The organism is Mycobacterium sp. D16R24 (genome assembly GCF_002013385.1).
GTDB lineage: Bacteria > Actinomycetota > Actinomycetes > Mycobacteriales > Mycobacteriaceae > Mycobacterium.
In genome coordinates this window covers 229,906-272,956 of record NZ_MAEV01000007.1, presented here as the reverse complement: position 1 = coordinate 272,956, position 43,051 = coordinate 229,906, and the positions used below count along the sequence as shown (strand labels likewise).

At 63.9% G+C, this 43,051-nt stretch carries 46 protein-coding genes, 3 tRNA genes and 2 pseudogenes (1 of these 51 cut by a window edge); 31 read left to right on the top strand and 20 right to left on the bottom strand.

All coding sequences use genetic code 11. The features are described 5' to 3' along the window. A partial coding sequence (locus tag B4383_RS26600) for a hypothetical protein (RefSeq protein WP_035727278.1) occupies positions 1-379 on the top strand: 379 nt, incomplete at its 5' end. Here the strand turns inward: B4383_RS26600 and B4383_RS06570 are convergent. Together B4383_RS06570 and B4383_RS06565 are read right to left on the bottom strand one after the other, a co-directional pair. Continuing rightward, entirely contained in the window at positions 376-1,350 is a 975-nt protein-coding gene (locus B4383_RS06570) for an IS481 family transposase (RefSeq protein ID WP_006368646.1), read from the bottom strand. The two genes, B4383_RS26600 and B4383_RS06570, sit on opposite strands and share 4 nt — an antisense overlap. Before the next feature lie 118 nt (positions 1,351-1,468). After that, entirely contained in the window at positions 1,469-1,927 is a 459-nt protein-coding gene (locus B4383_RS06565; protein WP_006368645.1) for a hypothetical protein, read from the bottom strand. An 85-nt stretch (positions 1,928-2,012) separates the two neighbouring features. On the opposite strand from B4383_RS06565, the gene B4383_RS06560 reads away from it, so the two are divergent. Both B4383_RS06560 and B4383_RS06555 read left to right on the top strand, forming a co-directional pair. Further along, on the top strand, positions 2,013-2,495 hold the full coding sequence (locus tag B4383_RS06560; RefSeq protein ID WP_006368644.1) for a hypothetical protein: 483 nt from the start codon (positions 2,013-2,015) through the stop codon (positions 2,493-2,495). Positions 2,496-2,584: 89 nt separating this feature from the next. Next, a complete protein-coding gene (locus B4383_RS06555; protein WP_139360577.1) occupies positions 2,585-3,025 on the top strand; it encodes a hypothetical protein in 441 nt (146 codons plus the stop codon). On the opposite strand, the gene B4383_RS06550 is transcribed toward B4383_RS06555, so the two are convergent. Beyond that, the gene (locus tag B4383_RS06550; protein ID WP_128646715.1) at positions 3,022-4,104 is read right to left on the bottom strand and encodes a hypothetical protein; all 1,083 of its coding nucleotides are present in this window, start codon (positions 4,102-4,104) and stop codon (positions 3,022-3,024) included. The two genes, B4383_RS06555 and B4383_RS06550, sit on opposite strands and share 4 nt — an antisense overlap. Before the next feature lie 321 nt (positions 4,105-4,425). Further along, a tRNA-Leu gene (locus B4383_RS06545) sits at positions 4,426-4,508 on the bottom strand. Positions 4,509-4,634: 126 nt separating this feature from the next. On the opposite strand from B4383_RS06545, the pseudogene B4383_RS27380 reads away from it, so the two are divergent. The 8 genes and pseudogenes from B4383_RS27380 to pknB form a co-directional block, all read left to right on the top strand. Then, positions 4,635-5,057, top strand: a pseudogene (locus B4383_RS27380) (DUF3662 domain-containing protein); the annotation flags it as partial. A gap of 150 nt (positions 5,058-5,207) precedes the next feature. Next, a complete protein-coding gene (locus tag B4383_RS06540; RefSeq protein ID WP_286143989.1) occupies positions 5,208-6,152 on the top strand; it encodes an FHA domain-containing protein in 945 nt (314 codons plus the stop codon). 150 nt (positions 6,153-6,302) lie between these two features. Continuing rightward, positions 6,303-6,767: an FHA domain-containing protein gene (locus B4383_RS06535; protein WP_078289602.1), complete on the top strand. Its 465-nt coding sequence runs from the start codon at positions 6,303-6,305 to the stop codon at positions 6,765-6,767. After that, positions 6,764-8,278, top strand: a complete 1,515-nt coding sequence (locus B4383_RS06530; protein ID WP_078289605.1) for a protein phosphatase 2C domain-containing protein — start codon at positions 6,764-6,766, stop codon at positions 8,276-8,278. The genes B4383_RS06535 and B4383_RS06530 overlap by 4 nt, the downstream gene beginning before the upstream one ends. Continuing rightward, positions 8,275-9,708 carry an FtsW/RodA/SpoVE family cell cycle protein gene (locus B4383_RS06525; RefSeq protein ID WP_078289607.1) on the top strand — a complete coding sequence of 478 codons (1,434 nt, stop codon included), beginning with the start codon at positions 8,275-8,277 and terminating at the stop codon, positions 9,706-9,708. The genes B4383_RS06530 and B4383_RS06525 overlap by 4 nt, the downstream gene beginning before the upstream one ends. Then, positions 9,705-11,216, top strand: coding sequence for a penicillin-binding protein 2 (locus B4383_RS06520; RefSeq protein ID WP_078289610.1), 1,512 nt, complete (start codon positions 9,705-9,707; stop codon positions 11,214-11,216). Before B4383_RS06525 ends, B4383_RS06520 begins: the two co-directional genes overlap by 4 nt. Then, positions 11,213-12,475 carry a serine/threonine-protein kinase gene (locus tag B4383_RS06515; protein ID WP_078289611.1) on the top strand — a complete coding sequence of 421 codons (1,263 nt, stop codon included), beginning with the start codon at positions 11,213-11,215 and terminating at the stop codon, positions 12,473-12,475. Before B4383_RS06520 ends, B4383_RS06515 begins: the two co-directional genes overlap by 4 nt. Further along, a complete protein-coding gene (pknB, locus tag B4383_RS06510; protein WP_078289614.1) occupies positions 12,475-14,361 on the top strand; it encodes a Stk1 family PASTA domain-containing Ser/Thr kinase in 1,887 nt (628 codons plus the stop codon). The genes B4383_RS06515 and pknB overlap by 1 nt, the downstream gene beginning before the upstream one ends. 4 nt (positions 14,362-14,365) lie before the next feature. On the opposite strand, the gene B4383_RS06505 is transcribed toward pknB, so the two are convergent. Both B4383_RS06505 and B4383_RS06500 read right to left on the bottom strand, forming a co-directional pair. Beyond that, positions 14,366-15,040, bottom strand: coding sequence for an aminodeoxychorismate/anthranilate synthase component II (locus B4383_RS06505; RefSeq protein WP_078289616.1), 675 nt, complete (start codon positions 15,038-15,040; stop codon positions 14,366-14,368). A gap of 69 nt (positions 15,041-15,109) precedes the next feature. Continuing rightward, positions 15,110-15,826 (bottom strand): DUF881 domain-containing protein, encoded by a 717-nt coding sequence (locus B4383_RS06500; RefSeq protein ID WP_078289618.1) that lies wholly within the window; start codon positions 15,824-15,826, stop codon positions 15,110-15,112. Between the two features lie 236 nt (positions 15,827-16,062). Here B4383_RS06500 and crgA point away from each other — a divergent pair, with 236 nt between their 5' ends. From crgA to B4383_RS06475, 5 genes are all read left to right on the top strand, one after another. Next, positions 16,063-16,326 carry a cell division protein CrgA gene (crgA, locus tag B4383_RS06495; RefSeq protein WP_078289620.1) on the top strand — a complete coding sequence of 88 codons (264 nt, stop codon included), beginning with the start codon at positions 16,063-16,065 and terminating at the stop codon, positions 16,324-16,326. Between the two features lie 121 nt (positions 16,327-16,447). Continuing rightward, complete coding sequence (locus B4383_RS06490; protein WP_078289622.1) at positions 16,448-16,870, top strand: PH domain-containing protein; 423 nt, start codon at positions 16,448-16,450, stop codon at positions 16,868-16,870. A 58-nt stretch (positions 16,871-16,928) separates the two neighbouring features. Then, positions 16,929-17,828 (top strand): class I SAM-dependent methyltransferase, encoded by a 900-nt coding sequence (locus B4383_RS06485; RefSeq protein ID WP_078289624.1) that lies wholly within the window; start codon positions 16,929-16,931, stop codon positions 17,826-17,828. A 159-nt stretch (positions 17,829-17,987) separates the two neighbouring features. Next, the gene (locus B4383_RS06480; RefSeq protein ID WP_078289626.1) at positions 17,988-18,953 is read left to right on the top strand and encodes an SAM-dependent methyltransferase; all 966 of its coding nucleotides are present in this window, start codon (positions 17,988-17,990) and stop codon (positions 18,951-18,953) included. 129 nt (positions 18,954-19,082) lie between these two features. Next, positions 19,083-19,973, top strand: coding sequence for an SAM-dependent methyltransferase (locus tag B4383_RS06475; RefSeq protein ID WP_176126764.1), 891 nt, complete (start codon positions 19,083-19,085; stop codon positions 19,971-19,973). A gap of 1 nt (position 19,974) precedes the next feature. On the opposite strand, the gene B4383_RS06470 is transcribed toward B4383_RS06475, so the two are convergent. Then, positions 19,975-20,721, bottom strand: coding sequence for a rhomboid family intramembrane serine protease (locus B4383_RS06470; protein WP_286143997.1), 747 nt, complete (start codon positions 20,719-20,721; stop codon positions 19,975-19,977). Positions 20,722-20,847: 126 nt separating this feature from the next. Then, positions 20,848-21,384: a peptidylprolyl isomerase gene (locus tag B4383_RS06465; RefSeq protein WP_139360576.1), complete on the bottom strand. Its 537-nt coding sequence runs from the start codon at positions 21,382-21,384 to the stop codon at positions 20,848-20,850. Positions 21,385-21,500: 116 nt separating this feature from the next. Here B4383_RS06465 and cwsA point away from each other — a divergent pair, with 116 nt between their 5' ends. After that, complete coding sequence (gene cwsA / locus B4383_RS06460; protein ID WP_078289641.1) at positions 21,501-21,911, top strand: cell wall synthesis protein CwsA; 411 nt, start codon at positions 21,501-21,503, stop codon at positions 21,909-21,911. A gap of 27 nt (positions 21,912-21,938) precedes the next feature. Here cwsA and B4383_RS06455 read toward each other — a convergent pair. From B4383_RS06455 to gyrA, 4 genes are all read right to left on the bottom strand, one after another. Then, a tRNA-Ala gene (locus B4383_RS06455) sits at positions 21,939-22,011 on the bottom strand. Between the two features lie 126 nt (positions 22,012-22,137). After that, positions 22,138-22,214: transfer RNA gene (locus B4383_RS06450), tRNA-Ile, on the bottom strand. Between the two features lie 48 nt (positions 22,215-22,262). After that, complete coding sequence (locus B4383_RS06445) at positions 22,263-23,216, bottom strand: DUF3566 domain-containing protein (protein ID WP_078289644.1); 954 nt, start codon at positions 23,214-23,216, stop codon at positions 22,263-22,265. Positions 23,217-23,226: 10 nt separating this feature from the next. Beyond that, on the bottom strand, positions 23,227-25,740 hold the full coding sequence (gene gyrA / locus B4383_RS06440) for a DNA gyrase subunit A (protein WP_078289979.1): 2,514 nt from the start codon (positions 25,738-25,740) through the stop codon (positions 23,227-23,229). A gap of 154 nt (positions 25,741-25,894) precedes the next feature. On the opposite strand from gyrA, the gene B4383_RS06435 reads away from it, so the two are divergent. Continuing rightward, positions 25,895-26,860 (top strand): class I SAM-dependent methyltransferase, encoded by a 966-nt coding sequence (locus B4383_RS06435; RefSeq protein WP_078289647.1) that lies wholly within the window; start codon positions 25,895-25,897, stop codon positions 26,858-26,860. Positions 26,861-26,867: 7 nt separating this feature from the next. Here B4383_RS06435 and B4383_RS06430 read toward each other — a convergent pair whose 3' ends face one another. After that, positions 26,868-27,440 (bottom strand): YdeI/OmpD-associated family protein, encoded by a 573-nt coding sequence (locus tag B4383_RS06430; RefSeq protein WP_078289650.1) that lies wholly within the window; start codon positions 27,438-27,440, stop codon positions 26,868-26,870. Between the two features lie 210 nt (positions 27,441-27,650). On the opposite strand from B4383_RS06430, the gene B4383_RS06425 reads away from it, so the two are divergent. The 13 genes and pseudogenes from B4383_RS06425 to B4383_RS06375 all read left to right on the top strand — a co-directional run bounded on the left by B4383_RS06425 (position 27,651) and on the right by B4383_RS06375 (position 36,747). Further along, complete coding sequence (locus B4383_RS06425) at positions 27,651-28,487, top strand: arylamine N-acetyltransferase (RefSeq protein WP_078289652.1); 837 nt, start codon at positions 27,651-27,653, stop codon at positions 28,485-28,487. Positions 28,488-28,496: 9 nt separating this feature from the next. Next, positions 28,497-28,850 carry a hypothetical protein gene (locus tag B4383_RS26595; protein ID WP_176126465.1) on the top strand — a complete coding sequence of 118 codons (354 nt, stop codon included), beginning with the start codon at positions 28,497-28,499 and terminating at the stop codon, positions 28,848-28,850. After that, a pseudogene (locus tag B4383_RS27375) lies at positions 28,759-29,109 on the top strand (isoprenylcysteine carboxylmethyltransferase family protein); the annotation flags it as partial. The gene B4383_RS26595 and the pseudogene B4383_RS27375, both read left to right, overlap by 92 nt. Before the next feature lie 146 nt (positions 29,110-29,255). Continuing rightward, complete coding sequence (locus B4383_RS27040) at positions 29,256-29,537, top strand: hypothetical protein (RefSeq protein ID WP_286143983.1); 282 nt, start codon at positions 29,256-29,258, stop codon at positions 29,535-29,537. Between the two features lie 15 nt (positions 29,538-29,552). After that, on the top strand, positions 29,553-30,998 hold the full coding sequence (locus tag B4383_RS06415; RefSeq protein WP_176138494.1) for a hypothetical protein: 1,446 nt from the start codon (positions 29,553-29,555) through the stop codon (positions 30,996-30,998). Between the two features lie 15 nt (positions 30,999-31,013). After that, positions 31,014-31,331, top strand: coding sequence for a hypothetical protein (locus B4383_RS06410; RefSeq protein WP_176138493.1), 318 nt, complete (start codon positions 31,014-31,016; stop codon positions 31,329-31,331). Then, positions 31,328-32,206 (top strand): hypothetical protein, encoded by an 879-nt coding sequence (locus B4383_RS06405; protein WP_078289661.1) that lies wholly within the window; start codon positions 31,328-31,330, stop codon positions 32,204-32,206. Before B4383_RS06410 ends, B4383_RS06405 begins: the two co-directional genes overlap by 4 nt. Before the next feature lie 16 nt (positions 32,207-32,222). Next, complete coding sequence (locus tag B4383_RS06400; RefSeq protein WP_139361083.1) at positions 32,223-33,002, top strand: hypothetical protein; 780 nt, start codon at positions 32,223-32,225, stop codon at positions 33,000-33,002. Positions 33,003-33,096: 94 nt separating this feature from the next. After that, positions 33,097-33,981: a lipoprotein LpqH gene (locus tag B4383_RS06395; RefSeq protein ID WP_217698272.1), complete on the top strand. Its 885-nt coding sequence runs from the start codon at positions 33,097-33,099 to the stop codon at positions 33,979-33,981. 76 nt (positions 33,982-34,057) lie between these two features. Next, positions 34,058-34,366 carry a type VII secretion target gene (locus B4383_RS06390; protein WP_078289674.1) on the top strand — a complete coding sequence of 103 codons (309 nt, stop codon included), beginning with the start codon at positions 34,058-34,060 and terminating at the stop codon, positions 34,364-34,366. A gap of 162 nt (positions 34,367-34,528) precedes the next feature. Continuing rightward, complete coding sequence (locus B4383_RS06385; protein ID WP_078289980.1) at positions 34,529-34,948, top strand: hypothetical protein; 420 nt, start codon at positions 34,529-34,531, stop codon at positions 34,946-34,948. Continuing rightward, a complete protein-coding gene (locus tag B4383_RS06380) occupies positions 34,945-35,532 on the top strand; it encodes a DUF3558 domain-containing protein (RefSeq protein WP_286143979.1) in 588 nt (195 codons plus the stop codon). Before B4383_RS06385 ends, B4383_RS06380 begins: the two co-directional genes overlap by 4 nt. 12 nt (positions 35,533-35,544) lie before the next feature. Continuing rightward, positions 35,545-36,747, top strand: coding sequence for a hypothetical protein (locus tag B4383_RS06375; protein ID WP_078289677.1), 1,203 nt, complete (start codon positions 35,545-35,547; stop codon positions 36,745-36,747). 49 nt (positions 36,748-36,796) lie between these two features. On the opposite strand, the gene B4383_RS06370 is transcribed toward B4383_RS06375, so the two are convergent. The 7 genes from B4383_RS06370 to gnd all read right to left on the bottom strand — a co-directional run. Next, positions 36,797-37,390 (bottom strand): DUF3558 family protein, encoded by a 594-nt coding sequence (locus B4383_RS06370; protein WP_078289679.1) that lies wholly within the window; start codon positions 37,388-37,390, stop codon positions 36,797-36,799. Position 37,391: 1 nt separating this feature from the next. Beyond that, on the bottom strand, positions 37,392-37,631 hold the full coding sequence (locus B4383_RS06365; RefSeq protein ID WP_078289982.1) for a hypothetical protein: 240 nt from the start codon (positions 37,629-37,631) through the stop codon (positions 37,392-37,394). A gap of 2 nt (positions 37,632-37,633) precedes the next feature. Next, positions 37,634-38,845 (bottom strand): hypothetical protein, encoded by a 1,212-nt coding sequence (locus B4383_RS06360; RefSeq protein ID WP_078289681.1) that lies wholly within the window; start codon positions 38,843-38,845, stop codon positions 37,634-37,636. Between the two features lie 132 nt (positions 38,846-38,977). Then, on the bottom strand, positions 38,978-41,005 hold the full coding sequence (gene gyrB, locus B4383_RS06355) for a DNA topoisomerase (ATP-hydrolyzing) subunit B (RefSeq protein ID WP_078289684.1): 2,028 nt from the start codon (positions 41,003-41,005) through the stop codon (positions 38,978-38,980). 213 nt (positions 41,006-41,218) lie between these two features. Beyond that, complete coding sequence (locus B4383_RS06350) at positions 41,219-41,770, bottom strand: DUF721 family protein (RefSeq protein ID WP_078289686.1); 552 nt, start codon at positions 41,768-41,770, stop codon at positions 41,219-41,221. After that, positions 41,763-42,911 (bottom strand): DNA replication/repair protein RecF, encoded by a 1,149-nt coding sequence (recF, locus tag B4383_RS06345; RefSeq protein WP_078289688.1) that lies wholly within the window; start codon positions 42,909-42,911, stop codon positions 41,763-41,765. The genes B4383_RS06350 and recF overlap by 8 nt, the downstream gene beginning before the upstream one ends. Before the next feature lie 18 nt (positions 42,912-42,929). Further along, a protein-coding gene (gnd, locus tag B4383_RS06340; protein ID WP_286143996.1) for a phosphogluconate dehydrogenase (NAD(+)-dependent, decarboxylating) crosses the window boundary here: on the bottom strand, positions 42,930-43,051 show its final stretch. 802 nt of this gene lie beyond the right edge of the window; only the last 122 of its 924 coding nucleotides appear in the window; the start codon falls outside the window, past its right edge — the gene reads right to left on this strand; it ends in the stop codon at positions 42,930-42,932.

Below are 43,051 nucleotides of genomic sequence, written 5' to 3'. Positions count from 1 at the left end.
GAGTGTCGTCGTCAGCAGCTCGTTCGAGTTCAAAGAGGATTTCGGTGAGGATTTGGCTTCACTGCTGGGCACGCTAGCCAAGAAGGTCAGTGGCCGCATCCGGTCGATCGACCCGGACGTTGTGGTCGTTCGCCGCGCGGATTGGAACCGCAACACCGGAGGCCAGCGTGGACCTCGCTTGCGCCTGCTAGCGGAGGGGGCGATCACAGGGGCTGCTCACGAAGTAGTGCAGGCGACGAGGATTCGCACAGGGAAGGAATGCGGCACGGACTACGGCGCGTCGAAGGCGCAGATCGACGCCGACGCCTCACAGGTCCATGGAGGCAAGTATTCCGAGGCTACAGCGGCTGCACTCTGCGGATTGGTCGCGGGCGCCTAGTTGTTGAGGCCGGGGACGTTGTGAACGCGTAGCCGTTCGATCGGGGTCTGGCCGCCGATGCCGGAATGTGGTCGGTGGTGATTGTAGTGATGCAGCCAGGCCGGGTAGGTGTCGGCGCGGGCTTCGTCGCTTCGGTAGAGCTGGGCGTATGCCCACTCGGCGGCGAGAGTGCGATTGAACCGCTCGACCTTCCCGTTGGTCTGCGGTCGATATGGTCGGGTCCACTTATGCGTCGCAGTGCCGAGGGCGGTGTTGAAGGCCTTCGAGCGGTAGCAGGATCCGTTGTCGGTGAGCACCCTGCGGACGATGATGCCGTGCTCGGCGAAGAACAGCTCCGCGCGCCGCCAGAACGCGGTCGCAGTCTCCTGCCGTTCGTCGGTGAGGATTTCTGAGTAGGCCAGTCGGGTGTGATCGTCGACCGCGTGGTGCAGGTAACTGTAGCCGCGGCCCTGCTTCTTGTTGTGTCGATTGCCGACGATCCGACCGAGCTTACGGTGCCCTCCGCCGTCCGGGATCCTCCCGAGCTTCTTGATATCAAGGTGAACGAGATCACCTGGGGCGCTGTGCTCGTAGCGAATCGGCCGGGGCGCCCGAACGAGTAGTCCGGTGGCTTGATCGAGGTGCCGAAGCAGCGGCATCCGGTAGCGGCGCAGCACCGCCGCGACGGTCGAACGCGGCAGACGCAGGTGGTAAGCGATCCGCGCCGGGCCCCACCGCCGCTGAAATCGCAGGGCGATGATCCGGCGTTCACGCCGCCGGCTCGTCTGCCCCGGACAACGGTGCGGACGACTGGACCTGTCGGCCATCCCCGCCGCGCCCTGCACGCGGTAGCGATCGGCCCACCGCTTCGCGGTCACCGGCGAACAGTTGAACCGTTCGGCGGCCCGGTGCAGCGGCCACCCGTCGTCGACGACACAGCGGGCCAGGGCCAGCCGGCCCCGATCGGTCAGGAAAGCATTACCGTGAGACATGAGGACCTCGTGGTGATCGGCGTGTGTGTGGTAGCCACACCGATACCCGAGGTCCTCACCTACCTACCGAACGCCACGCCGTTCACAACCTCCCTGGCCAGTACACCTAGTCCGACGACTAGATCCCGGGCTCCGGCCCGAAGTGGTTGGTGATGATGCTGGCGATTTGCTCTTCCCGATACGCGGAGTGATCTAGCAGCTCTTGCTGAGCAGCCAGGGCCGCGTACGCGTCGGCGAGTTGGCTCGTCAGTCGCTTGACGATCTCACGCATCGCAGTGTGGTCGTCGCGGGCGCTCGCGTAGGCAAGTGCGAGTCGGTTGATGTCGTCAATCAGATGCGCATCGACAGGAGGGCGCGTCGAGGACCTGGACTGCCGCTTTCGTGGTCGCTGTGCTCGGCGTTCGACCTCGGCCTCCAGTGAGTGAACGAACACCCGCGGAGCGTTGCGTACAGCTCGCTGCCCCTGTGGTTGCGCCGGGCCGGTCAATACGCCATCACGGAGCAGTTGTTGCGCCCGCTGCCGCGTCACGCCGAGCCTCTCGGCGGCGAGCGCAAGCGAGACGGCCTCCTCCTCCATCAAGCAAGCATGCGTTACGCAATTTTGCTTATCAAGGCCCCGATCTGAGTTACATTCATGGGATTAGGAGAGTAAACTTGCTTATATGACGGTCTCCTTGCTTTCGGATGTTCTCGAAGCGCAAACACAGAACGCGCGTTTGCGCGGCGAGGATCTTCGCCGCGCTGGTGAGTTCATCGCAGCTCACGCCGTCAAGGCCGGGCTCGCGGTGTCAGCAGTTGACCGCACATCTGAACGCCTAGTTGCAGCCGCGTCCATCGCCGACGGGAACGTGCTTGTCGTAGACGAGTCGGAGCGATTGGACGGTCAGCGTGTCCTGCTCGTTGCCGGACACTGTGCTGGTCCGATGGGTATCGCGGCGCAGGCCTCGATCGCCCGAGCACTCGGCGCAACGTGGGTCGAGGCGATGTACGTCGCCGTCGATCCTGGGGACTGGTCCATTCCCGGGGTCGATGCCTTGGCAACCCTCAAATTGCAGGATCTCGGCCGCGGGGCTGCCGAAGGCTCACCTGACCTGGATGCTGGTGTGTCGTTCTCTTCTGAGGGGGTGGCGTGCGCGGCCGGGTAGCGTCGGCGGACACGATGGGATCGGTGACCCGAGCGGTCGAAGCTTCCGGCTGGTCAGGAGTTGTGCTTCCACGCACGAGCGTGCTGGGCGTGTCTCTCTTTCCGGTTGTCGCGATAGATCAGGCTGTGTGGGCGGAGCGGATATCGAACAATCAACCGCCCGAGCATGATCGGTCGACGTTGGCGGTCTGGGAATCCTGGATCCACGAGTTGGGTGATTGCCCGCCTCGCAGTCCGCTGACAATCGTTGGTTTCGTCTCAACGGCGGCCCAGCCTCAGTACGCCCTCGAGGCGTTAGGCAGGGTGTCTGGGTTCGGTGCCGGAATGTGGGTTACTCAAGCTGAGTCACCACGGTCGATCACCCTGGCTGAGTTCGATGTCGCTGATACGTGGGTCGTTCGCGAGCGGGACTCGGCGGTGCTCGTAGAAGGCCGTCCGGGTCCGGCGGCGACTGCGTGCCGGATGACGTCGACTAGGCACAAGGAGGAACAGCTCTTTGCGTGGGCACTCGACGTTGGTGTGGGCATCTAGACGCTGACGCGTGGCGTTGCGGCGAGCCAGGCCTTGACGGCCTTGTGGGGCTTCCATGGCTGCGACCGAGCAGTCAGCAATTGTGAGTGGTTCTTGATGGCCTGCTCGCATCGGTCTCGCCATTCTCCTGGCCTGGCCGGCGCGGGGTGCTCAAGCAGCTGCCTGGCGATCTGTGCTTGTGCTGCCAGCGAGTGTTCCATGGCCGCGCTGGCGACGTCGCTCTGGTCGAAGAGCCACGCCAGAGAGCGCCCATGGCACACGCTGCATGAGCACCTCCAGACAGGCGATTGCGGATTGGTGGTGATGCCACCTTCGACCTTGTCGAGCATGTAGTACGACTGCAGCCTGGGTACGTACACCGACGGCGGAGGTGTGAAAACTTCGTCGTCACCATCGGTCGCCGGATACAGATGCCTCAATCCTGATCGAACACCAACCGAAACCGCTGCCGCACCATGCGCGAGCGCTCCCAGTACGGATGTGTCCGAGCGCAGCAGCAAGGTCGGAACGTCGCACCTGAGTACTTCGATAAGTCCGGCGACGGTCTCCTTGTGACGCAGTGGGTCCGATTCGGATTCGAGAACGAGGGCAACTGGGCGTCCAGTGGCGGTGATCACCTCGATCAGCGTGTCGAGGTTGGCAGTAAGCCAGTCCGTGGCCAACGGCAGACACACCAACAGTCGATCGGAGTGCGTCCCCCATCCGAGGACGGACTTGAGCGACTCGCCGTCGCCCTTCGGAATGTAGCCGGAGTCCGTCATCGCCCACGTCAGGCCTGCTGCGAATTGATCGTTCACCCACTGCTCGGACATCCCGGTCGCGCCGACTCGCCGTGAGTTCCCGGTGTATTGGGCTGCATCGAGGAGGATTGCAGCGCGTTGATTCTCCTTGCGAAGGCGCTTCAGCGCGCGGCGAGCAGTGGCCGCACTTCGGCTGGCGACCACGGCACCAACGTTGTCCGTCGCCGTCAAAGGTGCAACGACGTCAAGGGCGCCGGCGGAGATGTGTGCCATGAACGGTGGTCCGAACTCCGGAAGTTCGGCACAATCGTCGAACTCGAGTGCTTGCGCGATCCCCACGGTGACCCCCAGATCGTTGACTTGGCCGTCTCGCCTCGGGATGTACGGGATCAACCTCGTCGATCGACTTCACCTATACCAGCAGCGACGTGTGATGCGCCACCAACTACGCACCTCAGCTATGCCGCCGAAACCGGACTACGTCGCGGCGCCAGGCGCGCGCGACACCCGTGCTTCTATCGCCTCAACGAGATCCGGGGGAGCACGGCCGCCGTCATCGGCATTCGCCAATCGAACGGCTCTGGTGACCAAAAAACCCGAGGTCACGGACTCATTTGAGTTCGCGACCTCGGGTCCAGCAGTTCATAGAACTGCTCCTTGTGGGCGAAGGGGGACTTGAACCCCCACGTCCCGAAGGACACTGGCACCTGAAGCCAGCGCGTCTGCCATTCCGCCACTCGCCCCAACGACCGCGAGAGCCTATCACGCTCCGCGCCCCCTCTTTTAACCGAGAACGCCCAGCGAAAGCCCGCGCACGCACGCTAATCGTCACATACGGCGAGCGTAGAAGGCCTCTTGGTGCCAAGACGATGTCGTCTCGTAATAGAGGAGCGGGTGCTGACGATCATCAAACCGATACCATCTACTCGAGATCCGCCCGTGGCGGTGCGCTGTGTCATGCGCTCAGAACTGCCACGCGATCGCCGAAAGGAGGAGGCATGGGAATTGTCCAGCGCTTCGAGCGCAAGCTTGAAGACGTGGTCGGCGATGCCTTCGCCCGCGTATTCGGCGGCAGCATCGTCCCTCAGGAAGTGCAGGCCTCGCTGCGTCGCGAGGCCGCCGACGGAGTCAGGTCCGCGGGCCAAGGGCGGCTGCTGGCTCCCAACGAGTTCTTCGTTCTCCTCAGCACCGGAGATCACGAGAAAGCGGCCGATGACCGCGATCTCGACCCAGACACGTTCGCCGAACACCTGCGCGAATATATTCGCGATCAGGGGTGGCAAACGTATGGTGAAGTTGTTGTCCGATTCGAACAATCACCGAACTTGCACACCGGCCAGTTTCGTACCCGCGGTGTGGTCAATCCCGATACCAAGCGGGACCGTACACACGGCGCCGTGACGACTGCCCCTTCGACCCCGGATTCACAACCAGGAGCATCCATGACTGACAACCCAGGTCCCCAGCAGGGACGCCCCGGCGAAGAGTACGGCCGAGAGGACGATCGGTACGGGCGTCCCGATCAGGATCCGCGCGGTCAGCAGCCCCCACAGGGCGACCAGGGATACCCCCCGCGCCCGGGCGGCTACGAGGGCGGCGGCTACGGACAGGGCCAGCAGTACGGTCAGGACTACGGCCGCCCGCCGGCCGGCTACGAGCAGGGCGGCTACCCGCCGCGCCCGCCGCAGCAGGGCGGATATGAGCAAGGTGGCCGCGGTGGCTACGAGCAGGGCGGGTACGGAGCCCCGCCTCAAGCACCGCAAGGCGGCGGGGAGTACGGCCGCCCGCCGGCGCCTCCGCAGCAAGGTGGCTACCCCGCCCCGCCACAGCAGGGCGGATACGGCGAGCCTCCTCGCCCCAACTACGGCGAGTACGAGCAGGGCGGTGGGTACAGCGCACCGCAGGGCCCCCCTCCGGGCCAGGAGTACGGTCGTCCCCCCGCGTACCCCCAGCAGGGTGGCTACGGTGCCCCGCCGCAGGGCGGATACGGATCACCCCAGGGTGGTTACGGGGAGCCCGAATACGGCGACTACGAACACGGCGGCTACCAGAGCAGCCCCGACTACGGCGCACCCACCGGAGGTGGCGCCGGAGCTGGGCGCACCACCGTCACGTTGCAGCTGGACGACGGCAGCGGCCGCACCTACCAGCTGCGTGAGGGCACCAATGTGATCGGCCGCGGTCAGGACGCCCAGTTCAGGCTGCCGGACACCGGCGTCTCGCGTCGTCACCTCGAGGTGCGCTTCGACGGGCATGCCGCACTGCTGTCGGATCTCAACTCAACCAACGGCACCACCGTCAACAACGCCCCGGTCACCGAGTGGCAGTTGGCCGACGGCGACATCATCCGGCTGGGCCACTCCGAGATCATCGTTCGGGTGCAGTAGGACCGCATCGGCACCACCGCGTTCGACACAGGCTGCACGTATCGGGCCCCGCCCGATAACCCAGCCAAGTATCGTTGCCCTGCCGAATATGTCCGGTCTCCGGACACCCTCGCCGAGGCGCGATGGACCAGCGAGAGGAACGACAACCGGATGCAGGGACTGGTGCTCCAGCTCACCCGCGGTGGGTTCCTGTTGCTGCTGTGGGTGTTCATCTGGTCAGTGCTGCGCATCCTGCGGACTGATATCTACGCCCCGACCGGTCAGTTGATGGCCAATCGCGGTCTCAACCTGCGCGCCATTCGTCCCGCGAAGGCGGGCCGGCGGCAGATGCAGTACCTCCTGGTGACCGAGGGCGCCCTGGCGGGCACACGGATCACGCTCGGCACGCAGCCCATTTTGATTGGTCGCGCCGACGACTCCACCTTGGTCTTGACCGACGATTACTCGTCGACGCGGCACGCGCGGCTATCGCCACGCGGGTCGGATTGGTACGTCGAGGATCTAGGATCGACCAACGGCACATATCTGGATAGGGAGAAGGTGACGACGGCACTGCGGGTTCCCCAGGGGACGCCGGTACGTATCGGTAAGACAGTGATCGAGCTGCGCTCGTGACACTGGTACTCCGCTACGCCGCGCGTAGCGACCGCGGACTTGTGCGGTCGAACAACGAGGACTCGGTCTATGCCGGAGCCCGTCTCTTGGCATTGGCCGACGGTATGGGCGGTCATGCCGCCGGCGAGGTCGCCTCTCAGCTGGTCATCGCCGCATTGGCGCCGCTCGATGACGACGAACCCGGTGGCGACCTGCTGGACACGCTCGCCGACGCGGTCTACTCGGGTAACGGGGCGATCGCCGATCATGTGCGCGCCGAACCGGAGCTGGACGGAATGGGCACCACCCTGACGGCCTTCCTGTTCGCCGGAAAACGGTTGGGCATGGTGCACATCGGTGACTCGCGCGCCTATCTGATGCGCGACGGTGAGCTGGCCCAGATCTCCAAGGACGACACCTTCGTCCAGACTCTTGTCGACGAGGGGCGCATTACCCCGGAGCAGGCACACAACCATCCGCAGCGCTCGCTGATCATGCGCGCGCTCACCGGTGCGCCCGTCGAACCGACGCTCATCATGCGTGAGGCGCAGGCCGGGGACAGATACCTGCTGTGTTCGGACGGGCTCTCCGACCCGGTCAGTCACGAAACGATCGCCGAGGCGTTGGAAATCCCCGATGTCTCCGCCGCGGCCGACCGGCTCATCGAGCTCGCCCTGCGCAGCGGGGGACCCGACAACGTCACCGTGGTCGTCGCCGATGTGGTGGAGCTGGACTATGGACAGACCCGGCCGATCGTGGCGGGAGCGATATCCGCCGATGCCGATACCGACACCCCTCCGCCGAACACGGCGGCCGGGCGCGCCGCCGCGATTCAACGCGCCCTCAAAGAGCCGGAGCCTGCCGAGGACGAATCCGATCCCGACACAACCGATTCCGATCCCACTAGGCCCAAGAAACGCAGGCTGCGCTGGTTGATCGCGGCGGTGCTCGTGGTCTTGATCGCGCTGTCCGGACTGGCGATCGGCCGTCGCGTGGTGCTGAACAACTATTACGTCAGTGCCTACGAGGGCAACGTCTCCATCATGCAGGGCGTCCAGGGCTCACTCCTCGGTTATCGACTGCAGCGGCCCGACCTCGTCGGTTGCCTCGATAGCCGTGGGGACATGTCGTTGGTGAGCTACGGCGAACACGCATCGGGCTTGTCCTGCAAGTACTTCAAGGTCTCCGACCTGCGGCCGTCCGAGCGTCAGCAGGTCGAAGCCGGCCTGCCCGGCGGCACCCTCGACGAGGCCATCGGCCAGTTGCGCCAGCTCACCAAGAACGCGCTGCCACCGTGCCCGCCGCTAGCTCCCAGGACGCCACCGCCCGCGCCGACCACGGCCGGACGCACCCCGTCCACCACATCCGGTTCCGCCACCACCACAACGACCACCACGCGGCCGTCCCCCACGCCTACGTCCGCGACGAGCCCCGGCTCGAGCACCACCCCGACCACAACATCCACTCCCGCGCCGGCGCCATTGCCGGCGCCACCACAAGAGCCGGGCGTTACCTGCCGGACTGTGTCATGACGACGGCGCCCCAAACCGCTGTAGTGGCCCGTGGGGCAGGCACCGCGCCACCGCCCCAATCCACACGACGCAGTGCGGAGTTGGGGCTCCTCGGCTTCGCCGCCGCGATCACCACCGTCGCCCTGATCCTCGTCGAGGCCAACCTCGAGCGCGGTCTCTCGTTAGACCTCCTGAAATACGGCCTCGCGTATCTCGTTCTCTTTACGTTGGCGCACCTCGGAATTCGCCGCTACGCCCCCTACGCCGATCCGCTGCTATTGCCCTGCGTCGCGCTGCTCAACGGCCTCGGACTGGTGATGATCCATCGCCTGGACCTGGCGAAGGTGGCCGCCGGTGACGGCACCGAGACCCTGGAAGCCAACGCGCAAGTGCTGTGGACTCTGGTCGGTGTCGCGGCACTTGTGGGTGTGCTTGCGGCCGTCAAGGACCACCGCATGCTGGCGCGATACGGGTACACCTTTGGGATCGTCGGCATCGTCTTGCTGGCCATCCCGGCGCTACTGCCATCCTCGACCTCGGAGAGAAACGGCGCCAAGATCTGGATCGAGTTGCCGTTCTTATCGATTCAGCCCGCCGAGGCCGCCAAGATCCTGTTGCTGGTGTTCTTCGCCGCCTTCCTGATGACCAAACGCGACCTGTTCCGCACCGCCGGCCGCAGCTACTGGGGCGTGGAGTCGCCGCGGGCCCGGGACCTCGGCCCGCTGCTGGCCGTATGGGCAATCTCGGTGGGAGTCATGGTCTTTGAGAAGGACCTCGGCACCTCGCTGCTGCTCTACACGTCTTTCCTGACGGTGCTGTACATCGCCACGGCACGGATCAGCTGGGTATTGATCGGGCTCGGTCTCTTCGTCGTCGGTGCGTTTCTGGCGTACTTCCTATTTGCGCATGTGCGCGTGCGCGTCGAAACCTGGCTCGACCCCTTCGCCGACGCGGACGGCAACGGGTACCAGATGATGCAGTCGCTATTCAGCTTCGCCACCGGAGGCATCTTCGGCACCGGCCTCGGAAACGGCCAGCCGGGCACAGTTCCCGCCGCCTCAACGGATTTCATCATCGCCGCCATCGGTGAGGAACTCGGACTGGTCGGCCTGGCCGGAGTGCTGCTGGTGTTCACCATCCTGATCGTCCGTGGTTTCCGCACCGCGCTGGCGGTGCGGGACAGCTTCGGCAAGCTGCTCGCCTCCGGCCTGTCGGCGGCGCTGGCGCTGCAACTGTTCATCGTCGTCGGTGGCGTCACCAAACTGATCCCGCTGACGGGACTCACCACGCCCTGGATCTCCTACGGTGGGTCGTCACTGGTGTCCAACTACGTGCTGCTGGCCATCCTCCTGCGCATCTCGCACATCGCCCGCCGGCCGCTCACCACCAATTCCGCACCCAACGCCGCCCCCATCGCGGAGGCCCGCACCGAACTGATCGATCGCGTATGAACACATCGATCCGCAGGGTGTCTCTCGTCGTCATGGGATTGGTCGTGCTGCTGCTCGCCAATGCCACCCTCACCCAGGTGTTCACAGCGCCTGGCCTGCGCGCAGACCCGCGCAATCAGCGGGTGCTACTCGACGAATACTCGCGCCAACGGGGACAGATTTCGGCGAGCGGGCAATTGCTCGCCTCCTCGGTGGCGACCGACAGCCGCTTCCGGTTCCTGCGGCAATACGCGGATCCGTTGGTGTACGCGCCCATCACCGGCTTCTACTCGCTCAACTACTCGAGCGCCGGACTGGAGCGCGCCGAGGACAGCGTGCTCAACGGATCCGATCCCAGGCTGTTCGGCCGGCGCCTCGCGGACTTCTTCACGGGTCGCGACCCGCGGGGCGGCAGCGTGGTCACCACGATCCGCCCCGACGTGCAACAGGCCGCCTACGACGCCATGCACCGTGGCTGCAAGAACGGCTGCCGCGGCTCGGTGGTGGCCCTTGAGCCCTCCACCGGAAAGATCCTCGCGATGGTGTCGACGCCCTCCTACGACCCCAATCTGCTGGCCAGTCAGGACTCCGCGCAGGAGAACGAGGCCTGGAAGCGACTGCAGGACGACCCCGCACAGCCGATGCTGAATCGCGCCATTTCGCAGACCTACCCGCCCGGCTCTACCTTCAAGGTGATCACCACGGCCGCGGCGCTGGCAGATGGCAAGACGGTCAACACCGAGGTGACCGCGTCGCCGACTATCTTCCTTCCGGGGAGCAACGCAACCCTGGAGAACTACAACAGAGCCTCCTGTGGCGGCGGCGACAACACCACACTCCAGGAGGCGTTCGCGCGCTCCTGCAATACTGCCTTCGCCAAACTCGGATCCGAACAGCTCAAGCGGGACAAGCTGGTCAAGGCCGCGCAGGCGTTCGGTCTCGACCACGAGCTCGACGGCATTCCGCTCCAGGTGGCTACGTCGACCGTCGGACCGATGTCCGACGACGCGGCCGTCGCGATGTCGAGCATCGGGCAAAAGGATGTCGCGGTGACCCCGTTACAGAACGCGATGGTTGCCGCGGCCGTCGCCAACAAGGGCGTGCTGATGCAGCCGCACCTGGTCGATAGCCTTAAGGGCCCAGACCTTTCGAATCTGTCCACCACCAACCCGGATGACATCGGCCAAGCCGTGACACCCGCTATCGCGAACACATTGACCCAACTGATGATTGCCTCAGAACAGCGCACCGCGCAGACCGGTGCCATCCCCAGCGTGCAGATCGCATCCAAGACCGGCACCGCCGAGCACGGCACCGATCCGCGCAACACCCCGCCGCACGCGTGGTATATCGCCTTCGCGCCGGCGTCGAGCAGCACCGATCCTCAGGCCACGCCGGTCACCCCCCAGGTGGCCATCGCGGTACTCGTCGAAGATGGCGGAGACCGCGCACTGGCGGCCACCGGCGGCTCCGTCGCCGCACCCATCGGGCGACAGGTCATCGCCGCAGCACTACAGGGAGCCTCATGACGGTACGTGTGGGAGAAACGCTTTCGGGTCGCTACAGATTGCAGCGGCTCATTGCCACCGGCGGTATGGGCCAGGTGTGGGAGGGCACCGACAGCCGACTGGGCCGCAAGGTGGCCGTGAAGGTGCTCAAGGCCGAGTTCTCTTCGGACCCCGAGTTCATCGAGCGGTTCCGCGCCGAGGCACGCACCGTCGCCATGCTGAACCACCCCGGCATTGCCAGCGTGTACGACTACGGCGAGACCGATATGGACAGTGAGGGCCGCACCGCGTATCTGGTGATGGAACTGGTGCACGGCGAGCCACTGAACTCAGTGCTCAAGCGCACCGGCCGCCTATCGCTGCGTCACTCGCTGGACATGCTGGAGCAGACCGGCCGCGCCCTTCAGATAGCACACGCCGCAGGACTGGTGCATCGCGACGTGAAACCCGGCAACATCCTGATCACGCCCACCGGTCAGGTGAAACTCACCGACTTCGGCATCGCCAAGGCGGTGGACGCCGCCCCGGTCACCCAAACCGGCATGGTGATGGGCACCGCCCAATACATCGCCCCCGAGCAGGCGCTGGGCCATGACGCCACCCCGGCCAGCGATGTCTACGCGCTGGGAGTCGTTGGGTACGAAGCGGTTTCGGGCAAGCGCCCGTTCTCCGGGGACGGCGCGCTGACAGTCGCGATGAAGCACATCAAAGAAACGCCGTCGCCGCTGCCAGCCGACCTGCCACCGAACGTGCGCGAGCTCATCGAGATCACTCTCGTGAAGAACCCGCAGAACCGGTACACCAGTGGCGGCCCGTTCGCCGACGCGGTGGCCGCGGTGCGTGCGGGACGTCGCCCACCCCGGCCCAATCAGGCACCCACCATCAGCCGGGCCACGCCGGCGGCCATTCCGCCCGCCACCCAGGTGCGGCCCGCCGTCGGGGCACCCAGCCGGGTCGCCCCGCCCACCTCCCGCACCCGCCAGCCCACGGGCTCACACCGGCCGCCACCACCCCGGCGCGGTACGTTCTCGCCCGGCCAGAAGGCCCTGATGTGGGCGGCCGCGGTGCTGGGCATCTTCGCGATCATCATCGCGGCACTCATCCTGTTGCGAGCTAGCGAGAAGAAGACCGACATACCGCTGCCCTCGGCAACAACCTCGAGCAGCGAGGCATCCTCAAGTCCAGGTTCAGCTTCGCCAGGAGCGCTTGCGCCAGCTAATATCGTGGCTCTGCTTCCGGTCAACGAACCGGACCCGATCACTGGGACGAAATCACCGTAATGACCACTCCGCAGCACCTTTCGGACCGCTACGAGCTGGGGGAGATCCTCGGCTATGGAGGCATGTCCGAGGTTCACTTGGCGCGCGACCAGCGGTTGAACCGTGACGTCGCCATCAAGGTGCTGCGCGCTGACCTGGCCCGGGATCCCAGCTTCTACCTGCGTTTCCGCCGGGAGGCGCAGAACGCCGCCGCGCTGAACCACCCCGCGATCGTCGCGGTCTACGACACCGGTGAGGCCGAGACACCCACCGGGCCGCTGCCGTACATCGTCATGGAGTACGTCGACGGCATCACCCTGCGGGACATCGTCAAGGACGACGGCCCCATGCCGATCCGCCGGGCGATCGAAGTCATCGCCGACTCATGCCAGGCGCTCAACTTCAGCCACCAGCACGGCATCATCCACCGCGACGTCAAGCCCGCCAACATCATGATCAGCAAGACCGGCGCGGTGAAGGTGATGGACTTCGGGATCGCGCGCGCGGTGTCGGACGCCGGTGTCAGCGTCACCCAGACCGCGGCGGTCATCGGGACAGCGCAATATCTTTCGCCGGAGCAGGCGCGCGGCGAAACCGTGGACGCTCGTTCCGATGTCTACTCGCTGGGCTGCGTCCTATACGAATTGCTCACCGGCGAGCCGCCTTTCGTCGGTGATTCACCCGTCGCGGTGGCCTACCAGCACGTACGCGAAGATCCGGTGGCGCCGTCCAAGCGCAACCCGGAGATTCCGCCCGGCCTGGATTCCGTTGTGCTCAAAGCACTTTCGAAGAATCCCGATAACAGGTACCAGAACGCCGCCGAGATGCGCACCGACCTGATGCGGGTGTATCAGGGCGAGCAACCGGAGGCCCCGAAGGTCCTCACCGACGCCGAGCGCAGCTCGATGCTCAACACCCCTGCCAACTCCAAGGCGTACCCGGCCACCGGGCCCCAGACCAACCCGCTTCCCAGTCATTACGCGGAGCCGCGGCGCAATCCGCTGAGCCGCTGGCTGGTTGGCCTGGCCGCACTGGTGGTGCTCACCGTGGTGGTCACCTTCGCCATCATCTTGGGCAGCGGGCCCTCGCGCGATGTTCAGGTTCCGGATGTGACCGGCAGGTCGCAGTCCGAGGCCGTGGCAGCGCTGCAAAACCTCGGTTTCAAGACCAAGATCCAGAAGAACACCAGCTCAAAGCTCGCTCCCGACAAGGTCATCGACACCGACCCCGCGAAGGGCTCCACCGTTACCGCGGGCTCCGAGGTCACCCTCAACGTGTCCATCGGACCGGAGAGCCAGCAGGTACCTGACTGCCACGGCCTCAGCTTCGGCGACGCGGTGAAGAAACTCCAGGGCGCCGGTTTCAAGGGCACCTTCACCCAGAGCGAGACCAAGTCACTGCCCGAAGACAAGGGCCGGGTGATGGCCACCAACCCGCCGGCCGGGCAGTACTCGGCTGTCACCAACAACATCACCATCGTTGTCGGCAAGGGCCCGGGAGAGAAGCCCGCTCCGGATCTTGTCGGCCAGAATGTCGACGTCGCCCTCAAGAACCTGCCCACCTACGGCTTTACCGCGCCACCCACCGTGATCCCGGTTCCCAGTCCGGAATCGAAGGGTCAGATCCTGAGCACGAATCCACCGGCCGGAACCATGTTCCCCGAAGACGGGGTCATCGAGATTCGGGTGTCCTCGGGCGGACAGTTCCGCATGCCGAACCTCGTCGGTAAGTTCTGGACCGATGCCGAGCCGATGCTGTACCAGGCCGGATGGCAAGGCGGGGGACTGAGCACCGAGGATGTGCCGTCCGACGGCGGCAACAGGGCTCGCGTGGTCTCTCAGGATCCGCCATCGGGTGCCGGTGTCGGATACAACGGACCGATCAAGCTGCGCTTCGGCGCTGGCTAGACCGTCAGCCGCCGAGCGCGGCCACTCGTCCGCTGACCCCGTTGAGCGCCGAGGCGACCTCTGCCTCGAGCGAACGCACCAGCGGTTCATCAAGGGGCGCACCGCAATAGGTGAGCCAGTTGGCCAACATCCGGTGCCCACCCTCGGTGAGGATCGACTCGGGGTGGAACTGCACGCCGTGGATCGGATGCTCCGTGTGCATGACACCCATGATCACTCCGCTGGCGGTGCGGGCGATTACCCGCAGCCCGTCGGGCACGGTCTCGGGAAGGATGGTCAGCGAGTGATACCTGGTGGCCGTGAACGGGTTTGGCAGACCGAACAGCACCCCGGCATTCTCGTGTTCGACCGTACTCGTCTTGCCGTGCAACAACTCCGGTGCCCGGTCCACGGTGCCGCCGAACGCGACCCCAATCGCCTGATGCCCCAGACACACCCCGAGGAGCGGGGTGCCCGTCTTCGCACAGGAATGCACCATCGCGACGGACGCGCCCGCGCTCTCCGGCGTGCCCGGACCAGGACTGATCAATACGCCGTCGAAGTCGGCGGCCACCGCGTCGGTATCGGCCAGCCGTGGGTCGTCGTTGCGCCACACCGTCGCGTCCACACCGAGCTGGCCCAGGTACTGGACCAGGTTGAACACGAAGCTGTCGTAGTTATCGACGACCAGGATGCGCACAGGTCAAGGGTACGGACCCGCGCCAGCGCTTTCCCAGCCGGTTTACCCGGAGGGCCGACGAACAGGTGTCTACGGGCCCTGCAACGGAACCGCACGGCCAGGACCCACCGCGTCCCGATACCCGGCCACCTCAAGATGATGGCCACGAGTCACCGTGTACCCCAGGCCAAATCGCGCAACGTATTGCCGATACAGCGTCACCAACGGAGCCGCGTCCAGCGCTGCCTGCATGGCATCGGCATCGCCGATGGCCGTGATCACGTAGGGCGGGCTGTAGGTGCGACCGTGCAGCAGCAGCGTGTTGCCCACACATCGCGGCACCGAGCTTGCGACCAAGCGCTGGTCATCCTGCATCTGGATCGCCTCGGCGCCCGCGCTCCACAAGGCGTTGAGCACGCCCTCGACATCCTGCTGATGCACCACCAAGTCATCCGGCGACGCATCGCGGGGGAAGCGGCCGTACGAGTCGCGCTTGGCATCGGTGAGCGTCACCACCAGACCAGGGCCGGTGACGGGCTGTACTCCCGCGGCGTCGGCCATCTCGCCCGTCTCGGCGAGTGCCGCCGCCACCTGGCTGTCGCCCCCTGCCGACTGCTCGCGCGCGGCCGCCATCTCACTGGCCAGGCCGTCGCGGGCGGCACTGAGCCTGTCGACCGACTTCTGCGTCTCACGCACCAGATCCACCAGCCGAGGCGATGGAGAGTCGCCCCGGCGGATCTCGTTGCCACCCGACACCGTGTGCGTCGCGGCCAGCAGAAAGCCGGCCAGCGCACACACCAGAGGCACGCCGACCCGCCAGATGAGGCCCCCGCGATCGGGAGGGGCCCCCGGTGCGCGCTGGGGGTCCGCCCCTCGTGCGGGGGCCTCATCGGGGCCTGAACCTCTTCGCGCTAGGGGCTCATCGGCGGTCACCAGAAGATTGTCGCAGCACCGCGCTGTAACCTGCGTAAGAACCCATAACGACTCCGGCCACCGCGATCCGTCGTCGTGCCGCCATATCCGAGATGCTTCCGAGGTAGTCGATGCCCAAGTCCAAGGTCCGTAAGAAGTCCGCGTTCAACGCGACCACCGTTAGCCGCACCCCGGTCAAGGTGAAGGCCGGTCCGTCGAGCGTCTGGTTTGTCGCGCTCTTCCTCACCCTCATGCTCATCGGCCTGGCCTGGTTGATGGTGTTCCAGCTCGCCGCTCAGCACATCACCTGGATGCTGGATCTGGGCCCGTGGAATTACGCCATCGCGTTTGCCTTCATGATCACCGGGCTGCTGCTGACCATGCGGTGGCGGTGACAAAACACCTGACCGATCCCATGTTGCCGTTGCCGGTTCGGTTAGCACCCGTTTCCATCGAGTCAACCCGCGAGACACCCAATCACAACGATGTGATTTATCCCCACTGTGGATAACGCCTGTGGATAACCCGCCCGCCTCCGCCACCGAGTGGGGCCCGAAACCCGCCGGCATCGCCGCCGCGGCGCTGGTCGGTGTCGCCTTCGGTATTGCCGTCTTCTTTGTCTCTGATGCACCCGGACGACTGCTGGCCACCGTGGCCGCCCTCGGTCTGCTGGGATTCGCCGCCGTGTCCTGGCGGTGCCGCCCGAAGTTGCGCATCGTCGACGAGGGCCTCGAGCTGCAGGGCCTCACCCGTGTCACGCTGCTGCCCCGGGCCACCGTGCACTCAGTGAAGGTCACCGAGTTCCGCAGGCTCGGTCGGCGCACCCGGCTGCTGGAGATCGAGTCCGGTGATGACCTGCTCGTCTTGAACCGCTGGGATCTGGGTACCGACCCACGCGACGTGCACGAAGCGCTGCGCGCCGCACGCTATCGGGCGTGAGGACTTCAACGCGCGTATCGTTGCCTTAGGTAATTACTCCTAGGTAAGAGGCGGGCACATGACACGGACCGACGGCGATCAATGGGACATTGTCAGCAGCGTCGGTTTCACGGCTCTCATGGTGTCGTCATTCCGCGCCCTGGAGACCATCCGGGCTGAGCCGCTCATCCGCGATGAATACGCTCGCGCCTTCGTCGAGGCGTCCGGGGAGCCTCATCTCACCGAGGCGCTGGCGGCCCCCAAACCCGAATCCGAGTGGGACGCCGCCACCACCTACCTGGTCAATCACCTCGCTGTTCGTACCAAATACTTTGATGAATTCTTCACCACTGCAACGTCTTCCGGCATCCGGCAGGTGGTAATCCTGGCCGCCGGCCTGGACGCGCGGGTCTACCGGCTGCCCTGGCCGGCCGGCACCGTGGTCTATGAGCTCGATCAGCCGAAGGTCCTCGAATTCAAGGACCACGTCCTTGCCGAACAGAACGCGACACCCCTGGCAGAGCGCCGCGAAGTCGCCGTTGACCTTCGCGACGACTGGGTGGCGGCGCTGGAGACGGCGGGCTTCGACGCGGCCAAGCCGACGGCGTGGCTCGCGGAGGGCCTGCTGGCCTATCTCCCCGGTGCTGCCCAGGATGCGCTGTTCGAGAGCATCACCGCGCATTCCGCACCCGGCAGCTTCCTGGCCACCGAATGGCGCCCCCGGGTGGCCACCGCCAGCCAGTGGCAGGACGCCGTGAACAAGCTCCGGCCTGACTTCCTCAAAGACATCAGCATCGGCGACCTCATCTACGACGATGAGCGCAAAGACCCGATCGAGTGGCTCAGTGAACACGGTTGGCGGGTCGACACCACCAACCGGCTCGAGCAGGCCGCCGACTACGGGCGGCTGGCTCCCAGCGACCACAGCGATATCACTTCGCTGTGGTCAGACGCCTACTTCATCTCCGCCACGCGCTAGCCGTCGCGAACGCGGCAGGCGGGGGCGCAGGGGTAGGACCTTCCGTCCCGCCTCGACTAAAGTCTCCCACGCAATCGGTCACAAGGGTGCCGTCTGTACGAACAGGCTAATGGGCAAAGGCCTGTCATTTGACGGTTGGGGGATTGAGAGCTGAGTTTCATGTCGGGAGACGGCCATAGCGGCGGATTCGTCCGCCAGGGCATGCAGATTGGGCTGACCATCGCCGCCCTGCGGGTACTCGAGGCCCGCCGCGCGAATCCTTTGCTGTTCGACGAGCACGCGCGAACAGTCCTCGAAGCGGTAGGGGACCCTCACACACTGGCGCTCCTGGACACCGGCCTCCGTGAGGAGCCGTCGACGGCGGATGAGCTCCGCACATCCCTGCTGACCAACTACGCGGCGGCGATGTGCCGGTACTACGACGAATCCCTGCTCGCCTGCGTCGAGAACGGCAACCATCAGGTGGTGCTGCTTGCCGGGGGACTCGATACCCGCGCCTACCGACTGTCCTGGCCCGCCGGAACCGTCGTCTACGAAGTCGACTACGCCGAGGTCCTCACGCTCAAGATGAAGGCGCTCGACAACGCGGGTGTCGAGCCTCGTACCACCCAGCGCATGGTCCTGTGTGGACTCGGTGATCGGTGGCAGGCGGAGCTGAGCCTTGCCGGATTCGACCCCGATGCCCCCACCGCATGGCTCGCAGAATCCGTCATTTGCAACCTCCCCGGCGGCAGCCAGGACACCATGTTCGAGCGGATCATCGAAATGTCGGCCCCCGGCAGCACCATTTCGACGGACAACGACGCGGTGGCCCCCTCGGGGCGGGCATGGGGCGACGTTGTGGACGCCATTCTCCCGGACGCACTTCGCGGCGCCGACTACTCGGCACTCGCGCACTACGACGAACGCACCCCTCCCGGAGATTGGCTGTCCGGACACGGGTGGCTGACCCGGACACGCACCACCCGTGAACTGGCCCAGCGCTACGGCCGGCCGTTCGGCGGCGCGCTGACCCCGGATTTCGATGATCTCGCGGACCGTCGTTTCCTCACCGCGACGCTGCCGAGCGACTACCTTGCGCATCCCGCGCAGCGCCCCCCATGCGATGAGCCCACCGCGCCGTGAGGTTCGGTCCCTAGCTGGATCCGCCGGTTAGCTTGCGCGACACCATCGCGGATTGCCGGCTCCCTGGATATCTTGAAGGCAACGTGCAGGAAGGCAGGTGGTTCCTTGGACGGTCAACGGGAAAGGGCCGTGACTTCACCGGCGCACAAGTACCAGTTCGACCTGATCGCCGCGGCTTTGCGTGCATTGGAAAGTCGGCGCGGCCATCCACTGATCAACGATCCGCTCGCGGCGGTCCTGGTTGCTGCGGCGAACGAGCCCCTCAGTAGTGCCTTCCTCGCGACAGGATTTCCCGAAAACCCATCGGCAGCCGACGGCACTTTCCTTCTCATCAACGCGTCGGGAATCTTCACGCGGTACGGCGACGACTTCATCGCCACGGAGCTCCAGCTGGGAACCCGGCAAGTCGTGCAGGTCGTCGCGGGCCTGGATACTCGGGCCTACCGGCTCGCGTGGCCGCTGGACGCCGTTCTGTATGAGGTGGACCATCCGCACACGCTGGAGTTCCGCGGCCGCGTGCTCAAGGAGCACGGTTCCGTCGCGGCCGTGACGCAGCGGCTCGTGCCCGTGGCGACGACGGCGAGTCCGTGGGTCGAGGATTTATGCGCCGCAGGCTTCGACCCGGAAAAACCTACCGCGTGGCTGATCGCGCCGCTGATCATGGCGGGCCTACCCGGCGAGAGTCAGGATCAGCTGTTCGAACGAATCATTGAGCTGTCCGCGCCGGGTAGCGCCATCTGCAGCGACGCCAACATCTTCTTGCCCTCGACCGAGACCTGGGAATCACTCGCCGAACCCGTTGTCCCCGAAGATATCCGGGCCGCAAATTTCTGGATGCTGACATATCCGGGCTCCCGCATGCCACCCGCGGATTGGCTGACGGGGCACGGCTGGATCACCGAGGTACAAACGGCCGCCGAGATCGCCGCGTACTACGAGCGTCCCTTCACCGACGATGTGCCGGACATCGTCAAGCAGCACACCCAATGGCAGTTCCTCAAAGCCAAACTGCCCTTGTGAGTTAACCGGTGTAGGTGAGCATCCTCGCCACGATGAGCGCGACCGACAACGCGGTCACCACGGCCGCCAGCACCCAGGGCATCGACGGCTTCTGGGCAAGGTCCGGCGTGCCTACCGCGCGGCACACCTCGCGGTAGTACAGCAGCGCACCGGCGCTCAGTACGCCGAACAACAGTCCGCCCATATGCCCGGCCAACGAGATGCCCGGCAGCGAGACGCTCAGCCCGATATTGAGCACCAGCACAATGATGATGGTCTGTGGGTTCAGACGCTCCCGCAGATACAGCACCAGCGCCGCACCCAGCAGACCGTAGATGGCACCGGAGGCGCCGGCCACCAGGGCATTCGGGCTGAACCACATCGCAATGGCGCTACTACCGAGCAACGCGGTGCCATAGATCGCGGCGTATCGCTCGCGGCCGAAGGCGTGTTCGAGCCCGGGCCCGATCAACGCCAGCGAGAGCATGTTCACCCCGATGTGCATTAGACCGAAGTGCAGGAAGCCCGCGGTGACGGTGCGCCACAACTCGCCTTGTGCGACCCACGGCAGGTACAGCACCAGGTCCCGGAACAGAGGGCTGGTGGTGGCGGCCATCGTCTCATCGGTGCCGCCGACCACGGCGGCATACACAAGCACGTTGACGGCGATCAGCGCCCAGGTGACCCAGGCCCGCGCCTGCCGCAGCGGTTTGACCTGACGCACCGACTTGGCGCCCTGCTGGACGCACTCGACGCACTGTTGCCCCACGGGCGCTGATCGCATGCAGGCCGGGCATATGGGACGCCCGCACCGCACACAGCGCACCGCGGTGGCCCGGTCCGGGTGCCACGCGCACCCGTAGACCGGTACCTGTCCGGGATGAGCCATCAAGACCTAACTGATGGTGATGGAGTTGATCACGACGTCCTCGTTGGGACGGTCGCCGCGACCGACGGAGGTGGAGGCGATGGCGTCGACAACCTTCTGGGAAGCCGGATCCACAACCTCACCGAAGATGGTGTGCTTGCGGTTCAGATGCGGGGTCTTGCCGACGGTGATGAAGAACTGCGAGCCGTTGGTGCCCGGTCCGGCATTGGCCATGGCCAGCAGGTACGGCTTGTCGAACTGCAGCTCGGGGTGGAACTCGTCGGCGAACTGGTATCCGGGGCCGCCGCGGCCGGTGCCGGTGGGGTCACCGCCCTGGATCATGAATCCATCGATGACGCGGTGAAAGACCGCTCCGTCGTAGAACGGGCCGGTGGCCTCACCCTTGGCGTTCTTGGTGGAGTAGTCCTTGCTGCCATCGGCGAGACCGACGAAGTTGGCAACGGTCTTCGGGGCGTGATTGCCGAAGAGCGCGATGACGATGTCGCCGCGGTTGGTGTGCAGGGTGGCGGTTTGTGTCTGGATTGGTGAAGTCACGACGACCACCTTATCCGCGCCGAAAAGACATTCATGCGGATGTTTCCCAATAGGTGGTGCAAAGGTGGCAATCTGAAGTACCACTCATTCTTGAGATCACCGCCCGACGAAGGGACCCGCTGACGATGAGTCTGCTGACCAAGAACGCTGAACCTGCCGTGAAGCTGACCTCCGGGGAGCGCCTGGTGCGTGGACTCAAGGAGGCGGCGCTGGCCCCTATCGACGTTTCGCGCGGTACCGCCGGAATCGGCTTCGGGCTGGCGAAATCGGCGACCAGCGTGGCGGGGAAGCTGCTGCGTCGGGGTAAGGCGGTGTCTTCGGAGGTGCAGGACGCTGTCGCCGATGTGGTGGACACCCTGCCTGAGGTGGTCAGCGGTGCCCGCAAGCGCAAGCTGCCGCGCGCGCTGACCGGGCTTGCGGTCGTGGGCCTGCTCGGTGTGGGCGCCGTCGCGTTCAGCGTGCTGCGCCGCTCGGGACAGCCGGAGCCTTCGACGCTGGCGCCGAGTGTGGATCCGCAACCTCAGCCGTACGGCTGATCGGGTCGCGCAGAACGGAAACTTGAGTGGAGCCTAGGAGAATCGAACTCCTGACATCTACCTTGCAAAGGTAGCGCTCTACCAACTGAGCTAAGGCCCCTCACCTGCTGCTGTGTGCCACACTTCCATGTTGTTGCGCGCCACGGTGATGGCTGCCGCGTAGGCCACGCCGAGCAGTGCGAGCACCAGCAGCAGCACTCTCACGTGGTGGACCTCCCAACGAGTGTGGTGGGGCTAGGAGGACTCGAACCTCCGACCTCTTCGTTATCAGCGAAGCGCTCTAACCACCTGAGCTATAGCCCCTGAACCGAACGCAGAGATTACCGCACGGAAGGGGTGCATCCCAAACCGTTAGTCGCGATCGGCCAGTGTGACCTCGATACCGCCGACGAGATCGGTGGTTAGGTTGTAGATGAACGCACCGATAGTGGCGGCTGCGGTCATCAGGACGATGTTCACCAAACCGATGAGCAGTGCGGTGCCGAAGATGGTGCCACTGGACACCAGCTCGCCGCCGCCGCTGTTGGTGATGAGCTCGCCGACGTTCTCGTTGAGCTTCGACCACACACCCATCGCACCCAGCACCAGATACAGCATCGCGACGGCGATCATCCAGACGAAGAAGAACACCACCGACAACACCAGTGACACCTTGAGGGTCGCCCACGGATCGACACGGCGGATCTGCATGGCGGCGCGAAGCGGCCCGCGGCGGGAGGGACCAACCGTCACCGCTGAACTGCTTTGTGCCGCTTCACTTCTGCGCGGCGGGCGGGGAACCGGCCCCGACAGGTCGGGCAGGTCGTTGTTCTTGGGGGCGCGCACGGGCTCCTGCGCGCTCGCCTCGCCCCACGGGGTGCCCGAACGCACAGGCTCGGGCCGTTCCGGTCGTGCGGAGTTCTCCGGACGTTCCGGTCTTTCGGAACGCTCCGGTACCTCGTCGTACGGCTCGGGTTCCAGCTCGGGCTCGGGTTCCGGCCGTTCCAGCGGGGTGTTGAATCCGGCCGGGGCGGCGGTCCCCGAGATGAACCGGTTGAGCCGGGCATCCAGGCCCGCGGAGGGGCGAGTGGTGGGTCGCGGTGCCGATGTCGGTGCGGTCGGCGGTGCGGTGGCGTCGTCGATGATCGGAATGATCTCCGTCGGTGCGCCACCGGGCCGCGGCTCCCTGCTAGGAACCCGCTGCGGACCGGTAGCGGCGGCGTGTGAGCCGCGCCGCCGCTCCGCCCGCTGCCAGGGAGGCAAGTCCACCTGGTCCACGGGGCGTTCGTTGGCGCCAGACTCCCCCGGATCGTTCGGTGAACTCACCTACAGCTCCTTACTCACTTGCGCCGGCGATGTCGTCGTCGGAGTCGGCATCACCCTCATCGGCATTATGCGCGATTGCCAATAGGGTGTCGCCCTCGCCGAGGTTCATCAACCGCACGCCCTTGGTCTGACGACCGGCCTTACGCACCGACTTCGCCGTCGTGCGGATGACGCCGCCGCCCGAGGTGATGGCGTACAGCTCGGCGTCCTCATCCACGACCAGCGCACCCACGAGGCTGCCTCGGCGCGGGTCGTACTGAACCGTCAGCACGCCCTTGCCGCCGCGTCCCTGCACCGGGTACTCCTCGATCGCTGTGCGCTTGGAGTAGCCGCCGGCGGTCGCCACGAGCAGGTAGGTGCCCTCTCTGACGACGTTCAGCGACAGCAGGTCGTCCTCGCCGTTGAAGCGCATGCCCTGCACCCCCGAGGTGGCGCGGCCCATGGGCCGAAGCGCGTCGTCGGTAGCGCTGAAGCGGATGGACTGGCCGTGTGCCGAGACCAACAGCAGGTCCTCCTCGGAGGAGCACAGCACCGCGCCCACGAGTTCGTCGCCGTCACGCAGGTTGACGGCCACCAGGCCACCGCTGCGATTGGAATCGAAATCGGTGAGCTTGGACTTCTTCACCAGGCCGTTCTTGGTCGCAAGCACGAGGTACGGCGCGTCCTCGTAGCTCTTGATCTGGATGACCTGCGCGATGCGCTCCTCTGGCTGGAAGGCCAGCAGGTTGGCGACGTGCTGACCGCGCGCGGTGCGGGCGGCCTCGGGCAGGTCGTAGGCCTTGGCGCGGTAAACGCGGCCCTTGGTGGTGAAAAACAGGATCCAGTCATGCGTCGAGCACACGAAGAAGTGCTTGACGATGTCGTCCTGCTTCAGGCCCGCCCCCTGCACGCCCTTACCACCACGCTTCTGGCTGCGGTACAGGTCCGTCTTGGTGCGCTTGGCGTACCCGGTCTCGGTAATGGTGACGACGACGTCCTCGCGTGCGATGAGGTCCTCGTCGGCGACATCGCCGTCCGCGGCGATGATCCGGGTGCGACGGTCGTCGCCATAGCGCTCGACGAGTTCGCTCAGTTCGTCACGAACGATGGCGCGCTGACGTTCCGGCTTGGCCAGAATGTCCTCCAGGTCGGCAATCTCGGCTTCGATCTTGGCGAGGTCCTCGACAATCCGCTGCCGCTCCAGGGCCGCCAGACGGCGCAGCTGCATGTCGAGAATGGCCTGTGCCTGGATCTCGTCGACATCCAGCAGCTCGATCAGGCCCTGTCGGGCAATGTCGACCGTCTGTGAAGCACGAATCAATGCGATCACTTCATCAAGCGCGTCAAGGGCTTTCACCAAACCGCGCAAGATGTGCGCACGCTCGTTTGCCTTACGCAACCGGTAGCGCGTACGCCGGATCACGACGTCCAACTGATGATTGACATAGTGCCGGATCAGTTGATCCAGACGCAGCGTGCGCGGCACACCGTCGACGATCGACAGCATGTTGGCGCCGAAGCTGGTCTGCAGCTGGGAGTGCTTGTAGAGGTTGTTCAGCACCACCTTGGCGACGGCATCGCGCTTGAGCACCACCACAATTCGCAAGCCGACACGGTCGGAGCTCTGGTCTTCGATGGCCGAGATACCGGCAATCTTTCCGTCGCGCACCTGCTCGGCGATCGAGGTGATGAAGTTGTCGTGGTTGACCTGGTACGGCAACTCGGTGATCACCAAAGACGTTCTGCCCTTGGAATCTTCCTCGATCTCGGCCACACCGCGCATGCGGATGGAACCACGTCCGGTGGTGTACGCGTCGTGAATCCCTTGGGTGCCAACGATCAATCCGGATGTCGGAAAATCGGGACCGGTGATCCTTTCGCAGACCGCCTTGAGGGTGGTCTCTTCGTCGGCCTCGTGGTTGTCCAGCGCCCAGTAGACCGCCTCGGCCAACTCGCGCAGGTTGTGCGGTGGCATATTCGTGGCCATACCGACGGCGATACCGCCCGAGCCGTTGGCCAGCAGGTTCGGGAACCGGCTGGGCAGCACGGTTGGCTCCAGGACACGGCCGTCATAGTTGGGGCTGAAATCGACTGTCTCCTCGTCGATTTCACGCAGCATCTCCATGGCCAGCGGGGTGAGCCGGGCCTCGGTGTAACGCATGGCGGCCGCAGGGTCATTACCCGGCGAACCGAAGTTGCCCTGCCCGTCCACCAGCGGATAGCGCAGCGACCAGGGCTGGGCCATGCGGACCAAGGTGTCGTAAATAGAGGAGTCGCCGTGTGGGTGATAGTTACCCATGGTCTCGGCGACCGAACGCGCCGACTTGGCGTGGCTACGGTCGGGCCGGAACCCGGAGTCGTACATCGCGTAGAGGACGCGACGGTGCACGGGCTTGAGGCCGTCTCGCACCTCGGGCAGAGCGCGGCCCACGATCACGCTCATGGCGTAATCGATGTAGCTGCGCTGCATCTCCTGCTGGATATCTACCGGTTCAATGCGGTCGACGGCGTCATCACCGCCAGGGGGCAGCGTTGTGTCGGTCATGTGCTCCTCGTTCATGCTGCGCCCGGAGAAGGCCGGGCAACCCCACCAGCCTAGTCACTGCGCCCGACGGTTTCTCGGACGCAGTCCCGTGCGTCGTTCTCAGCGGCTTTAGATGCCGATATCCCAAGTATCCGGTACTGTTTGTTACGCAGGCATGGGCCGCAACGAGGCGGCCAGAACCGAATGGGAGCTGCCAGCCATGACCACTCTGACTTCCGATTTCACCGAGGAATCAACCGGCGAACGGCTACGCCGATGGGCCGATGAATGGCGGCGCATGGCAACCGTCGCCGTATCGAACACCGACGGTCCCAAGACCGGAATGGTCTACGACATCGTCGGCCCGCAGAACTTGTTCGGCGAGGAATCGCTCTTCATCAACTTTGGCTATTGGCGCGATCACCCGACAACACTCGACGAGGCCAGTCGCGATCTCGCGCGCCTGGTTGCCTCCAGTGCCGGGTTCACCTCCTCAGACGTGGTGGTCGATTGCGGTTGCGGGTATGGCGATCAGGACATTTTGTGGGCCAACGAGTTCAAGGTGAAGAAGATCACCGGGGTCAACATCGCCGAAGAGCAGATCGCCATCTCGACCAGGCGCGTCGCCGAGGCAGGTCTGTCCAAGACGGTCTCCTACGTCAAGGCCTCGGCCACCGATCTGCCGTTCCCGAACGAGTCCTGCACCAAAGTGGTCGCGCTGGAGTCGGCCTTTCACTTCCCCTCGCGCATCGATTTCTTCCGCGAGGCGCTGCGCGTGCTCAAACCCGGGGGCCGATTAGTGACCGCCGATATCGTTCCGCGGCGCACCGCCCTCACCGCGCTGGCACGCAATCAGGTGGCGCGGAAGGGCTGGCAAGGCGCTCCCGCGAGTGCCGTGCCCTGGGCCGTCGACGTGCAGGGATACCGAAATCTACTGCTGGACATGGGCTTTGCGCGCGCCGAGACGTGGTCGATTGCCGACGACGTCTATCCGCCGCTGTCCAAGTTCCTGGCCAAGCGGCTGCGCCAGCCGGATATGAAGCATGTCAACCCGTTGTTGCGGGCACAGTTCAACTCGGTGGGGATGCGGCTCTTCTCGCTGCATTCGGACTACATCGTCTCCGTTGCGCACAAGGCCTGAGGGCGCGCTAGGTCAACGTCTTTCCATCGGCCAGTAGCTCGACGTATTGGACGAGCCGCCGGGTGCGCGTCTCCGGCTTCTTGATGGTGGCGAGCCGGAACAGGAACGGCCAGCGAGCCGTTTTGGTCAGCGAGTCGAAGAATCTCTGCGCGTCGGGTTCAGCCCGCAGTGCCCGGGCGAAATCGTCGGGAACCTCGATGGTGGCTTGCGAGCTGTAGGCGGCGTCCCAGCGTCCGTCTGCCTTGGCGGCGTCCACTTCTCGTACGCCGGCCGGTCTGACGCGGCCTTCCTTGGTGAGACGTTCGATGTGGCCGACGTTGATCTTCGACCAGGTGCTGCGGGCACGACGCGGGGTGAACATGCGCAAGGTGTACGTCTCATCCAGCGATTTGGCTTGTCCGTCGATCCACCCGAAGCAGAGCGCTACTTCCAGGGCTTCTTTGTGGTTCACGCTGGGAATCCCGCTGGCCTTCTTGGCCATCTTGATCCACACGCCCGGGGAGCCCTCGTGGTTCTCTTCCAGCCAGGCTTCCCAGTCTTGTTGGGAGGCAAAGTAGATGGTGGGGCGCTCGACGGCCATGGGGTCACTCTACGAGTGAGGAGTGACAGCGGACCTTCCGCAACCGGGCGGTTCCGCACGGCAACATGACAAACCCTCGCCCATCTGCGCCCTCACGAGCAACGAATTGCACTCACATTGGTGTCGCTACCAGCACCGTTCCACCCTTCTGCCAGATATGGTCCGCAGCGCTACAGCGATACCCAGGCCTGCTAGTACGTTGTCCACACCATGTGGAACGGAGACGAGCTCGAGCTCGACGAATACCTGGCCTTCATAGGCTTCGACGGCGCCCGGTCGCCGTCCTTGGACACCCTGTGCCACCTCCAGCGCGGCCATGTCCTGAACATCAAGTGGGAGAACCTGGATGCGGTGCTGCACAAGCACGTCGCGTTGGATATCCCGACCGTCCAAGCGAAGTTGTTGCGCAGCCCCCGCGGCGGATACTGCTACGAGCACGTCGCGCTTTTTGCCGCCGTCCTCGAGCGCCTCGGTTTCGACTTCTTTGGCATTCAGGGCCGGGTACAGATGGGCGCCAACACTATTCGGCCGTCGACACACGGCATGCTCGTGGTCCAACTTGATGGACAACGATGGCTTTGTGATGTCGGGTTCGGTACCAGTCCTCTTGCGCCTATACGTCTCGTCGACGAGGACGTCATCACCGATGGGTCGTGGACGTACCAGCTGCGCCGCGGCGAAGTCACACCCGGTGCCGATGGCTGGACGCTGTCGGAGGCCGCCGGGGACGGGACGCAGCCTGGGTGGATGAGCCGGCATACCTTCGTGCTCGAACCTCAGTACCCGATCGACTATCGCGCGGCGAGCTACTTTGTCGCGTCGAGTCCTCATTCACCCTTCAGCACAAGAGTTTTCGTACAACGCATAGCGCCCGAACATGCGTACATCCTGGACCACCGGGAGCTGCATGCCGTTCGGCCCGGCATCGGCAGAGACACTCGGCACCTGACCCCGGGCGAGGTACTGGTCGCTCTCCAGGAAGTCTTCGGCATCGAATTGGACGCCGATAATTCGTCACTGCTGTTGGAGAGGTTGTCCGCGCAGTAGCGTCGACCTATGACTCAGGCCATTCCGTCGAAAAGACGGCTACTGGTCAAGCTGCTCACCGCCAACATCGTCTCGACCATTGCGTTGGGCGGGTTGATGCTGTTGGCCGCCGGGACGTGGACCCGGCCTCAGTTATGGACCCTGATCATCGAGATGACCGTTCTCAACATCGGCGTGCACCTGTGGCTGCTGAATGACAACCCTGCTCTGCTGGCGGAGCAGGGTTGGTTCACCGCGTCTGCCAGACCAAACGACCTGGGACAAGGTCTTCATGGTGTTTGCGATCGTGGGCATGCCGATCTGGTTCGCGGTGCCCGGGTTGGACCATCGGTGGGGTTGGTCGGATGTTCCCCCGTGGGTTGAGGTGATGGGCGCCGTACTCGTAGCCGTCTCGTTGTTGTCGATGATCTTCGTGTTCCGCGCCAACAGCTTTGCAGCGCCCATCGTGAAGGTGCAGTCAGAACGCGGACACTCGATCGCCGACACCGGCCCCTATGCGTATGTGCGGCATCCGATGTACGCGGGGGCCATACCGTTTCTCATCGGCATGCCGCTGCTACTGGGATCCTGGTACGGGCTGATCGGATCGGCGGTAACCATCGTCGCGCTGGGGTTTCGAGCTGTGGGGGAGGAGCGACCGCGCAACCGACATCCTGCACGGCGCTGCTCCACACCCGCAAATTCGATGGAACCGAATCTGGCATACCGGCGTCTCAAGTACTTAGAGGTGGAATCTGGGCACTTCCAAGCTGTGAGAGGACACGGGACATGGGGTACGCAGACCGGCTGTACGCCTTGCAACTGGAGTTTGGGCGAGGCTCCAAGAACCAAAAACTCAAGACCGCCCAGCGCTTCCAAGAGATACACGCGGAGCAGGCGCGGCAGGCACGAGAACGCGCCACGTGGCAAGCCGGGAACGCGCACGAGCCAGCATCTGCGCAAGAGCCCCCCGTCGCGACGAAAGATGCGCCCATCAGGCAGCCGGCCACTCCCGGTTGGGACGACGAGGACAGCTTCTGGGAGTTCCGCGGCAACCGGTTGAAATTTTAGGTTTGGGGGTTTGTGGTGGTGGTTTATGACTCGGGTCGGCAGGTGCTCGATGACGGTGCCAAGATCCGCGATTTTTGTGGGTACTGGGACATTTTGAAGACTCACCAGGGCGAGTTGAGTCAGGCCGGGGTGGACCTATCGAGTCTGCCGATGGACCGTAGTGCCGCCGATTTTGAGGCCGCCTACTACAAGGAAGCCGACATCAATTTGAAGGCGATCCGCGAATCCGGGGACCACCTTCAGGACGCGGTCACCGGCGGCACTCAACAGGTCGAGTTGATCGGTGAAACCGAACGCCTCTCGCAGTATGTGAAAGGACATGCCGCCGATGCGGCATGGGAGAAATACAAGACCAACACCGAACAGCTGCAGGCCAATCTTCAAAAACTCAAAGACGCCCAGCAGGCCGTCCAGGGCGTCGATGACAACCTGTATTTCGGGCTCAACAAGAAACAAGACGAATACACCGCAGCGATCACGTTAATGATCGAGGGCACGATTCAAAACAACCCCGCAGACTTCACAAGCCGGTTGAGCACCGGCGCCGCCGCGATCAGCGCCAACAACACCGGAGTCGAAGGCTCAGAAAAACATCTATACGCCTGGCACGGCAGCCCCGGCGTCAATTGGCCTGCGCGACAAGTCAAAGACGACCTACGCACCAGCGTCATCAGCGCCTTCGCCACCGCCATCGCCGCATTCAACGACGCCAACACCAGCATGGACCAATTCGTCACCGACAACTACACCATCCTGCGCCAAGCACTCAACACCGGCGAAAACGGACCCGAAGACGGTCGTCCGCTCACTGCCGAAGAGCAAGACCAGGTGGGCCAGTGGTCGCAGTATTCGCTTGACGGTGTCGGTGGTGGCGACTGCTCCCGATGGGCACTGGCGAGCGCCCTGGCCAACAAGTATGGAACGCGAGAAGGTCCCAACGGCAAGGAGATCAACCTGCCCGCCGATGTGCAGAACAAGCTGATGGACGGTATGCCGCTACATTTCCCGCCCAATCGGGCAGAGATCGATCAGATCACCCGATGGCAGGGGGTCCAAATCTACGATCCCAACTCGGAGCGAGACGGCTACCCCGGCGGGCCCGGTCTGATGACCCAGCAGCTGCAAAGCCTAGGTATCGACTCCGCCGTCAACAACGCCGCAAGCAGCTCGCCGGAAGCGGTCTCGGAACTGACGAACCAGCTGACAGCCGACTTGCAAGCCGGACGCCAAGTGATCGTCAACGGCTCGGTATCCCCGGGCGGCGGGCATTTCCTGTCGATCTCCCGCGTGACGTTCGATGAGAACGGCCAACCGCAGTACTGGGTCAACGACTCCAACCGGACCTCGGCGGGCACCCGCAACAACGGCACGCTGCCGTATCCATGCGACCGCGCCACCTTGGAGAGATTCCTCCGGAACAGAACCGCCGCCCCGCCCGGATACAGCACGGTTCCGTTCTAGGTTTGGGGGTTTGTGGTGGTGGTTTATGACTCGGGTCGGCAGGTGCTCGATGACGGTGCCAAGATCCGCGATTTTTGTGGGTACTGGGACATTTTGAAGACTCACCAGGGCGAGTTGAGTCAGGCCGGGGTGGACCTATCGAGTCTGCCGATGGACCGTAGTGCCGCCGATTTTGAGGCCGCCTACTACAAGGAAGCCGACATCAATTTGAAGGCGATCCGCGAATCCGGGGACCACCTTCAGGACGCGGTCACCGGCGGCACTCAACAGGTCGAGTTGATCGGTGAAACCGAACGATTCAAAACAACCCCGCAGACTTCACAAGCCGGTTGAGCACCGGCGCCGCCGCGATCAGCGCCAACAACACCGGAGTCGAAGGCTCAGAAAAACATCTATACGCCTGGCACGGCAGCCCCGGCGTCAATTGGCCTGCGCGACAAGTCAAAGACGACCTACGCACCAGCGTCATCAGCGCCTTCGCCACCGCCATCGCCGCATTCAACGACGCCAACACCAGCATGGACCAATTCGTCACCGACAACTACACCATCCTGCGCCAAGCACTCAACACCGGCGAAAACGGACCCGAAGACAGCTCTTTCAAAAAGGTGACGCTGGAGCAGTTGAACACGGTCTTCGATCAGGGGAATTTTGCGAGCCTGCCCCCAGAGCAGCAACAGCGAATCCTCGACCAGCTCAACGCGATGATGGAGCACGCGGGTATCAACACCCCGCAACGGCAGGCCGCGTTCCTCGCCACATGCGCCATCGAGTCTGGGGAGCTGACCATGTGGTACGAGGGCGCCTATCCTGGCGGGCCCGACGCCGACTGGTTCAACGCGCACTACGGCCCACAAACCGAGAAGGGGCAAGAGCTCGGGAACACCGAGCCGGGCGACGGCGCCCGTTTTATGGGCAGAGGCCCGATCCAGGTCACCGGCCGGAGCAACTACCAGCACTTCACTGACTGGTACAACCAGAGCTATCAGCCAAGCCCCCCAATGGACTTCACACAAACCCCGGAACTCCTTCAACAGCCCGAATATGGGTTCGCTGCGGCTGAGTGGTACTGGACTGCACACGGGGTCAACGCCGCTGCCGACAGCGGAGGGATCGACGCGGTGACCGATATCGTCAACTACTACGACGGCAACCGGGACAAGAAACGCGATGTCTACCAGAGGGCGCTATCCGCGCTCGGCGGTTAACAGGAGGAACAACGACATGGTGAAGACGAACGCCCGGAGACTGCGCCCTCTGGTTGCGCTTCTGCTCGCACTGGCGGCCTGCTCCTCCGGCAGTCCCGTACAAAGTCCAGCGAGCGCCGCACCACCGGCAGACTTTTGCACCAGTGTGGGCGGGACATGGGATGGCTCCAAAGAAAGCTGCTCACTGACCGGTACGAACTCGAAGAACATCGTCGCGAAAGTTCAAGCCACATATCCCGCCAACCTGCTGGAAGACCCGACAACGGGACCCGTACTCCAGCAGTTCCTAAGCGATTTCTTCAAGAAATTCGGCCATCCGAGTGACAATCTCACGCAAAACAGCGAGGCCAGCATGACCTACAAGACGTACAACCACGCTCCGAACATGCTGTCCGTCGTCTTCACCGAAGAATGGTTCGTTACTGGGACGCCTCACCCCAACGACGCTGTCGTCACGTTCACCTTTGACCAGGCGAGTAGGAGAGCGCTCACGCTCGGGGATCTGTTCTGCCCGGGCATCGACCCGCTGGTGGCACTTCCCCCGCTCGTCCGCCCTTACGTGGAACGGACTGTCGCCCTGGATAAGAATCCCTCATTCACCATCAGCCAATTCGAACCCCAGCCCGGCCACCGCGGCTACAGCGACGACTACAAAGCCTGGTACCTGGACGGCGACGATCTCGTCCTCGTCATGCCGGCCGAGCGCTCGGGCCCTGTGCACGCCGGCGCGTGGCAGCCTCATACGCCGCTCTCCGCGCTCGGAGCCATCCGAAGGGGGAGTGGCTGCGCAGCGTGAACCAGTGCTAGTCAGATACCGAATTACGCACGCAGACAATTCTATTGAGGGGTTGATGATGTTACGGACCACGAGATTTCGCACCGACCGTGCCGTGCGAAGGGGGACTCTCCTCGCGGTGCTCATGACGCTGCCCGTTGCCGGCTGTGGCCCGAGGCCGCCAGCCGAAGCGCCCGCCCCGATGTCGGCGGTGGCGACCACATCAACTATCCCGGCCCCGCTGCCGCCAAACTTTCCCCGGAGCCCGGCCACAATCGAAGCCACCTTCGACGGAAAGCCGGTGACGTTCAAGGACCCCGTCTGTTTCGGGTTCAGTGACGAAACCACTATCGGATTTAGTACTGCGCCGCAGGGGAATTCCTTGAGCCTGCGGCTGGATACCGCGACCTCCGCCGTGAACGATATTCACATCGGCCGGCCTGAAGGCGCCTACCTGTGGAAGACGTGGTCGCATCTGCCATCCCCGCCGACCGTGGCGGTGCAAGGCGCGACGTACAGCGTTTCCGGTGTGGTGTTCTTGAATCTGGACCCGGGTGAACCTCAACCGATTCCGTTCACCGTGACCGCGACATGCCCCGCCTATTCCCATCCGCGGCAGCCCTCGACACCACCCGGCCCTCCCGCACGCGACCCGAAGGGGCCTCGCGTAGAGGCGACGGTCGACGGCAGGGTCCTGACCGACGGCAACGATGCCGCCTACTGCAGCCGAGAATCCGACGGCTCCTTGAAAATTGAAGTGAAACCAGCTTTGAGGAAGCCCGGCAACAGCCTCACGTTTGAGGTAAAGGACGACGCGGTACTTCACGGATATGTGGGCGGGGCCCTGTTCAATTACACGACCCGTGTGCCCGCCAATGCTTCGGTGGCCAAAGACGGCGACGCCCTTCGCATCAAGGCAAACCTGTATCGGATCTATCAAAACAGGGCGTACGACGAGCCCCATCCCGTCGAAGTTACCGCCACCTGCCCCGGGCTGTGACCGGTTCACATTGATGGAACCGATGTGGGTCGGCCCGCGTCCGAGTAGGTAGTCGAAGCTAAGGAGGGCTGCGCTCATGACGTACATCGACTCCGATGGTGTTGAACAGCTGGCCGGTGTGTGGGGTCGTGCCGCCGAGGGCCTGCGTGCTCAGGGGGACAAGATTCGATCGTGCGAGCTGCACGCCGAGACCTTTGGCTCCCACTACGCCGATCAGATGGCCGATATCGGGCCAGCGGTCGAGCGGCTCGCGGGACTCATGACTCACGGCGGTGCACGGTGCGACGACTATCGCGACAAGCTCCGAATGACTAGTACCGCGTTCACTAGCACCGACGACCGGACCGCATCCGGGCTCGGTGGCGACCCATCACGCCAGAGCTAAGACACCGCCTCAAAACAAGGTCTGTCCTGGGGTCTTCCTTCGGACACCCAGCGAATACAGCTACCCGCGTTGTCGTGCGAAATTTGTCGCGGCAAAATGGAACCGAAGCTGGGGTGGCTACGTCTACCCCTATATGAGCGTTTTCTGGGCGGAGGGCTAGCGATGGGGTCGCAGACGACTGACGTGGGCAAGAATCCCGGCCTCCAGGACATCCTCAAGCAGGCCAAGAGCGACCGCTCGAGCGGCGTACTGCATATGGAGGCCGACGCGGGTAAGACCATGGCGAAGCTCGTGCTCGCTGCCCGCGATGAGATCGACGCCGCGATAGACCAAGCCAACAGTTTTGGTGAGGCTAGCGGCTTCGGGGAGGCCGACGGCCTAGCGTCAGGCACCCAGGCTGTCCAGCACTACCAACATCAAGTGGCGGGTCTGAAAACCAAGCTCAAAGCTCAGCGCGACATCTACACCCAGCAGATCGACCACTTCGTCGTAATGGGTGAGGTCTACTCGCGCGTCGATGAACTTTCAGCCGAGAACATCTCCGAGAAGCTCGGCAGCGTCCAGATCACGGTGACCTCGTGAATCCTGCCCCTCTGCTCGGCCTGCTGCTTGCGCTGAGCTTAACCGCATGCACGACCGAGACTGCCGGACAAGCACGCAGTGCCGACTCGTCGGCAGCGCAGACAGCTGAGGCAACTACGGCTGTCACTCCAAGCACTTCAGCGATCCCGCACCGACCTCCGACCAGTAAGAACAACGGGACAACTTTCGACCCATGCGTGGCCTACGGTCCCGACGACCTTCGAAAAGTCGGTCTTGATCCAGCATCGATCAAAGAGGCTGAGTCGACTCTCCTACGCGGATGCAAGTGGTACGGATCTGGATGGCGTGTTCAGATCCAAGTACTCAACGGCTCGATCGACCGCTTCCTGGACCCGAAACTATTTCCGGGCTCACAGCCGATCACGATTGAGGGACTGAGCGGGGCAACCCACCGCGACGAACTTGGGAACATGCGCAACTGTGCCGTCGAAATTCCGTCGCAGCAAGCCACCGTCTCAACCATCATCGAGGTCTCGGATGCTCCTGCCCTCGATCAGATCCCCGATGCCTGCACCAAGGCCGTCGAGGTCGCAACCTTAACCGCGAAAAAGCTTCCGAAATAACCGAGGAACACCATGGCAAATGACAATTGGTACGGAAAATCTTTCGAGACGATACAGAAGCAGCTTTCGGCGCTTGCGAACAACAACGCCCAGGAGCTGCTCACCGACTGGTACAACGTCTCTGTAACGGTCCATGCGTCCCTCGAGGCGCTCAAGAAGGCGCACGACAAGTTGGACGACGAGAAGTTCTGGACGGGTTCGGGACCCAAGGCCGCGCAAGCTTCACTACGTCAAACGTTGGCAGATCAGATAACCGACGACGGACTTCAGAACAAAACCTACAAAATGAGCGCGGCGCTCGCGAACGATGGCGGCACCCTCAATGCGTCTTCTGGTGTGCCCGGGCGCCATAAGCTGCCGGAGAATGCCACCAAGGCGCAGCGCGAGGACGCCACCTTCCAGCTGGCCCAGGATGCAGCCAGCACCTACAGCGCTCCGATGGACGTAACCCGTCCCAAGATTGACGACTCCGCCTCAGACTCCCCGGGCGGGAGCTCCATTCAGCAGCCGGGCGGCGGTAGCGGTGGCGGTGGCAATTCTGGCGGCGGATCCGGTAACAATCTGCAGTCTCCGGGCGGCGGCACCGACGGCCTAGCCGACAAGAACACCAAGCCCCAGCTCGCCAATGGCGAAGGACAAGGTGGCCAAGGACAGGGTGCCGGTTCAGGCTCCGGCAGCGGTTCTGGCGGTGGCCAGGGCGCTGGCTCCGGCTCAGGCGCTGGCGGAAGCTCACCGTTTGGTTCCGGAACCGGCACGGGCACAGGTGGTTCCGGGCTTCCACTGGGAGCGACCACTGCGGCTGGTTACGGCTCCTCCGGTTCTGCGGGCGGGACAGGACTCGCCTCGGGGACCGCCGGTGGACCAAGTGCGTTGCGACCCGGTGCGGGCATTCCCGGCGGAGCCACGAGCGGCGCGGGCAGCAACCCGGCCGCCGTGGGCGCGGCTGGAGTACGTGGCGGCGCCATGGGTCCCATGGGCATGATGGGCGGAGCTGGCGCACACGGCAAGGGCGGTGGCCACAGCGAGGATGACGACCATGAGACCCCGGCGATTCTGATCAACCTCGACAACACCTACGAGTTCATGGGAGACCTACCCAAGGCCTCACCGGCCGTCATCGGCGACTGGAGCGAGCAAGAGAAGGCCGACAAGCAGGCTCAAGAGCGCGAGAAGCGGCGGTACAAGAAGCTGGGCTGGGATGTCGAATTCGATTGAGCAAGTACGACTTTGGGTGACTGAGCCAGTCACCCAAAGTCGCTAGCCGCTACTTGACCCAACCCAGCTTTTTGCTGGCCTCCGCGATTACCGGCGCGGAGAAGTCGCACCACGTCTGTCCGGCGGGCAGAGCGGCCGCAGCGACGGCCGCCGCACTTGGCTCGAATACAAACTTGGCGATGTTGTCTTCAGGATTCACCAAACCGACACCGCATTCGTCAGGCTCGTCCTTCATAACGTAGATCTGTGCACCCTCGGACTCGAGGATCCTGACGTGAATCGCCCGGTAGTTGGACGCCCCGTCCGAATTCTTGAAGAGCGAGACGCTGAGCACCTCGCCACCGCTGGCTTCCTCGTACGAACACCGCTGTATGCCGTCTACCGTGTCCATGACTTCCGCCTTGATCGGCGCGGCACCCTGTGGTGCTAGCCGCTCTGGGTCAACAAGGCTGCATGGATCCGTGGCGGGCGTAAATGGTTGAAAACCAGATGCTTTCGCCTCAGAGGGCGGCGCCGACGATGTCGCTTGAGAACTCGGCGATCCTGGCGCGGACGCGGGTGTGGTCTCCGTCTTCTGCGATCCGCATCCAACGCCGAGAATTCCTAATGCCACGGCCACTACTGCCCATGCTCTCGTGTTCATATCACTTCCACTTATTCTTGCCGAGCGGATCATTGAAGGCATAGAAGTCATCCTCCTCAAGTTCCGTTGGGGTAGGGATGGTCTGGGGTTCGGGAGGAGCCTGCTTTCGCTCGGTGAAGACCGGGTCGATCGGGGTATCGATGAACCGCTCGGCCTCTAATCGAACCGCTTCCATCTCCGCAACGCCCTCGGTGACCTTAAGTACCAAGGCCCGTAGGTCCGGATCAACTGGAATGTCAATCATCAGTTGCCATCATCCCATGGCGTGCTGCCTGCGCTCACAGGAAGTCCTCCGTCAGGGGCCCTCTTGTAGTCATCCACCGAAAGGACCGCTGCGGGTAGATCCTTGGCGAGCTGTTTACCTGCATCGCTTTCGATTCCGGCCTTGTCCAGTGCACCGTCCAGCGCCTTACTCAGGGCATCCGAGCCCTTCTCCTTCAAATATCCCGCTGGATCTTTGAAGAACTCGATGACGGACTTCACCAGGTCAACGGCCTTCTGAACCTGATCGACCAGCTTCGTCGCCTCATTCCAGACCTGGACCAGAATCTCGCCCAGCCGTTCAATCTGCCAGGCGGTACCCGCGATTGGAATCTTCTTCGCCAGAACCTTCAGCTTGTCCTTCCAGCTGTCGATCTGGACTTCCTCTTCCAGCTTCTTAACGACTAGCTCTGCAATGGACTTGACCAGTTTCTTGATCTGCTCCACTAGTACATCCAGGCAATCCTTGATGACCTTCGTCAGCGGAGCCTCTGCCTCCAGGGCCTTACTCAGATCCTTGGAATATTTGTCAAACGCCTGCGCCGCCTTGCCATCCCAATGTGAGCCCGACTGCGTGGTCATTGTCTCCAATGACTTACCGGCGCCCTCCAGGCCCTTGCCGGCCTTCTCGTAGACGTTGCCGATCCGCGTCAACTCGGCCCAGTTGCCCACAACCTTTTTAAATGTGTCGTTGATGGGGCTCCATCCGGAGACCTTCTCGATTTGTTCATCCGCGTCGGCAACCCACCCAATCGAGTCCTTGATGAGTCCGCGCACATCGGCTTCTTCTTCCTTCGGAGCCGCCAGGTCCGGCAGGTCGCCCGTCCCGAGGTGAGCAGCCGACGTCGTGGCATCACCCTGTCGCCACGAGTCATGCGCGGTCAGCCCAGACGCCGCCGCCCGGATCTTCTCGCCCCTCTTGCTTTCTTGTTCCTTGTAGACGTTGGCCAGCGAGATCAGCTCATTGCCCGTCATGTACGTCGCGATCTGGCGTTTGTCGTATCGCTTAGACGTCTCCGCCTTGGTGCTCTCGAAGGGATCCTTCAGGTTGGACATGAGGCCCTCCCACCCGTTCTTCGGTCCTCCATCCGAATCGACGAGCCCCTGCACCTTGCCGATATACGCCGCTAGGTCTTGGACTCCCCCGCCGAAACCTGCCAGCTTCTCGGTGTCGACGCTGAACTTTTCACCCATGTAGATATCCCTCCAGCTGCTTTCGTACTCGTACGTACGACGGCACGGGGCGAGATTCGGTTCCACTGACCGACGAGAAAATTCCGGACCAAATTGAATCCGCAACTATCTCGCCGGTTCGGCTGGCGACCACTACACGTCGAGGAAGCGCACGTCCCTGGCGTTTCGGGTGATGAAGCTGCGGCGCGCCTCGACGTCCTCGCCCATCAAAATCGAGAACAGCTCGTCGGCCGCGGCGGCGTCATCGAGGGTCACCTGACGCAGCACACGCACGGACGGATCCATGGTGGTCTCCCACAGTTCCTTGGCGTCCATCTCGCCCAGACCCTTGTACCGCTGGATGCCGTCGTCCTTGTTAATTTTCTTGCCGGCCTTCAGACCAGCTTCCATCAGCCCATCGCGCTCGCGATCTGAGTACGCGAACTCGGGCTGAGAGCGCTGCCACTTGAGCTTGTACAGCGGCGGCTGCGCCAGGAAAATGTGGCCATGCTCGACCAGCGGGCGCATAAATCGGAACAGCAGCGTCAGCAGCAGAGTCGAAATATGTTGGCCGTCAACGTCGGCGTCGGCCATCAGCACGATCTTGTGATACCGCAGCTTGGCGAGATCGAACTCGTCGTGAATACCGGTGCCGAGCGCCGTGATAATCGCCTGGACTTCCGTGTTCTTCAAAACCCGGTCGATACGGGCCTTTTCGACGTTGATGATCTTGCCGCGCAGCGGCAGAATCGCCTGGAACATCGAGTCGCGGCCGCTCTTGGCCGAACCACCGGCCGAGTCGCCCTCCACCACATACAGTTCGGACTTCGATGGATCGGTGGAGCGGCAGTCGGCCAGCTTGCCGGGCAGCCCGCCGATGTCGGTGGCGCTCTTGCGGCGGACCAGCTCGCGTGCCTTGCGCGCCGCGATACGCGCCTGCGCCGACGAAACTGCCTTATTGACAACAGTTTTCGCGTCCGCGGGGTTCGAGTCGAACCAGTGCTGCAGCTGCTCGTTGCAGACCTTCTGCACAAACGACTTGACCTCGGTGTTACCCAGCTTGGTCTTGGTCTGGCCCTCGAACTGTGGCTCGCCCACCTTCACCGAGATGACCGCCGCCAGGCCCTCGCGAATGTCGTCGCCGGTGAGGTTGGTGTCCTTCTCCTTGAGGAGCTTCTTCTCCTTGGCGTACTTGTTGACCACCGTCGTGAGTGCCGCCCGGAATCCTTCCTCGTGCGTACCGCCCTCGTGGGTGTTGATGGTGTTGGCGAAGGTGTGCACCGACTCCGAGTAACCGGCGTTCCACTGCATCGCGATCTCCACCTCATGGCCTTCGCCCTTGCCAGAGAAGTCGACGATCGTGGAGTGGATGGCCGATTTGGTGCGGTTGATGTGCTTGACGAAGTCAACCAGGCCATCGGGGTAGTGGAAGACACGGTTCTTAACCTTATGCGGCGCAGCAGATTCCGCAGCCTGCTCTTCAGCTGTCTTGGGTGCCTCAGCGGTATCGCTGACCACTTCATCCGTCACATCCGCGTTGCTCACTCGCTCATCGGAGAGCTTGATGGTCAGGCCCTTGTTGAGGAAGGCCTGCTCTTGCAGACGCCTGGCGACCGTCTCAAAGTCGTAGGTCGTGGTCTCGAAGATGTTCGGATCCGCCCAAAATCGGACCGTAGTGCCCGTCTTCTTCGTCGGGGCGCCCTCCTCCAACGTTCCCGGCACCGACGCGGTGTACACCTGCCGCCACTCGTGCCCATCCCGCAGGATCTCCAACTCGACCTTTGTCGAGAGCGCGTTCACCACCGATATACCCACGCCGTGCAGACCGCCCGACACCGCGTAGGAGTCCGAGTCGAACTTGCCGCCGGCGTGCAGCTGCGTCATAACGACATCAACGGTCGGGATTCCGGAGGCATGCATGGCCACCGGAATACCGCGGCCATCGTCCTTGACCTGGATACCGCCGTCCTCAAGCATCGTCACCTCGACGGTGGAGGCGTACCCGGCCATCGCCTCGTCGACGGAGTTATCGACAACTTCCCAGATCAGATGATGCAGACCGCGCTCACCGGTGGACCCGATGTACATGCCCGGGCGTTTCCGGACCGCCTCGAGCCCCTCTAGGATGGTGATCGAGTCGGCACTGTATTCGCTCTTGGCACTCTTCTTCGGCGCAGCCACGATCGACTTTGTCTCCTGTCTGGAAGTAACGACTCTCGCGGGCCATAGACCCAGCGATCCGTGTTAAGACCATCCTACTGGTCTGTACCGACGGCACCTAGTTTCAGGGCATGTTTCATCCCCTCTATTTACGCCGTCCGTCGCATATCTCGGATTAACCCGTGTCAGGACGCTCTAGACGCCGGTTCCATCGCGCGACGCGGCGATGAGCCCTCAGCCGTAGGTGTCGCGCGGACCGCGTCCGGCAATATGACGGGGGCCCTTGCGCCAGGACGGCGCGGTCGGTCCGGAGATCTTCAAACTGGTCACCACACCGTCTCCGACGGCCGCCGCAATCTTCGCCAGCAGCTGTGCCTGCACCAGCCTCAGCTGTGTCGCCCACGCCGTCGACTCCGCAGCCACCGTCAGCACACCCTCGTTCAAGGCAGTCGGTGTCGCGTGTGCGGCGATCTGCTCACCGACGACGGCATCCCACCGTCCGAACACGGCGCCCTCGGACACCCGCGAGGACCACCCGCGCCGGTTCGCCAAATCTCCTGCGGCCCTTCCTAACAGCTGTGGGTCTCGGGCATCCGGACCAGGGCCCGACCAGGTGCGTCGCCCTCCAGCCACCTTGCGACGCTGCTGCGGAGATCTACCTCCTCTGCCGACATCTTTACCCTGCTGCTTAGCCGCGCCGCGCGCTTCTTCGAGCACCCGGCGCACCAAATCCATCCCGGTCACCCCGGCCAAATGCTCCGGCGGCCAGGCTTCTTCCTCACTCATACGCCACCGACTTTCGTCCCGAGGAATCTTCCTGCACATCGACGGTAACGGTGCGTGCCGACAATTCCTCGGGAACATCGTCCGGGACCGCCGCCGTCACCAAAACCTGCTCCGCATCGGCGGCGACGGTGGCCAAGGATCGACGCCTGGCGCCGTCCAGTTCCGCGAACACATCATCGAGCATCAGAAGCGGATCGGTCCCGTCGGAGCGGAGCAGGTCAAAGGCCGCCAACCGCAATGCCAACGCGAACGACCACGATTCCCCGTGGCTGGCGAATCCCTTGGCCGGTCCGTCCCCCAGCCGCAATTCCAGGTCGTCTCGGTGCGGTCCCACCAGGCAGACGCCCCGCTCGATCTCCGCCGACCGTTTAGCCACCAACCCCGCGTGCAAGGCGTCCGCGAGATGCTGCACCGACAGCTCCCCCTCGACGCCCGCCACGCTGCTGCGGTACGCGATGTCCGCGGGCCGTGACGCCGGCGCCAGCAGTAGATAGGACTTCTCCACCAGCGGCCGTAGCTCACCCACCAATTCGATACGAGCAGAAAGTAATTCGGCGCCATGAGCCACGAGGTGCCCGTCCCACACGTCCAGTGTGTCCAGCACGCTTTGATCGTTGCGTTGCCGCAGCGCTGCCCCAGCCGTCTTGAGCAACGCGGTGCGCTGCCTAAGCACCTTGTCGTAGTCGGCACGCACACCGGCCATTCGGGGCCGGCGCTGAATCAACAGATCATCAAGGAAGCGCCTCCGGTCGGAGGGGTCGCCGCGCACCAGGGACAGGTCTTCGGGTGCGAACAGCACCGCGTGCAGGATCCCGACGATCTCCCGGGGACTACGGACTGGGGATCGGTTGATCCGGGCCTTGTTGGCCCGACCCGCGGCGATTTCCAGGTCGACAGCCAGCTCTCGACCCTCGTTCACGACGATGGTCGACACGACCGCCCGCTCGGCACCAGTGCGGACCAGGGGTCCATCGGTAGCTACCCGATGAGACCCCAGAGTGGATGAATACCACAGGGCCTCAACGAGATTCGTCTTGCCATAGCCGTTGGGTCCCACGAACACCGTGCGCCCTGGCTCGAGCTCCAGGTCGACTCGCTCCCACGACCGGAAATCCCGCAATCCCAGCTGTCGTACGTACACCTAGTCCACGCGCCTGCCTTAGCCGGAGAGACCGACGCGCTTCACCGCGTGGCCGCCGAACTGGTTGCGCAGTGCCGAAACCGCCTTCATCGCAGGCGAATCTTCTTGCCGCGAGGCGAATCGAGCGAACAAGGACGCCG

Coding starts and splice junctions, on each gene's coding strand:
- B4383_RS06385 (WP_078289980.1), top strand. CDS start 34,529: ATGGGGTCGCAGACGACTGACGTGGGCAAGAATCCCGGCCTCCAGGAC.
- B4383_RS06400 (WP_139361083.1), top strand. CDS start 32,223: ATGGTGAAGACGAACGCCCGGAGACTGCGCCCTCTGGTTGCGCTTCTG.
- B4383_RS06425 (WP_078289652.1), top strand. CDS start 27,651: ATGTGGAACGGAGACGAGCTCGAGCTCGACGAATACCTGGCCTTCATA.
- B4383_RS06390 (WP_078289674.1), top strand. CDS start 34,058: ATGACGTACATCGACTCCGATGGTGTTGAACAGCTGGCCGGTGTGTGG.
- crgA (WP_078289620.1), top strand. CDS start 16,063: ATGCCCAAGTCCAAGGTCCGTAAGAAGTCCGCGTTCAACGCGACCACC.
- B4383_RS06520 (WP_078289610.1), top strand. CDS start 9,705: ATGAACACATCGATCCGCAGGGTGTCTCTCGTCGTCATGGGATTGGTC.
- cwsA (WP_078289641.1), top strand. CDS start 21,501: ATGAGTCTGCTGACCAAGAACGCTGAACCTGCCGTGAAGCTGACCTCC.
- B4383_RS06570 (WP_006368646.1), bottom strand. CDS start 1,350: ATGTCTCACGGTAATGCTTTCCTGACCGATCGGGGCCGGCTGGCCCTG.
- B4383_RS06565 (WP_006368645.1), bottom strand. CDS start 1,927: ATGGAGGAGGAGGCCGTCTCGCTTGCGCTCGCCGCCGAGAGGCTCGGC.
- B4383_RS06375 (WP_078289677.1), top strand. CDS start 35,545: ATGGCAAATGACAATTGGTACGGAAAATCTTTCGAGACGATACAGAAG.
- B4383_RS06525 (WP_078289607.1), top strand. CDS start 8,275: ATGACGACGGCGCCCCAAACCGCTGTAGTGGCCCGTGGGGCAGGCACC.
- B4383_RS06430 (WP_078289650.1), bottom strand. CDS start 27,440: ATGGCCGTCGAGCGCCCCACCATCTACTTTGCCTCCCAACAAGACTGG.
- B4383_RS06540 (WP_286143989.1), top strand. CDS start 5,208: ATGACTGACAACCCAGGTCCCCAGCAGGGACGCCCCGGCGAAGAGTAC.
- gyrA (WP_078289979.1), bottom strand. CDS start 25,740: ATGACCGACACAACGCTGCCCCCTGGCGGTGATGACGCCGTCGACCGC.
- B4383_RS06360 (WP_078289681.1), bottom strand. CDS start 38,845: ATGGGTGAAAAGTTCAGCGTCGACACCGAGAAGCTGGCAGGTTTCGGC.
- B4383_RS06480 (WP_078289626.1), top strand. CDS start 17,988: ATGTCGGGAGACGGCCATAGCGGCGGATTCGTCCGCCAGGGCATGCAG.
- B4383_RS06485 (WP_078289624.1), top strand. CDS start 16,929: ATGACACGGACCGACGGCGATCAATGGGACATTGTCAGCAGCGTCGGT.
- B4383_RS06435 (WP_078289647.1), top strand. CDS start 25,895: ATGGGCCGCAACGAGGCGGCCAGAACCGAATGGGAGCTGCCAGCCATG.
- B4383_RS06370 (WP_078289679.1), bottom strand. CDS start 37,390: ATGAACACGAGAGCATGGGCAGTAGTGGCCGTGGCATTAGGAATTCTC.
- B4383_RS26595 (WP_176126465.1), top strand. CDS start 28,497: ATGACTCAGGCCATTCCGTCGAAAAGACGGCTACTGGTCAAGCTGCTC.
- pknB (WP_078289614.1), top strand. CDS start 12,475: ATGACCACTCCGCAGCACCTTTCGGACCGCTACGAGCTGGGGGAGATC.
- B4383_RS06515 (WP_078289611.1), top strand. CDS start 11,213: ATGACGGTACGTGTGGGAGAAACGCTTTCGGGTCGCTACAGATTGCAG.
- B4383_RS27040 (WP_286143983.1), top strand. CDS start 29,256: ATGGGGTACGCAGACCGGCTGTACGCCTTGCAACTGGAGTTTGGGCGA.
- B4383_RS06535 (WP_078289602.1), top strand. CDS start 6,303: ATGCAGGGACTGGTGCTCCAGCTCACCCGCGGTGGGTTCCTGTTGCTG.
- B4383_RS06560 (WP_006368644.1), top strand. CDS start 2,013: ATGACGGTCTCCTTGCTTTCGGATGTTCTCGAAGCGCAAACACAGAAC.
- B4383_RS06350 (WP_078289686.1), bottom strand. CDS start 41,770: ATGAGTGAGGAAGAAGCCTGGCCGCCGGAGCATTTGGCCGGGGTGACC.